53 protein-coding genes (1 of these 53 running past the window's edge) are annotated in these 57,010 nt (G+C 71.1%); 30 read left to right on the forward strand and 23 right to left on the reverse strand.

The annotated features are described in order from the left end of the window. The 5 genes from OG892_RS30575 to OG892_RS30595 form a co-directional block, all read left to right on the forward strand. A protein-coding gene (locus tag OG892_RS30575) for a GNAT family N-acetyltransferase (protein ID WP_371630764.1) crosses the window boundary here: on the forward strand, nt 1–1,177 show its final stretch. Its footprint begins 1,766 nt before the window's first position; the window shows 1,177 of its 2,943 coding nt (coding positions 1,767–2,943); its start codon lies beyond the left edge, outside the window; the stop codon is at nt 1,175–1,177. 91 nt (nt 1,178–1,268) lie between these two features. Further along, nucleotides 1,269–1,865 carry a DUF5998 family protein gene (locus OG892_RS30580; RefSeq protein ID WP_024490532.1) on the forward strand — a complete coding sequence of 199 codons (597 nt, stop codon included), beginning with the start codon at nt 1,269–1,271 and terminating at the stop codon, nt 1,863–1,865. Next, complete coding sequence (locus OG892_RS30585) at nt 1,865–3,052, forward strand: alkaline phosphatase family protein (RefSeq protein WP_073737686.1); 1,188 nt, start codon at nt 1,865–1,867, stop codon at nt 3,050–3,052. Before OG892_RS30580 ends, OG892_RS30585 begins: the two co-directional genes overlap by 1 nt. Before the next feature lie 50 nt (nt 3,053–3,102). Further along, nucleotides 3,103–3,753 carry a thymidine kinase gene (locus OG892_RS30590; RefSeq protein ID WP_328865192.1) on the forward strand — a complete coding sequence of 217 codons (651 nt, stop codon included), beginning with the start codon at nt 3,103–3,105 and terminating at the stop codon, nt 3,751–3,753. A gap of 261 nt (nt 3,754–4,014) precedes the next feature. Further along, entirely contained in the window at nt 4,015–5,454 is a 1,440-nt protein-coding gene (locus OG892_RS30595) for a LamG domain-containing protein (RefSeq protein ID WP_371630765.1), read from the forward strand. 49 nt (nt 5,455–5,503) lie between these two features. Here the strand turns inward: OG892_RS30595 and OG892_RS30600 are convergent, their stop codons facing one another. From OG892_RS30600 to OG892_RS30660, 13 genes are all read right to left on the reverse strand, one after another. Next, nucleotides 5,504–6,220: a DUF6390 family protein gene (locus OG892_RS30600; protein WP_328865190.1), complete on the reverse strand. Its 717-nt coding sequence runs from the start codon at nt 6,218–6,220 to the stop codon at nt 5,504–5,506. 62 nt (nt 6,221–6,282) lie between these two features. Beyond that, complete coding sequence (hypE, locus tag OG892_RS30605; protein ID WP_371631720.1) at nt 6,283–7,392, reverse strand: hydrogenase expression/formation protein HypE; 1,110 nt, start codon at nt 7,390–7,392, stop codon at nt 6,283–6,285. A gap of 8 nt (nt 7,393–7,400) precedes the next feature. Further along, nucleotides 7,401–8,504, reverse strand: coding sequence for a hydrogenase formation protein HypD (gene hypD, locus OG892_RS30610; RefSeq protein ID WP_371630766.1), 1,104 nt, complete (start codon nt 8,502–8,504; stop codon nt 7,401–7,403). Next, the gene (locus OG892_RS30615; RefSeq protein ID WP_327339380.1) at nt 8,501–8,797 is read right to left on the reverse strand and encodes a HypC/HybG/HupF family hydrogenase formation chaperone; all 297 of its coding nucleotides are present in this window, start codon (nt 8,795–8,797) and stop codon (nt 8,501–8,503) included. Before OG892_RS30615 ends, hypD begins: the two co-directional genes overlap by 4 nt. A gap of 48 nt (nt 8,798–8,845) precedes the next feature. Continuing rightward, nucleotides 8,846–11,395 (reverse strand): carbamoyltransferase HypF, encoded by a 2,550-nt coding sequence (gene hypF, locus OG892_RS30620; RefSeq protein ID WP_371630767.1) that lies wholly within the window; start codon nt 11,393–11,395, stop codon nt 8,846–8,848. 2 nt (nt 11,396–11,397) lie between these two features. Further along, on the reverse strand, nt 11,398–11,943 hold the full coding sequence (locus OG892_RS30625; RefSeq protein ID WP_073737679.1) for a hydrogenase maturation protease: 546 nt from the start codon (nt 11,941–11,943) through the stop codon (nt 11,398–11,400). A gap of 13 nt (nt 11,944–11,956) precedes the next feature. Beyond that, nucleotides 11,957–12,076, reverse strand: a complete 120-nt coding sequence (locus OG892_RS30630; RefSeq protein ID WP_371630768.1) for a hypothetical protein — start codon at nt 12,074–12,076, stop codon at nt 11,957–11,959. Then, nucleotides 12,073–13,530 carry a hypothetical protein gene (locus tag OG892_RS30635; protein WP_371630769.1) on the reverse strand — a complete coding sequence of 486 codons (1,458 nt, stop codon included), beginning with the start codon at nt 13,528–13,530 and terminating at the stop codon, nt 12,073–12,075. Before OG892_RS30635 ends, OG892_RS30630 begins: the two co-directional genes overlap by 4 nt. Then, nucleotides 13,527–14,210, reverse strand: a complete 684-nt coding sequence (locus tag OG892_RS30640; RefSeq protein WP_371630770.1) for a DUF6084 family protein — start codon at nt 14,208–14,210, stop codon at nt 13,527–13,529. The genes OG892_RS30635 and OG892_RS30640 overlap by 4 nt, the downstream gene beginning before the upstream one ends. Beyond that, nucleotides 14,207–14,860, reverse strand: coding sequence for a DUF5947 family protein (locus OG892_RS30645; RefSeq protein WP_199884488.1), 654 nt, complete (start codon nt 14,858–14,860; stop codon nt 14,207–14,209). Before OG892_RS30645 ends, OG892_RS30640 begins: the two co-directional genes overlap by 4 nt. Next, nucleotides 14,857–15,798, reverse strand: a complete 942-nt coding sequence (locus OG892_RS30650) for a NifU family protein (RefSeq protein WP_371630771.1) — start codon at nt 15,796–15,798, stop codon at nt 14,857–14,859. The genes OG892_RS30645 and OG892_RS30650 overlap by 4 nt, the downstream gene beginning before the upstream one ends. After that, on the reverse strand, nt 15,798–17,591 hold the full coding sequence (locus tag OG892_RS30655) for a nickel-dependent hydrogenase large subunit (protein WP_073737675.1): 1,794 nt from the start codon (nt 17,589–17,591) through the stop codon (nt 15,798–15,800). The genes OG892_RS30650 and OG892_RS30655 overlap by 1 nt, the downstream gene beginning before the upstream one ends. A 47-nt stretch (nt 17,592–17,638) precedes the next feature. Continuing rightward, nucleotides 17,639–18,694: a hydrogenase expression protein HypE gene (locus tag OG892_RS30660; protein WP_073737779.1), complete on the reverse strand. Its 1,056-nt coding sequence runs from the start codon at nt 18,692–18,694 to the stop codon at nt 17,639–17,641. A gap of 258 nt (nt 18,695–18,952) precedes the next feature. Here OG892_RS30660 and OG892_RS30665 point away from each other — a divergent pair, with 258 nt between their 5' ends. Together OG892_RS30665 and hypB are read left to right on the forward strand one after the other, a co-directional pair. After that, nucleotides 18,953–19,282 carry a hydrogenase maturation nickel metallochaperone HypA gene (locus tag OG892_RS30665; protein ID WP_327339388.1) on the forward strand — a complete coding sequence of 110 codons (330 nt, stop codon included), beginning with the start codon at nt 18,953–18,955 and terminating at the stop codon, nt 19,280–19,282. A gap of 3 nt (nt 19,283–19,285) precedes the next feature. Then, on the forward strand, nt 19,286–20,077 hold the full coding sequence (gene hypB / locus OG892_RS30670) for a hydrogenase nickel incorporation protein HypB (RefSeq protein ID WP_328865187.1): 792 nt from the start codon (nt 19,286–19,288) through the stop codon (nt 20,075–20,077). A gap of 58 nt (nt 20,078–20,135) precedes the next feature. On the opposite strand, the gene OG892_RS30675 is transcribed toward hypB, so the two are convergent. After that, nucleotides 20,136–20,912: a VOC family protein gene (locus tag OG892_RS30675; protein ID WP_371630772.1), complete on the reverse strand. Its 777-nt coding sequence runs from the start codon at nt 20,910–20,912 to the stop codon at nt 20,136–20,138. 233 nt (nt 20,913–21,145) lie between these two features. On the opposite strand from OG892_RS30675, the gene OG892_RS30680 reads away from it, so the two are divergent. Beyond that, nucleotides 21,146–21,976 carry a sulfurtransferase gene (locus tag OG892_RS30680; RefSeq protein WP_371630773.1) on the forward strand — a complete coding sequence of 277 codons (831 nt, stop codon included), beginning with the start codon at nt 21,146–21,148 and terminating at the stop codon, nt 21,974–21,976. 103 nt (nt 21,977–22,079) lie between these two features. Here the strand turns inward: OG892_RS30680 and sepH are convergent, their stop codons facing one another. After that, on the reverse strand, nt 22,080–23,138 hold the full coding sequence (sepH, locus tag OG892_RS30685; RefSeq protein WP_073737670.1) for a septation protein SepH: 1,059 nt from the start codon (nt 23,136–23,138) through the stop codon (nt 22,080–22,082). Nucleotides 23,139–23,634: 496 nt separating this feature from the next. Here sepH and OG892_RS30690 point away from each other — a divergent pair, with 496 nt between their 5' ends. Next, entirely contained in the window at nt 23,635–24,756 is a 1,122-nt protein-coding gene (locus OG892_RS30690) for a hypothetical protein (RefSeq protein ID WP_371630774.1), read from the forward strand. Between the two features lie 13 nt (nt 24,757–24,769). Here the strand turns inward: OG892_RS30690 and OG892_RS30695 are convergent, their stop codons facing one another. Both OG892_RS30695 and OG892_RS30700 read right to left on the reverse strand, forming a co-directional pair. Next, nucleotides 24,770–26,092, reverse strand: a complete 1,323-nt coding sequence (locus OG892_RS30695; protein WP_073737668.1) for a D-arabinono-1,4-lactone oxidase — start codon at nt 26,090–26,092, stop codon at nt 24,770–24,772. Then, on the reverse strand, nt 26,049–27,296 hold the full coding sequence (locus OG892_RS30700; protein WP_073737667.1) for an MFS transporter: 1,248 nt from the start codon (nt 27,294–27,296) through the stop codon (nt 26,049–26,051). Before OG892_RS30700 ends, OG892_RS30695 begins: the two co-directional genes overlap by 44 nt. A 265-nt stretch (nt 27,297–27,561) precedes the next feature. Between OG892_RS30700 and OG892_RS30705 the strand changes: the two genes are divergently transcribed. Together OG892_RS30705 and OG892_RS30710 are read left to right on the forward strand one after the other, a co-directional pair. Beyond that, on the forward strand, nt 27,562–28,689 hold the full coding sequence (locus OG892_RS30705) for a ferrochelatase (protein ID WP_328695392.1): 1,128 nt from the start codon (nt 27,562–27,564) through the stop codon (nt 28,687–28,689). 39 nt (nt 28,690–28,728) lie between these two features. Further along, complete coding sequence (locus tag OG892_RS30710; protein ID WP_371630775.1) at nt 28,729–29,547, forward strand: inositol monophosphatase family protein; 819 nt, start codon at nt 28,729–28,731, stop codon at nt 29,545–29,547. A gap of 114 nt (nt 29,548–29,661) precedes the next feature. On the opposite strand, the gene OG892_RS30715 is transcribed toward OG892_RS30710, so the two are convergent. After that, nucleotides 29,662–29,835: a hypothetical protein gene (locus OG892_RS30715; RefSeq protein WP_185092415.1), complete on the reverse strand. Its 174-nt coding sequence runs from the start codon at nt 29,833–29,835 to the stop codon at nt 29,662–29,664. 394 nt (nt 29,836–30,229) lie between these two features. Here OG892_RS30715 and OG892_RS30720 point away from each other — a divergent pair, with 394 nt between their 5' ends. From OG892_RS30720 to OG892_RS30735, 4 genes are all read left to right on the forward strand, one after another. Further along, nucleotides 30,230–30,883: a response regulator transcription factor gene (locus OG892_RS30720; RefSeq protein ID WP_018551468.1), complete on the forward strand. Its 654-nt coding sequence runs from the start codon at nt 30,230–30,232 to the stop codon at nt 30,881–30,883. 5 nt (nt 30,884–30,888) lie between these two features. Continuing rightward, complete coding sequence (locus tag OG892_RS30725) at nt 30,889–32,121, forward strand: cell wall metabolism sensor histidine kinase WalK (RefSeq protein ID WP_073737664.1); 1,233 nt, start codon at nt 30,889–30,891, stop codon at nt 32,119–32,121. 404 nt (nt 32,122–32,525) lie between these two features. Then, a complete protein-coding gene (locus OG892_RS30730; RefSeq protein ID WP_003965732.1) occupies nt 32,526–32,822 on the forward strand; it encodes a DUF4193 domain-containing protein in 297 nt (98 codons plus the stop codon). Between the two features lie 13 nt (nt 32,823–32,835). Next, nucleotides 32,836–33,813 (forward strand): hypothetical protein, encoded by a 978-nt coding sequence (locus tag OG892_RS30735; protein WP_371630776.1) that lies wholly within the window; start codon nt 32,836–32,838, stop codon nt 33,811–33,813. A 9-nt stretch (nt 33,814–33,822) separates the two neighbouring features. Here the strand turns inward: OG892_RS30735 and OG892_RS30740 are convergent, their stop codons facing one another. Further along, a complete protein-coding gene (locus tag OG892_RS30740; protein WP_328865181.1) occupies nt 33,823–34,281 on the reverse strand; it encodes a DUF3093 domain-containing protein in 459 nt (152 codons plus the stop codon). 58 nt (nt 34,282–34,339) lie between these two features. On the opposite strand from OG892_RS30740, the gene OG892_RS30745 reads away from it, so the two are divergent. From OG892_RS30745 to OG892_RS30800, 12 genes are all read left to right on the forward strand, one after another. Next, a complete protein-coding gene (locus OG892_RS30745; protein ID WP_327339400.1) occupies nt 34,340–34,924 on the forward strand; it encodes a PaaI family thioesterase in 585 nt (194 codons plus the stop codon). Next, the gene (gene dut / locus OG892_RS30750) at nt 34,924–35,457 is read left to right on the forward strand and encodes a dUTP diphosphatase (protein WP_073737660.1); all 534 of its coding nucleotides are present in this window, start codon (nt 34,924–34,926) and stop codon (nt 35,455–35,457) included. The genes OG892_RS30745 and dut overlap by 1 nt, the downstream gene beginning before the upstream one ends. Nucleotide 35,458: 1 nt before the next feature. Then, a complete protein-coding gene (locus OG892_RS30755; RefSeq protein ID WP_073737659.1) occupies nt 35,459–36,232 on the forward strand; it encodes a DUF3710 domain-containing protein in 774 nt (257 codons plus the stop codon). A gap of 329 nt (nt 36,233–36,561) precedes the next feature. Continuing rightward, entirely contained in the window at nt 36,562–36,651 is a 90-nt protein-coding gene (kdpF, locus tag OG892_RS30760) for a K(+)-transporting ATPase subunit F (protein WP_037777601.1), read from the forward strand. Between the two features lie 7 nt (nt 36,652–36,658). After that, nucleotides 36,659–38,323 carry a potassium-transporting ATPase subunit KdpA gene (gene kdpA, locus OG892_RS30765; RefSeq protein WP_073737657.1) on the forward strand — a complete coding sequence of 555 codons (1,665 nt, stop codon included), beginning with the start codon at nt 36,659–36,661 and terminating at the stop codon, nt 38,321–38,323. A 26-nt stretch (nt 38,324–38,349) separates the two neighbouring features. Next, nucleotides 38,350–40,431, forward strand: a complete 2,082-nt coding sequence (gene kdpB, locus OG892_RS30770) for a potassium-transporting ATPase subunit KdpB (RefSeq protein ID WP_371631721.1) — start codon at nt 38,350–38,352, stop codon at nt 40,429–40,431. Between the two features lie 6 nt (nt 40,432–40,437). Then, a complete protein-coding gene (locus OG892_RS30775) occupies nt 40,438–41,115 on the forward strand; it encodes a potassium-transporting ATPase subunit C (protein WP_073737656.1) in 678 nt (225 codons plus the stop codon). A gap of 111 nt (nt 41,116–41,226) precedes the next feature. Continuing rightward, the gene (locus OG892_RS30780) at nt 41,227–41,964 is read left to right on the forward strand and encodes an ABC transporter ATP-binding protein (RefSeq protein ID WP_073737655.1); all 738 of its coding nucleotides are present in this window, start codon (nt 41,227–41,229) and stop codon (nt 41,962–41,964) included. Between the two features lie 166 nt (nt 41,965–42,130). After that, nucleotides 42,131–44,674 (forward strand): ATP-binding protein, encoded by a 2,544-nt coding sequence (locus tag OG892_RS30785; protein WP_073737654.1) that lies wholly within the window; start codon nt 42,131–42,133, stop codon nt 44,672–44,674. A gap of 56 nt (nt 44,675–44,730) precedes the next feature. Continuing rightward, nucleotides 44,731–45,423 (forward strand): response regulator, encoded by a 693-nt coding sequence (locus OG892_RS30790; RefSeq protein WP_073737653.1) that lies wholly within the window; start codon nt 44,731–44,733, stop codon nt 45,421–45,423. A gap of 86 nt (nt 45,424–45,509) precedes the next feature. After that, on the forward strand, nt 45,510–45,926 hold the full coding sequence (locus OG892_RS30795; RefSeq protein WP_073737652.1) for an OB-fold nucleic acid binding domain-containing protein: 417 nt from the start codon (nt 45,510–45,512) through the stop codon (nt 45,924–45,926). 3 nt (nt 45,927–45,929) lie between these two features. Then, complete coding sequence (locus OG892_RS30800) at nt 45,930–46,709, forward strand: DUF3159 domain-containing protein (protein WP_073737651.1); 780 nt, start codon at nt 45,930–45,932, stop codon at nt 46,707–46,709. 84 nt (nt 46,710–46,793) lie between these two features. On the opposite strand, the gene OG892_RS30805 is transcribed toward OG892_RS30800, so the two are convergent. Both OG892_RS30805 and OG892_RS30810 read right to left on the reverse strand, forming a co-directional pair. Continuing rightward, entirely contained in the window at nt 46,794–47,471 is a 678-nt protein-coding gene (locus tag OG892_RS30805; RefSeq protein ID WP_073737650.1) for a TrkA family potassium uptake protein, read from the reverse strand. Next, entirely contained in the window at nt 47,471–48,139 is a 669-nt protein-coding gene (locus OG892_RS30810) for a TrkA family potassium uptake protein (protein ID WP_024490560.1), read from the reverse strand. The genes OG892_RS30805 and OG892_RS30810 overlap by 1 nt, the downstream gene beginning before the upstream one ends. A gap of 350 nt (nt 48,140–48,489) precedes the next feature. Here OG892_RS30810 and OG892_RS30815 point away from each other — a divergent pair, with 350 nt between their 5' ends. Further along, entirely contained in the window at nt 48,490–50,538 is a 2,049-nt protein-coding gene (locus OG892_RS30815; protein WP_073737649.1) for an APC family permease, read from the forward strand. 113 nt (nt 50,539–50,651) lie between these two features. Further along, the gene (locus OG892_RS30820; protein WP_073737648.1) at nt 50,652–52,010 is read left to right on the forward strand and encodes a class I SAM-dependent RNA methyltransferase; all 1,359 of its coding nucleotides are present in this window, start codon (nt 50,652–50,654) and stop codon (nt 52,008–52,010) included. 224 nt (nt 52,011–52,234) lie between these two features. Here OG892_RS30820 and OG892_RS30825 read toward each other — a convergent pair whose 3' ends face one another. Together OG892_RS30825 and OG892_RS30830 are read right to left on the reverse strand one after the other, a co-directional pair. After that, nucleotides 52,235–53,527 (reverse strand): glycoside hydrolase family 6 protein, encoded by a 1,293-nt coding sequence (locus tag OG892_RS30825; RefSeq protein WP_371630777.1) that lies wholly within the window; start codon nt 53,525–53,527, stop codon nt 52,235–52,237. 201 nt (nt 53,528–53,728) lie between these two features. After that, on the reverse strand, nt 53,729–54,697 hold the full coding sequence (locus OG892_RS30830; RefSeq protein WP_073737646.1) for a glycoside hydrolase family 6 protein: 969 nt from the start codon (nt 54,695–54,697) through the stop codon (nt 53,729–53,731). A gap of 770 nt (nt 54,698–55,467) precedes the next feature. Between OG892_RS30830 and OG892_RS30835 the strand changes: the two genes are divergently transcribed. Next, nucleotides 55,468–56,481, forward strand: a complete 1,014-nt coding sequence (locus OG892_RS30835; protein WP_371630778.1) for a LacI family DNA-binding transcriptional regulator — start codon at nt 55,468–55,470, stop codon at nt 56,479–56,481. Nucleotides 56,482–57,010 lie beyond the last annotated feature (529 nt).

The following is a 57,010-nucleotide window of genomic DNA, read 5'->3' on the forward strand; positions in this document are numbered from 1 at the left end:
CACCGCCCTGCACACGGCGGCCGCCGCGGGTCCGGCCAAGCCGGTGGCCGTCGTCCACGTGGAGATCGGCGGCCTCGCGGAGGCCCTGGCGGCGGCCACCAGCACGGTGGCCCAGCAGCGCCCGGCCCAGGCGCAGCCGTCCGGCCCGGCGCCGGGCCGCACCCCGGCCACGCCCGCCACAACGGCGCCTCCCGCCCCAACGACGCCTCCTGCCCCAACGACGCCTCCGGTGACGCCCGCGCCCCCCGGCGACACGGACGCCGCGCCCGAGGCGGCCGAATCCGGAGGGGCCCGCGCCGTCGGCCGGATCCCCGCCTACCCGGCCGCGGAGCGCGCCGTCCGGGCGCTCTCCGAAGCAGTGAAGTACGCCCAGTGGCGGCGCCAGGCGGCGGTTCCCGGCAAGGTGCCCGAGTTCCTCGACGACACCATCGACGAGCCGGGCGCGGCAGCCCGTATCGACGCGGCTCTCGGCAAGGACCCCGATCCGCGCGGCAGGCCCCTGTCGCCCGACGAGGCCCGCGAGCTGCTGGCCTGCTACGGCATCGCCGTCCGGCCGACGCTGCCGGCCCCCGACGCGGAGGCGGCCGTCGCCGCCGCCGGGCGGCTCGGCTACCCGGTCGCGCTGAAGACCACCGCACCCCATCTGCGCCACCGCGCCGACCTCGGCGGTGTCCGGCTGGACCTCGCCACCGAGTCCGCCGTGCGCCGTGCCTACGGCGAGCTGACAGAGCTGCTGGGCAAGCCCGCCGAGCTGAGGCCCGTGGTGCAGGCCATGGCGCCGCGCGGTGTCGACACCGTCGTACGGGCGACGATCGACCCGGCCGCGGGCGCCGTCCTCTCCTTCGGCCTGGCGGGCGCGCCGTCCGAGCTGCTCGGTGACACCGCCCACCGGCTGGTTCCGGCCACCGACCGGGACGCCGCCGAGCTGATCCGCTCGATCCGGGCCGCCCCGGTCCTCTTCGGCTGGCGCGGCTCGGCGCCCGTGGACACCGCGGCGCTGGAAGAACTCCTGCTCAGGGTCTCGCTGCTGGTCGACGACCACCCCGAGGTGGTCGCCGTGGCCCTGGAACCCGTGGTGGTCGCCACCCAGGGGCTGACGGTCCTCGGAGCGAGCGTCCGGCTGTCACCGCCCCCGGCCCGTACCGACCTCGGCCCCCGCCGGCTCTCCAACTACTGACCCGCGGGGCCCGCACCGCCCCCGGACTCCGTCCGGCACGGGGCGGGCAGGACGTCCCCGGCAGCCATCAGCCCCCCGTAGGATGGTCCGTATGGCTAAGACCGGTACGACGACCCAGGGGCTGCGCGCGGCGATCGAGCGCAGTGGCTACTACCCGGCCCTCGTGGCCGAGGCGGTGGAGGCCGCCGTGGGCGGTGAGCCGGTCGCTTCGTACCTGGTGCACCAGGAGACCACCTTCGACTCCAACGAGGTGCGCCGGCACGTCACCGTCCTGGTGCTGACGGATAACCGTTTCGTCGTCAGCCACACCGACGAGCAGAACGCCGACACCAGCTCCCCGACGCCCTACGCCACCACCTCCACCGAGTCGGTCAAGCTCGACCGGATCTCCTCCGTCGTGGTGAGCCGCGTGGTGGCCAACCCGGAGAAGTACGTGCCCGGCACGCTGCCCCGCGAGGTCGTCCTGACCATCGGCTGGGGCGCGGTCTCCCGGATCGACCTGGAGCCCGCCGCCTGCGGTGACCCCAACTGCGAGGCGGACCACGGCTACACCGGCAGCTCCACCGCCGACGACCTGAGCCTGCGGGTCAGCGAGGCCGGCGACGGCCCCGACACCGTGCGCCAGACCCTCGCCTTCGCCCAGGCGCTCTCCGAGGCCACGGCCGCGACCGCCGCGGCCGACCGCTGATGGCCCAGCCGGCCTGGCAGGACCCGGTACCACTGGGCATCGACACCGCCCCCGTGCCCGAGTACGGCAGCGGTTCGCTGGCCGATCTGCTGCCCACGCTCGTCGCGGGTCAGGGGGTGGCGGGTTTCACGCCCGCGATCGCGGAGCTCACGCCCGCCGACCGCAACTGCGTCTTCCTGATCGACGGACTCGGCTGGGAGCAGATCCGGTCCCATCCCGACGAGGCGCCCTTCCTGCACTCGCTGCTGCCCACCTCGCGCGGCGGCACGGGCCGCCCGATCACGGCCGGCTTCCCGGCGACCACCGCGACCTCGCTGGCCTCGGTCGGTACCGGCCTGCCCCCGGGCGAGCACGGCCTCACCGGGTACACCGTGCGCAATCCGGCGACCGGCGCGCTGATGAACCAACTGCGCTGGCGGCCCTGGTCGGAGCCGAAGGTCTGGCAGCCGCACCCCACCGTCTTCACCCTCGCCGACGCGGCCGGAGTGCGCACCGCCCAGGTCTCCGCGCCCGCCTTCGAACAGACCCCGCTCACCAAGGTCGCGCTCAGCGGCGGCTCGTTCCTCGGGCGGCTGACCGGCGAGGACCGGATGGACGTCGCGGCCGAGCGGCTGGCCGCCGGTGACCGTTCGCTCGTCTACACCTACTACAGCGAGGTCGACGGCATGGGGCACCGCTTCGGCGTCGACTCCGACGCCTGGCGCGGCCAGCTGATGCACGTCGACGGACTGGCCAGGCGGCTGGCGGAGCAGCTCCCGCCGCGCTCGGCGCTGTACATCACCGCCGACCACGGCATGATCGACATCCCGTTCGACGAGCAGTCCCGGATCGACTTCGACGAGGACTGGGAACTGCGCGCGGGCGTCGCGCTGCTCGGTGGCGAGGGCCGCGCCCGCCATGTGTACGCCGTCCCGGGCGCGGAGGCCGATGTGCTGGCCGTCTGGCGCGAGGTGCTCGGCGAGCAGTTCTGGGTGGCGAGCCGGGATGAGGCCATCGCGGCGGGCTGGTTCGGCCCCCGCGTCGACGAACGCGTCCTCGGCCGGATCGGTGACGTGGTCGCGGCGGCCCACGACGACGTGGTGATCACCGCCACCGACAACGAGCCCCACGAGTCCGCGATGGTGGGCATGCACGGCTCGATGACCCCCGTCGAGCAGCTCGTCCCGCTCCTCGAAGTACGCTCCTAGCCCAGGTCCCCGTACCCCTCCTGCCCGTCCCGAAAGGTGCTCGACCTCTCATGCCCGAGCTGGTTTTCTTCTCCGGAACCATGGACTGCGGGAAGAGCACACTCGCACTCCAGATCGGGCACAACCGTTCGGCGCGGGGCCTCCAGGGCGTGATCTTCACCCGGGACGACCGGGCGGGGGAGGGCAAACTCTCCTCCCGGCTGGGTCTGGTGACGGACGCGGTCGAGGCGGACGAGGGGATGGACCTGTACGCGTACGTGGTGGCCAGGCTCTCCAAGGGCGCCAGGGTCGACTACACGATCGTGGACGAGGCGCAGTTCCTGGCCCCGGACCAGATCGATCAGCTGGCCCGCGTCGTGGACGACCTGGAGATGGACGTCTTCGCCTTCGGGATCACCACGGACTTCCGTACGAAGCTGTTCCCCGGTTCGCAGCGGCTGATCGAGCTGGCTGACCGGGTCGAGCAGCTTCAGGTCGAGGCCCTGTGCTGGTGCGGGGCCCGTGCGACGCACAACGCCCGGACGATAGAGGGCGAGATGGTCGTCGAGGGTGCTCAGGTCGTGGTCGGTGATGTGAACCGCCAGGCGGGCGAGGTCGGTTACGAGGTCCTCTGCCGCCGCCACCACTCGCGCCGGGTGACCGCCGCGTCCGCTCGGGCGGGCGCGCTCTCGCCCGACGTCCTGCCGGTCTCGTCCGCCTGACACCGAGGGCGCCTTCCCGGGAGGCGATGGGCACTGATGGCCGAATTTCGGCCGGTTTCGCCGTGCTCGGCTACCGGGGTGATCCGGGGCGCAACGGTTCCGGAACTCGATGGCCGGAAACCGACTCTCCGCATCTCCCGTGGTGCCGAACTCCTGTTCTAGAGTCGCGGATTGTACGGGGGGGTGGCCGGGCCGGTGCCGGGGCGGCTGATGTGTGTCGGGGAGAGCTCTGCCCACCCTCATCACACACTGGGAGGGACCTTGCACGTCCGATTCGCGGTTCGCACCGCTCTGGCCGCCGCACTGCTGTCGGCAGCCGTCACCGCGACACCCTCGGCGTCGGCCGCCGACAACCACCTGGCGTCCCGGCAGCCGACCGGTGCTCCGGCCGCGGTCGCGGCCCAGACCCCGCCCGTGGCCGCCTGGCGGCTCGACGACCGCAACCGCTCCGAGCGGGCCGCCGCCTGGGCGGGGTCGTATGCGGGCCTGCCCGGCCCCGGCGTCCGGTTCGGGGACCAGGGGCCGGACGGCAACATGCCGGGCGCCGCGTACTTCGACGGGGGCGATTTCAGTTACGTGAACACGCAAGGCGCGGCCGTGGACACCACCCACGCCTTCACCGCCGGAGTATGGGTGCTCCCCGAGGAGACGGGCCGGGACATGATCGCCATCACCCAGTCCGGCATCACGAGCACCTCCAACTTCTCCCTCGGCACGACCACCGACGCAGCCGGGAATCCCGTCTGGAGCTTCACGCTGCCCTCGGCCGACGGCGAGAGCCGGGTCACCGGCGGCACCCCGCAGGCGGGCGAGTGGGCCTACCTCGCCGGGGCCTACGACCCCGCCACCGGCAAAGCGCGGCTCTACGTGGACGGCGCCCAAGTGGCCACGGCGGACGCGGCCGTGCCCGAGGACACCATCCTCTGGAACTTCGTGATGGGGCGGGACGGAGACGACCGGTCGAAGAGGTGGCAGGGCAGCCTCGCGGACGTCAGGCTGTGGGACTCCGTCGTCGCTCCGGCCGAACTCGCCGAGCTCGGCCGCCGCAAGCCGTGGCTCAGGGCCTACTGGCCGATGGAGAGCGCCGAGACCTGCTGCGACGGGCTGACGATCATTCCCGAAGTGGACCACCGTGCGGACTTCCTGCTCGGCGGCGACGCCCACATCACCACCGATGACGCGCTGGCCGGGACCGGCAGCGTCTCGCTGGACGGCGACGGCGACTATCTCGAAAGCAACATCCCGCCGCTCAACACGTCCAGGAGCTGGGCCGTCTCCGCGAAGGTCCGGCTGCACGGAACTCCCGACCGCGACATGGCCGTGCTCTCGCAGCTCGGCCGGCAGGCGGACGCCTTCACCCTCCGGTACCGCTCGGCCGACCGGACCTGGCAGGCCCTCCTCGCCCACGCCGACGAGCCGGACGCCACCACGACTCAGATCGGCGGCCCCGCGCCGGGCGGCACCCAGACCCTGCTGCTGCAGTACGACGCGAAGGCCGGCGACGTCCAGCTCTGGATCGACGGCACCCTCGCCGACAGCGCGCCGTACGCGGCGGCCGATGCCTGGGAGGCCGTGCAGTTCCTCCAGGCCGGCCGGGACTCGGCCGCCGACGGGGTCGGGGCCCACTACCTCGACGGTGACATCGACGAGGTGCGCACCTGGGCCGGGGCGCTGTCCGGCGAGGAGATCAACTCGCTCTGAGCCGGAGCCGGAGCCGGGGCCGCCGCCTCCGGAACGTGCAGGGCTGGGCCTACGGAACGAGCAGGCCCAGCCCGCCACACGTGCGCGCCTCGAAGGACTCGATGCGCAGGGCCTGTTCATCGGTGAGCACGTCGCACACCCAGTCCCAGTGCAGCGCCACCCGGTCACCGGGGCGGACGCCGTCGATCAGCGTCCGCCCGCCGGCCGCGAGGCGCACCGTCTCCTCCTGCCAGTCGCCGGCAGCCGTTCCGGTTCCGTCCCAGACCAGCGGACGGGACCGGACGGTCGCCACCTCGCTGCCGCCCGTGAGCACCACGCCCGTCCGGATGCGGCACCGGTCCAGGACGGACAACGCGGTCGGATTCCCGTCCGGCCGCAGCATCCGCGCCCACGGATACACCTCGAACACCTGAAAGCTGTGGTGGGCCAGGGCCCGCCCCGCCGCCTCCCGCCAGGTGCCGCCCAGCTGGCCGCGGAAACGGTCGGTCAGCCGCTCGACCAGGGCGGCCGGATCGGCCAGCTCCAGCAGCTCGTTGCCGATCCAGTAGGCCTCGACCACCCGCACATCGAGCGGGTCGGGGAGCCCGGCCGTCTCCGCGAGGAACTGCAGATAGCACCAGGCCCCCTCGAACTGCCGGGCCCGCCGCTCGATGCCGGCGGTCTCCTCCCGGCGCAGCAGCGCCGCCGCGTCGGCGGGGCCGCAGTAGCCGAGCTCGTTGGGCGGATAGGCGTATCGCGCGAACAACAGCGCGCCCTCAGCACTCACTCAGCAGATCCTCGCCCGTCGCTACGCACCCGGCCGGTCCCCGGCAGTCGTTCGCCGCGCACTCAGCAGATCCTCGGCAGCTGTTCACCGATCGGCAGCCCGATCACCCGGCTCCCGCCCAGGCCCGTCCGCGCGACCACCATCCCCGCGTGATCCGGTACGCAGCTGCCGATCGCACAAGCGGACCGGCCCAACGGGTGGGCCCGCATCGCGGCCAGCACCCGGTCCGCGTCCGCGGCCGGGACGATGGCGATCAGCTTGCCCTCGTTGGCCACCTGGAGCGGGTCGAGCCCGAGCAGACTGCACGCGTCCCGCACAGTGGGCGGCACCGGCAGCAGCCGCTCGACCAGCTCGATGCCCACCTCGGAGGCGCGGGCGATCTCGTTCAGCGAAGCGGAGACACCCCCGCGCGTCGGGTCCCGGAGCACATGGACGTCGCTGCCGGTGGCGAGCATCGCGGCGACCAGTCCGTGCAGCGCCGCGGTGTCGCTCTCGACGGTCGTACCGAACTCCAGGCCCTCGCGGCAGCTCATCACCGCCACCCCGTGCACCCCGATGTCGCCGCTGACGAGCACGGCGTCGCCGGGGCGGGCCCGGCGCGGGTTGATGTCGACACCGGCCGGCACCACACCGATCCCCGAGGTGTTGAGGTAGACGCCGTCACCGCTGGCGCGCTCCACGACCTTGGTGTCGCCGGTGACCAGGCGTACGCCGGCGTCCTGTGCCGCCCGGCCCACGGCCTGCGCGATCCGGCCGAGGACGCTCAGCTCCGTGCCCTCCGCGAGGATGAAGGCGGTCGACAGGAACAGCGGCGTCGCACCCGACATCGCCAGGTCGTTCACCGTCCCGTTCACCGCCAGGTCACCGATGGACCCGCCGGGGAAGAACATCGGCTTCACCACGAACGAGTCCGTCGAGAAGGCGAGCCGGGTGTCTCCGCCGACCGTCAGGACGGCCGAGTCACCGAGATCGGCGGCCGCCGCCGCCCCGTACGCGGGCAGGAACAGATGCTCGATCAGCTCGCCGGACATCGCGCCGCCGCCACCGTGGCCCATCACGACGTTCGGAACGTCCCGCAGCGGTACGGGGCAGGACCACCCCTCGAAGTCCAGCCCGGTCCGGACCGGCAGCGCGCCGGGTACACCGCTCACCATCGCGGTCAGGTCCTGCATCGCGTCAGTCACTTCGCATCGACCAGTTCCAGGCGGCGGTGGGTGTAGTACGCGGCGCAGGCGCCCTCGGAGGACACCATGGTCGCGCCGAGCGGGTTGCGCGGCGTGCACTCCTTGCCGAACGCCTCGCACAGGTGCGGCTTGATCAGGCCCTGGAGGACCTCGCCCGAGCGGCAGAGCGACGACTCGGCGGTCCGGATGCCCGTCACGTCGAACCGCTGCTCCGCGTCGAACTCGCGGTACTTCTCGGAGAGCCGCCAGCCGCTGCGGGGGATCGCCCCGATGCCGCGCCAGGTCCGGTCCGTCACCTCGAAGACGTCCGCGAGCATCTTCATGGCGGGCGCGTTGCCCTCGTCGCGCACGGCTCTGGGGTAGGCGTTCTCCACCTCGTGGCGGCCCGATTCGAGCTGCAGGACGGTCCGGCGGATGCCTTCGAGGATGTCCAGGGGCTCGAAGCCGGTGACCACGATCGGCACCTTGTACTTCTCTGCCAGCGGCGGGTATTCGGCCGTCCCCATCACACTGCACACATGACCGGCGGCCAGGAACGCCTGCACCCGGCAGCTCGGGGACTCCATGATCGCGGCCATCGCGGGCGGCACCAGGACGTGGGACACCAGCAACGAGAAGTTCCGCACCCCGAGCTGCTTGGCCTGGTACACCGTCATGGCGTTGGCGGGGGCGGTGGTCTCGAACCCGATCCCGAAGAAGACCACCTCACGGTCCGGGTTCTCGCGGGCCAGCTTCAGCGCGTCGAGGGGGGAGTACACCACCCGTACGTCACCGCCGGCGCTCTTGACGGAGAACAGGTCCTGGCTGCTGCCGGGCACCCGCAGCATGTCGCCGAACGAGCAGAAGATGACGCCGGGGCGGGCGGCGATCGACAGCGCCCGGTCGATGGTCTCCAGCGGGGTGACGCAGACGGGGCACCCCGGGCCGTGGATCATCTCCACCCCCTCGGGCAGGAGCTGGTCGATCCCGTGCCGGATGATCGAGTGGGTCTGGCCGCCGCAGACCTCCATCATCGCCCATTCGCGGGTGGTCGCCGCGTGGATCTCGTCGACCAGCTTCTTCGCGAGATCGGGGTCGCTGAACTCTTCGAGGTACTTCACCGGCCGGCTCCTTCGGGTGATGTGCGCTGCTGCGCCGCGAGTTCGAAGCCGTCCCCGAACTCCTCGGCGAGGATGCCCAGGCGTTCGAAGTTGGCCAGGGTGTCCTGGGCGGAGGCCTCGTCGAGGCGCTGAATGGCGAATCCGACGTGCACGATGACGTATTCACCGACGGTCACATCGGGGATGTACTGGAGGCACACCTCCTTGCGGACCCCGCCGAAGTCGACCTCCGCCATCACGGTGCCGTCGACTTCCGCGGTACTGAGGACACGCCCCGGAACAGCCAGACACATGGTTCCTCTTCTCTGTGGATCCCTCGGGGTACGGGAGGTGCGAGGCGGTCAGCCCGCCGCGGCGATCATGAGCTGGCCCAGTGCGATCCCGCCGTCGTTCGGGGGCAGCAGCCTCGGCCGCAGTACGGTGAATCCCCGCTCCGCCAGGCCCTGTTGCGCCGCTTCGAGCAGTACGGCGTTCTGGAAGACCCCGCCGCCCAGGGCCACGGTGCCCAGACCGGTGCGCGTACGGCAGAGGTCCGCGAGCTCGGTGATCAGCGCGGCGACGGACGCGTGGAAGCGCGCGGCGATCAGCCCGGTGGGGACGCCCGCCCGTACGTCGGACACCACGGCCCGCACGACCGGGCCCGGATCCGCGATCGCGGGCTCCTCGCCCGCCCCGGGCCGGATCGCGAAGCGGTAGCCGCCCTCGGGAGCCGCGGGGAGTCCGTGTGCGCCGCGCGCCGCCCCCTCCAGCTCCATGGCGGCCTGCGCCTCGTACGCCACCTCGTGCCGGAGGCCGGCCAGCGACGCGACGGCGTCGAAGAGCCGGCCCATGCCCGACGTGGGCACGCAGCCGAACCCGGTGGCGAACTGATGCGCCAGTACCTCGCGTTCGGCGGCCGGGCACGCCGCGACCGGGGGCAGGTCCGCGTCCCAGGGGACACCGGCCGCGTGCAGGTGGGCGAGAGCCATCCGGTACGGGCGCAGCACACTCGCGTCGCCCCCGGCCAGCGGTACGTAAGCCAGGTGGGCGGCCCTGCGGAAGGACGCGTAGTCCGCCACCAGGACCTCGCCGCCCCAGGCCGCCCCGTCGTCGCCGTGGCCGGTGCCGTCGAAGGCGATGCCGATCACGCGCTCGCCCGCGCCCAGACCGTGCTCGGCCATCACGGAGGCGATGTGCGCGTGGTGGTGCTGGACCGTGCGCACCGGCCGCCCGGCCGCGTGCGCACGGGCCCACCCGGCGGAGTGGTAACCGGGGTGACGGTCGGCCACCAGCCGGACGGGCGCCACCCCGGTGAGGTCCTCCAGGTGCTTCTCCGTCCTGGTCAGCGCCTCCACCGTGGACAGGTCGTCCATGTCACCGATGTGCTGGCTCAGCCAGGCGTAACGGCCCTCGCCCAGCGCGCAGGTGTTCTTGAGATCGGCGCCCACGGCGAGCGTCGGCTCCACGTCGAAGGGCAGCGCGATGGGCAGCGGGGCGTATCCGCGCGACCGGCGGACCGGCAGCTCGGCACCGGCCACCCAGCGGCTGACCGAGTCGTCGCACGGCACCTGGATGCGCCGGTCGTGCCGCAGCCAGCCGTCGACCAGCGGCGCCAGCGTGGTCAGCGCGTCCGCGTCGTCGGTGACGATCGGCTCGCCCGACAGGTTGGCCGACGTCATCACCAGCGCGTCCGGGCCGGGCCGGTCGTCACCGATGCCGAGGAGCAGCACGTGCAGGGGCGTGTACGGAAGCAGCAGCCCGAGGTCGGGGCTCCCGGGCGCCACCGCGGGGGACACACCGGGCCTGCCCGCATCCAGTTGGGGGAGCAGGACGACGGGCCGGCGGCCACCGGTCAGGAGCTCCTCGTCCCCGGCCGTCACGGTCACCAGCTCCCGGGCCACGTCGAGCCCGGCCACCATGACGGCGAACGGCTTGCCGCCGCGCCGCTTGCGCCGGCGCAGCTCGGCCACGGCCGCGTCGTCGCGCGCGTCGCACACCAGGTGGTAGCCGCCGAGCCCCTTGACCGCGATGATCCCGCCGTCGGCGAGCAGCTCCCGGGCGGCCCGCAGCGCGTCCTCGTCGCGGCAGCGGGACACCCCGTCGCCGCCGACCAGTTCGAGCCGGGGCCCGCAGTCGGGGCACGCGATCGGCTGGGCGTGGAAGCGCCGGTCACCCGGGTCCTCGTACTCCGCCCGGCAGGCCCCGCACATCTCGAAGTCCGCCATCGTGGTGGCGGCCCGGTCGTACGGGAGGCCGGTGACGATGGTGAACCGGGGGCCGCAGTGCGTACAGGTGATGAAGGGGTGGCGGTAGCGCCTGTTCGCCGGGTCGGCCAGCTCGTCGAGGCAGTCCCGGCAGGTCGCGGTGTCCGGTGAGACGAGCGTCCTGGAGCGGCCGCCCCCGCCGGACTCCACGATGGTGAAGCCCGTACCGCCGCGGACCGGCTGTTCGCTGGTGCGCACGTCCACGACGACCGCGAGCGGCGGGGCGTCGCTACGGAGCCGGCGGCCGAACTCCTCCACCGCGTCCGCGTCGCCCTCGACCTCGGCGAGCACCCCGTCGCCGGTGTTCGTCACCGTGCCCGTGAGCATCAGCTCGGACGCGGTGACGTAGACGAACGGCCGGAAGCCGACCCCCTGCACGACCCCGCACACCTCGAACCTGCGCCGGATCCGCTCCGCCCGGCCCCGGCCCATCATCTCCAGACCCGACAGTGCCTCGCGGGCCTTCGCCCGGTCGATCAGCTCGACGGCGAAGCCCATGTGGAGAAGCACCCAGTCGTCGCAACCGGGTGCCTCGTCCAGCATGCCGATGTTGACGCGGCGCCTGGCGCCCTCGACATCGACCAGAGCCAGTTGGCCCGCATACCCGTCGACGATCTCCACGACGCGACCAGGAATGCCCAGGCACATGATCAGGATCTCCGGGGTTCGGCGCCTTTCACGGACGCGGTCGGTACGGGTGGCCGGTCCGGCACGAGCTGCCGGACCAGGGTGTGCACGGTCTGGACGGCCTCGGGCAGCGCGTTCTCGACGGCCTTACTGAGCCCGATGCCCTCCTCGACTCCGGCGGGTGTGCAGCCGACGAGGTAAGTGAGCGGAAGAGTACCGCCCAATTGATCCAGGTTTGCGAGGACAGCGACCGGATTCATCCCATGGGCGTCGAATTCACCCGTACCGAGGTCCTCCGCGCCGATACGCAGCACGGTCAGCTCCCCGGGCGCGCCGCCACCCGGGTACGCGTCGACCAGCACCAGCGCGTCGTACCCGTCCAGCAGGTCGTACGCGAGGTGCATGCCCCGGATGCCGTAGTCCACCACCCGTACCTCCGGCGGCAGTCCGCCGTCGGAGGCCAGCCGGCGGACCGCCTCGGGGCCGAAGCCGTCGTCACCGAGGAACAGATTGCCGATGCCGGCCACCAGTACCCGCGTGGCCGTGCCCGGTTCGCTCGTCGTCGTCATCGGCGCCGGCGACTCACATCGACCGGATGCGCAGATAGCGGCGGACGTCGGGGATCGACTTGATGCCGACGCCCACGGCGACCAGTGCCACGGCCGCCGCCAGGCCGGCGGTGATGATGCCCAGGGTCTTCATGATCGGTTCTCCTCTCGGTGCCGCGCCGTCTCCTCGACGGTCAGCGGTGTGAGCTCGTCGGGTGCGAAGTAGAAGTAGCGGCCGTACCAGTCGTGCAGGTCGGAGGCCGGGTCGTCGAGGAGGACCAGGGCGACGTGCGTACCGCCGTCCACGTCCGAGAGCACCGCGGTCACCCGGGCCACCTGGCCGGCGAAGAACAGGTCCTGCGCGTCGGCCCGCCGGGACGGATGGACGCGGACCAGGCTGCCCTTGGCCACCCGGACCCCGTCGATCACCACCGCGTCGCTCCCCGGCCGTACCGAGGCATCGGCCGCCGGGTCCCACCACGGGGCGCCGGAGGTGTCGAAGGCGGAAGGCTCCACCTCCCGCCCGCCGACCGAGGGCCCCACGTCGGCCACCGGCCCCGCACCGGCCACGAACCCCACGTCCCCCGCGGGCTCCGCGAGAGCGGCGGGCTGCGGAAGGTGCGGGTCGCGCAGCAGCCCGTGCAGCTCCTGGAGCCCGGCGGGCGACATGGAGTCGCACCGGTCGATGATCTCCCGGGCCCGCGGGTCGGTGGCCCGCGCCTCCGCCTTCTCCGCCTCCGTCATGGTCATCACCCGGAGGGTCAGAATCTCGTCGATCTCGGTCGAGTCGAACAGGGCGCCGGGACTCTGCTCGGCGACCTCCGGGTAGTCGTACAGGATGATCGGCGCACCGAGCAGGACGTCCGTCGTCCCCTTCGGACCGGCGAGCACCGGCCAGCATCTGTTCTGCCGGCAGCGCCCCGCCGCGGCCGCCGCCCCGGCGGGCGGTTCGAGCAGCGAGACGAACTCCGCGTCGTGCGCCCGCAGCAGCAGATGCGCGCCGATCAGCGAGGCCCGGATCGCGGCGTCCTTGGTGGCCGCCGGCTCCGGGTGCTCGTTGCGCACCGCCACCGAGAGGCGGGTGTACCCGTCGTCCACGACGCTGTCCGTGCGGATACCCACCGTCAGCGGCAGCCGCCGCCGCACGATCCGGCCCACCACGGCGCCCCGCGCGTCGGTGAGCGGCTCGCTGTGCTCACCGCCGGGGACCGCGTGGACGGTGTCCACCGCCTCGCCCAGCGGCAGCGCGGCCAGCACGACCTCCCGCTCGACCGCCTCGTCCCAGGACAGCACCTCGGCCCCGTCGACGGTCAGCCGGTCGACCGGTTGCTCCGCCCCGTCCGCGTCCGGCGCCCACACCTCGCGGACCTGGAGCTGGAGGAAGCGCAGGTGCACGGTGACCGCGGCCGGCCCGTCGTGCGGTGCCAGCAGGACCTGCGTCGCCATCCCCGGCTGCTCACCGAAGCTCGCCGCCTCCGCGTTCGGCGGGCCGAGGACCCCGAACTGCCAGCGCGAGCGGTTCTTGTTCGAGCTCGCCCGGTACGGGTAGAGCAGATATCCCTCGTACAGGACGGCGTCCGCGATCGAACGCACCTGGTCGAGACTCATCGCGGGACCACCTCGTCGTGACGTGCCGGTTCAACGCCCACAGGGCCCACCTCGTCGTGCCCGGCCAGGAGGGCCTGGACCGTCTCGTCCCAGCTGATCAGCCCGCGCCGGGCCCGGAAGTCCGCGAAGCGCGCCAGCACCTCGTGGTCCAGCCTGATCCACCCGGTGTTCGGGAAGTGCGCCGCCACCATGCGCCGCCACACCTCGACCGGCATGGCGTACCGGGCCTCGCAGTCCCACGGCACCTGCTCGACCCCGAAGCCCTTGCTGCCCCGGGTGAAGACCGTGCCGGAGAACATCAGGGCGAGCGGGACCGAACCCTCACCGAGGGCGTGCAGATAGCGGGAGCCGATCACGTCGAAGTCGTAGGTGCAGGGCAGCGCGAGATCGACCTCCGTCGCCCCGCTGAACCCCTGCACCGTGGTGTCGCAGCTCATCCACTGGAACGGCTTCAGGGTGTCCGTCCAGCGCTCCCGGCCACCGAACAGGGCGTGCAGACCGCTCTGTTCGGCATCGTCGTAGTGGCGCCGTTGCGGCTCGATCCGGACCTGGCAGTGCAGCGCGACGGCGTGGATGCGCCGGCCCGTCCGCTCCTCGATCCGCAGCCTCGCCGTCAGCTGCGGCGAGGCCGCGTACGGCTCGGCGAAGATGTCGAGTACGGAGAACGCGAAGTCGTTCACGGCGCCCCGACCCCCTCGGCGGGACGGCTGCGGTCCGCCACCCGGGCGAAGAAGGCGTCCATCGCGGTGCGCGCCTCCGAGCCGCCGTCGAAGCCGCGCCACAGCGTGCGCAACTGCCCCACCAGCTCGTAGCAGGCGTCGATCGGCACCAGATGGCACGATCCGCCGCTGTCCGCCGTACGCCTGATCAGCAGCGCCTCGACATCGGGACGCAGACCGGCCAGCACCGGGCTCGCCTCGACCACCGCCTCCCAGGCGTCCAGCGGCAGTTCCGACTCGGTGGCCCCGGCCGGGCCCGGATAGAACGCGACCATCCGGTCCTGCACGGAGTTGCGGAACAGGAAGGCGAGCCCGACCGGGATCTGCAGCTCGTCCCAGGCCCGCCCGTCCACGGTCAGCCCGGCGAAGTGCAGATAGCGCTCGGGCACCGCCCGGTAGCGCAACCGCGCCCCCTCGTCGGTGAACAACAGGTAGCAGGCCCGGCAGCCGCACATCAGAGCGCGGCTGTCGAGGTTCACCACATGGGGATGCTCTTCCCCGATCGGCTCCGCGCACATCTCGCAGCGCTCCCCGGCGGCCGGCGGCGGCCGGTCCCGGCTCAGGCGCAGCAGCGTGGACGCCGGGGAGGCGGAACGGCCGGCCGCGATCACGGCGCCACCGTCACGGGCACCGAGACGGAGACCTCGCCGCCCTCCGCGAGCAGCGGCAACGGGGCCAGATGGACACCGTCCTCGTCGAGGCAGACACCCGCCCGCCGCACGTCGTAGTGCGCCCGGCAGCCGCCGCAGCGCAGGATCGCGTCCCCCGAGCCACCACCCAGCCGCCGCGCCAGCGCCGCACCCTCGAACGGCCGCTCGCAACGCGCGCACCGGTCCTCGAAGGCGAAGAGGTCCGTACCCACCCGGCAGGCCACCACCGGCATCCGGCCGACCTCGACCCGGGCCACCGCGCCGGACTCCAGCGCGGACAGCTCCGGGACGACCTCCCAGGACGCGCCGTCCCCGGCGACCGCCCCGGCGTCCGTGTGCAGCCTGGCGAACAGCGAGTCCACCGGCACCAGCGGCCCCGCCGCCCCGGACTCCTCCGCCGCCGTCTCGACCTCGATCGAGGTGATCTCCGGAGCCGCCGCCTCCACCGCGCCCTGCACGGCCAGCTTGAGCGTGACGGAGGACGACGGGCAGCCGTCGCAACTGCCCAGCAGCCGGAGCCGGACGGTGCCCTCCTCGGTGACGGCGAGCAGTTCGACATCGCCGCCGTGCGACCCGAGATACGGCCGCACACTCTCCAGCGCCTGCTCGACCCGGGTCTCCACGCCGTACGGGTGCAGCCCGTGCACCAGCAGGACACTGGCCACCAGATCGTCACCGGCCAGCGCGGCCAGCACGTCGTCGTCCAGCCGCCCCTGCTCGTGCACGAGGTCGAGCAGCCGCTCAAGACCCGCGCCGTAGAAGTCGACGACCAGCCGGACCAGTTCCTCGCTGCGCTCGCGGGCGATCGCGCCGCCCGAGCCGCTGGCGGCGATCAGGGTGTCGATGCGGTCACCGGTGGCCCGCCAGTCGGGCTCCGGCGGGAGGTCCTCCCGCGCCATCACTCGCTGCCCGCGGACTGGGTGGGGGAGTGCAGGAGTTCCAGCTTCTTGCCCTCGCCGAGATACATGTGCACGCCGCACGGCAGACAGGGGTCGAAACTGCGCACCGTGCGCATGATGTCGATGCCCTTGAAGTTCTCCCGGTCGTTCTCCTCGAAGATCGGCTGCCCCTGCACGGCGTCCTCGTACGGGCCCGGCGTGCCGTAAGTGTCGCGAGGGCTCGCGTTCCACGGGGTCGGCGGGTACGGGTGGTAGTTGGCGATCTTGCCGTCCCGGATCACCATGTGGTGCGAGAGCACTCCGCGCACCGCCTCGGTGAACCCGCAGCCCACACCCTCCTCCGGGACTTCGAACTTCTCCCAGGTCTTGGTGTTCCCGGACCTGATCTCCGCGAGCGCCTTCTCCGCGAAGTGCAGCGCGCAGGCGGCGGCGTACGCCTGGAAGTAGCTGCGCGCCCGGTTGCGCTCGATGGTGTTGCTCCACTTCGGGACGTGCCACTCCAGCTCCACCGGGCCCTTGAGCGCGGTCTTGGGGAGGTTGATCTTGACGCTGTGACCGGTGGCCTGGATGTAGCCGATGTCGACCAGTCCGGCCAGCGCGGTCGTCCAGAGCCGCGCGAGCGGCCCGCCGCCCGTGTCGAGCGCCAGGTAGTCCTTGCCGTCGAACCACCGGGGCGACATGACCCAGCTGTACTTGTCGTCCAGGTCCCGCTTCTGGGGCTGCGGGTTGGTGTGCTGGTTCCACGGGTGGCGCCGGTCGACCGGATTGCCGAGCGGGTCGTGGGACACGAACGTCTCCTGCTCGTCCCAGTCGTTGTAGTACGAGGAGCCGAGCAGGATCCGGATGCCGAGGTTGATCTTCACCAGGTCGGTGGTGACCAGCTTGCCGTCCACGACGATGCCGGGGGTGACGTACATCTTCCGGCCCCAGTCGGTCATGTCCTTGTACTCGAAGTTGCAGTGCTCCGGGTCCTGGAACGAGCCCCAGCAGCCCAGCAGGATGCGCCGGTTGCCGACCTGCTCGTACCCCGGCAGCGCCTCGTAGAAGAAGTCGAAGAGGTCGTCGTGCATCGGCACGACCTTCTTCATGAACTCGACGTAGCGCTGGAGCCGGGTGATGTAGTCCGTCATCAGCTGGATGGTCGCCACGGTGCCGACGCCGCCCGGATACAGGGTGGAGGGGTGGACGTGCCGCCCCTCCATCAGGCAGAACATCTCCCGGGTCATCCGGCTGACCTGGAGCGCCTCGCGGTAGAACTCGCCGGTGAACGGGTTGAGCGACCGCATGATGTCGCCGATGGTCTTGTACCCGTGGGCCTCGGCGTGCGGGGACTCGGTGCGGTTGGCCTGCTCCAGCACCCCGGGGTTGGTCTCCGCGACCATCTTCTCGCAGTAGTCGACCCCGACCAGGTTCTCCTGGAAGATGTTGTGGTCGAACATGTACTCCGCGGCCTCGCCGAGATTCACGATCCATTCACCGAGGTGCGGCGGCTTCACCCCGTACGCCATGTTCTGCGCGTAACAGGAACACGTGGCGTGGTTGTCACCGCAGATTCCGCAGATGCGGCTCGTGATGAAGTGCGCGTCCCTCGGGTCCTTTCCCTTCATGAAGACCGAATAGCCGCGGAAGATGGAGCTGGTGCTGTGGCACTCGGCCACCACCTTCTGCTTGAAGTCGATCTTCGTGTAGATGCCCAGGCTGCCGACGATCCGGGTGATGGGGTCCCACGCCATTTCGACCAGGTCGTTCTTTCCCTGGCCTCCCCGGGCACCCTTGGCTTGCGTCGCGGTCATGTGCGCCGCCTCATCTTTCTTTTTGTTGCGGTGATTTACGCGGTCACTTACCAGGTGCGTGTGGCGCCGGTCGTGAGTTCCCTGCCGGGCTTACGCCATTTCGGTTCGCGGTCCAGGGTGTGGGTGGTGATGTGGCGCAGCCGCCGCATCGTCGACCCGTACGGCCCGACCGCGTTGGTCGAGAGCTTTCCGCCCGGGGGCTCGTCCATGAACGGCATGAACTTGTCCGGGAACCCCGGCATGGTGCAGCCGATGCAGATGCCTCCGACGTTGGGGCAGCCGCCGATGCCGTTCATCCAGCCGCGCTTGGGCACGTTGCACTTGACCGTGGGGCCCCAGCAGCCCAGCTTGACGATGCACTTGGGCGAGCCGTACTCCGTCGCGAAGTCGGCCTGCTCGTAGTACCCGGCCCGGTCACAGCCCTCGTGCACCGTCGAACCGAACAGCCACGTCGGCCGCAGCGCGTCGTCCAGCGGGATCATCGGCGCCTGCTCCGTCGCCATGTAGAGCAAGTAGGTGAGCGTCTCCGACAGGTTGTCCGGCTGGATCGGGCACCCGGGGACGCACACGATCGGGATGCCGGCCTTGGACTTCCAGTCCCAGCCCAGGTAGTCGGGCACGCCCATCGCACCGGTCGGGTTGCCCGCCATGGCGTGGATGCCGCCGTACGTCGCACAGGTGCCGACCGCGACGACCGCGGTGGCCTTCGGGGTCAGCCGGTCGAGCCACTCGCTGGTGGTCATCGGCTGACCGGTGGCGGGGTCGTTGCCGAATCCGCACCAGTACCCCTCGTCGTGCAACTGCTCGTTCGGAATGGATCCCTCGACGACCAGGACGAACGGTTCGAGTTCCCCCCGGTCGGCCTTGAAGAACCATTCGAGGAAGTCATCGGCACCGCCGTTGGGACCGCACTCGAAATCGATGAGCGGCCAGTGGACGGCGATCTTCGGAAGTCCGGGCAGGGCGCCGAGCGCGATCTCCTCGATGCTCGGCTGAGTGGCCGCTGTCAGCGAAACGGAATCGCCGTCACAGCTCAGTCCCGCGTTGATCCACAGAACGTGGATCAGGGTGTCCTCCGCTTTTACCGCTTCCTCTGTCGGCATGGAAGTGCCGCCTTTCAGGATGATGGCCCACCGGGCCATCGGCCCCCACGGATGGGTACGCGCACATTGCTACCATCACGCCCCGATTCGGGTGGACCGGCAACACGGGGAATTCGCGGGCCGCCCATTCCCGGGGGCCGAATGACCGCAGGGTGGTGGACCGGTCGGGTGATCCGGCCGGGCACCGGTCCGGTCGGGCACGGACGGGGCCCGCCGCCGCCCTACGGTCGGAGCCACCCCAGGAAGGACGAGGCACCGGTGCACGAGCTGGCCATCACGCAGAGCGTCGTCGACTCGGTGTGCGAGCGCGCCGAGGGGCGCCCGGTCCGCACGGTCCGGGTCCGCGTCGGCGTCCTCACCGCCGTGGTGCCGGACTCGATGCGCTTCTGCTTCGGCCTGGTCACCGAGGGAACGGCCGCGGAGGGCGCCGAGCTGGAGATCGAGCAGCCGCCCGGAGCCGGCCGCTGCCGTACCTGCGCTGTCGAATTCACCCTGACCGACCTGATTCTGCTGTGTCCCTGCGGCAGCGCGGATGTGGAGATCACATCGGGACAGGAACTGCAGATCGTCTCCATGAGAGTGGGCTGAACCATGTGTGGCACCTGCGGTTGTTCCGAGGAGTCCGGCGGGACCCGGATCACGATGCTGCGCGAGGACGACGGAGCGGATCACGGCCATCCGCACCCGCACCCGCACGGACATCCGCACCCGCACGCTGGCCTTCGGCCGGACGGCGCCGTCGAGACCGTCACCATCGAGCAGCGGGTGCTCGCCAAGAACGACCTCCTCGCGGAGCGCAACCGGACGTGGATGACGGAGCGCGGCGTCGTGGCCGTGAACATGATGAGCTCACCCGGTGCCGGCAAGACCACCCTGCTCGAACGCACCATCACCGATCTCGCCGGCCGCCGCCCGGTGGCCGTCATCGAGGGCGATCAGGAGACCCGGCTCGACGCCGACCGGATCGGCCGCACCGGCTGCGCCGTGGTGCAGGTGAACACCGGGGCCGGCTGCCACCTGGACGCGGAGATGATGTGGGACGCGCTGACCGCGCTGTCCCCGGCCGAGGGCTCACTGCTCATGGTGGAGAACGTCGGGAACCTCGTCTGTCCCGCCCTGTTCGACCTGGGCGAGCGCGCCAAGGCCGTGATCATCTCGGTCACCGAGGGCACGGACAAGCCGCTGAAGTACCCGTACATGTTCGCCGCCGCCGACCTGATCCTGATCAACAAGGCCGATCTGCTGCCCTACGTCGACTTCGACGTCGAGCAGTGCACGCGGCACGCGCGCTCGGTCAACCCGGACGTGCGCGTGCTGACGGTCTCCGCGACCACCGGCGAGGGCCTGAGCCACTGGTACGACTGGCTCGCGGCGCAGCGGTAGCGCCTGCTGTCCGGGAACGCGGGGGGCCGGCGCGGCCGCCGGCCTCTCCGCCTCCGCCTCAGCGCTTCGCGGACCGCACGATCGTGAACGCCGCACCCTCGGGATCGGCGACCGTCGCGACCCTGCCGGAGGCGCCCTCCCTGGGTGCCTGGAGGATGTGCCCGCCGAGCTCCACCACCTGCTGCGCGGCCTCGTCCGTGTCGGCGACCTCGAAGTACGTCATCCAGTGCGGGCCGCGGTCCCTCGGCAGGCCGTGGCCGACCCCGTGCAGCGACGCCACCGGGCGGCCGTTCAGGTGCAGGGTCTGGTAGTCGAAGTCGGCCGAGACCACGGCCTCCGTCTCGTAGCCGAAGACCGCCTGGTAGAACTTGGCGACCGTCGCCGTCTCCCGGGTCACCAGCTCGTTCCAGACCGGCATTCCGGGTGCTCCGGCCGGCGAGGTGCCGATGTGCCGGGCGGCCTGCCAGATCCCGAAGACGGCTCCTCCCGGGTCGGAGGCGATGGCCATCCGGCCCGCCTCGCCCGCGTCCAGCGGCCCGACACCCACCGTGCCGCCGCAGGCACGGATCGCCTCCGCCGTGAGATCGGCGTCGTCGGTGGCCAGGTAGGTCGTCCACGCGATCGGCAGGTGCCGGTCGGGAGAGAGCTGCCCGATGCCGGCCACCTCCTCGCCGTCGATCAGCGCCCGGACGTACGGGCCCAGCTGCTCCGGGCCCGGTCCGAACTCCCAGCCGAACAGTTCGGCGTAGAAGTTCTGGGTCGTGTCCAGGCCGTGCACGATCAGGCTCACCCAGCAAGGTGTTCCGGGTGTACGCCGCGCGGCAGCCTCGGTCATCGTCACTATCTCCTCGGACCATCGTGGTGGCCGTACGGGGGAACGGGGCCTGCGCGCCGTCGTGCGGTACGGGATGTGTACGCCCCGTGCAGATGCTTGCACCACCCGGCGCTCGATGCGCCCCGGCCGCGCCGCACTTTCCGTGATCTCGACGGACGAGGTTCCGCTTTGTGCCGGTACGACCATTTCGTCTTTGTTACGGGCTGGCAGGCCACTGCGCGAGGATGGCTCCCATGAAGCCCATCATCTCTGCATCCGAATGTGTGAGCGAGTCGGCGGGGCCTCGGCCGCCGGTGCTCCTGGACGTACGTTGGCAACTGGGCGGTCCGCCCGGCCGGCCCGACTACGAGGCCGGGCACATCCCCGGGGCGGTCTACGTCGATCTGGACAGCGAACTCGCCGGCCCGGCGGGCAGCGGGGGCCGCCACCCGCTTCCGGAGCCGGCGCAATTCGGCGCCGTGATGCGCCGCGCCGGGGTCGGCCGGGACAGTTCGGTGATCGTGTACGACGGCGGCCAGGGCTGGGCGGCGGCCCGCGCCTGGTGGCTGCTGCGCTGGACGGGGCACCGGGACGTCCGGGTGCTGGACGGCGGTCTCGCAGCCTGGACCGGCGAGCTGTCCAAGGAGACCCCGGCCCCAGCCGAGGGCGATTTCGTGCCGGAGCCGGGGGCGCTGCCGCTGCTGGACGCGGACGGCGCGGCGGCCCTGGCGAGCTCCGGCCTGCTGCTCGACGCGCGGGCCGCCGAGCGCTACCGGGGCGATGTGGAGCCGATCGACCGGGTGGGCGGGCACATCCCCGGCGCGGTCTCGGCCCCCACGGTGGAGAACGTCGGGGCGGACGGGCGCTTCCTGTCCGCGCAGACGCTGGCCGCACGCTTCACCGGGCTCGGTGCCGACGGGGACGCCGTGGACGTCGGTGTCTACTGCGGCTCGGGCGTCTCGGGCGCGCACGAGGTGCTGGCCCTGGAGGTCGCCGGGTTCACCGCTGCTCTCTACGCGGGCTCCTGGTCGCAGTGGTCGGCCGACGAGATCCGGCCGGTCGCCACGGGCCCCGAGCCCCGGTAACGGGACGGCGGGCCGTAACCGGGAGGCGGGGTTCCGCCCACGCAGCGTGAAGGGGCCCGTACGCAAGCGCGTACGGGCCCCCGTCATGCGGCGGTCACCCCGGTCAGTCCTGCTTCTTGCGGCGCGTGCCGAAGACGATCTCGTCCCAGCTCGGCACCGCGGCCCGGCGGCCCGGCCGGACGCCGTCCGCCTCGGCCTGCCGGTCGGTCGTGCCGGTCAGCCGGTCGCGGTGACCGGCCACCGCGCGGGGCATCAGCACATCCGCGTAGGCGGAACCGGCGCCCGCGGAGGCGGCCGGCGGCTCCTCGGCCTCCGGCTCCTGTGCGGCCGGCTCGATCGCCGGCGGCTCGGGCGGTGCGGGGCGCTCCGGTACGACCATGTCGCCCCGGAAGCTGGGCACGGCCTCCAGGAGGCTCGTGAGCGAATCGCGTTCGCTCGCGGTGACCCCGCCGATGCGCTCCTCCGGCTCGGGCGGCGGAGGCGGCGCGGGGCGCTCGATCTGGCGGTCCAGGGCGCGGTCCAGCGGCCGGTCGCGCGGCAGCCGGGCGATCCGCGGGACGAACGGGAAACTCGGTTCGGGCGCGGCGACGTCGTCGGTCTCGCCGATCAGCGAGCGCGCCTCGTCGTCCACCGCCTGAACGAGCCGGCGCGGGGCGTCGTACGTCCAGCTCGCGGAGTGCGGCTCACCGGCGACCCGGTACACCAGGAGGACCTCCCAGGTGCCGTCGTCGCGGCGCCAGGAGTCCCACTGCACGGTCTCCTTGTCGGCGCCGCGCAGCAGGAGGCGCTCCTGCACCGCCTCGCCGAGCTGGGGTCCGGTGTTCTCGCCGGGGCGGCGCACCGGCGTCTTCCGGGCGCGCTCGGCCATGAAGGCGCGCTCCGCGAGTACGGGGCCCTCGAAGCGGCGGACGCGGTCGACCGGGATCCCGGCGAACTGGGCGACTTCCTCCGCCGACGCGCCGGCCCTTATCCGGGCCTGGATGTCGCGGGGACGGAGGTGGCTCTCCACCTCGATCTCGATCTGGCCGAGCCGTGCGCGGTCGTTGCGCACGGCGGCTCGCAGCCGCTCGTCGATCGGGAGGGTGTACTCCGTGCTGTCTGCAGCCTTGAGCACCAGTCGTGTGCCGTCGTTGGAGACGGCCACGACACGCAGTTCGGGCATGGGGACCTCCCGGGTGGTGCCTGCCGACGTCACGTGCGTCGCTGCTTCCGCTAGTCGAGTGTGACCTGCCCGGGTGCAGCCTGCCACAACATTGCCGTGTTGCCCGGCGTGTCGGGCGTGAGCCCTTGATCGCCGGTATGGCACGGTGACCTCTTGCACAACACAAAGTATCAGTTGGTCACTCTGTGCAGCCGGCCCCCGTGCGATGCCGCGGCGCCGCCGGATCGAGTGCCTCCTTCGGCCCCCTCCCGAAGGTTCCGGACTTCCACGCGGGAGTCCGGCCCCAGGGCTCGCCACAGTACTCCATTCGGGCCATGTGGGTGGACCGCCGCGCCGCTGAAGTTCTCGCGAGGTACGGGAGTTGAGCCGCCCCGTTGGAGGCGGGATGTCCCTCTCGCGTGTCCTGCTTCACAGAATCACCGTAAACGGAACTATCGGCTTCGCTCAAATGTCCCTTCTGTTGCATGGTGGGAGCGATGTCAATCAAGGGCTGGAAATGGTGCAGAAGCCGGAAAGTGACATAGAACCCAGAGAAAGGCGGATCGATCTCAGCCTGCCCCAGGTCGCGGGCAGTGCCGTCGCGGCGGTCGCGGCGGCGGTGGCGGCCTCACAACTGGGCGTGTACGGAACGATTCTCGGCGCCGGAGTGATGAGCATCGTGGCCACCTGCGGGGGCTCGGTCTTCCAGCACTTCTTCCGTCGTACGGGTGAGCAGATCCGCGAGGTCACGGTCCAGGTGAAGCACCCGGACCGTGAGGTGACCGTGTATGCGCGCCAGACGCGTGACGCCGGTGACCCGGACGGGACGTGGGGGACCCCCGAGACGCAAGTCGCCCTGCGTGAGGCGGCCGGATCCGCCGATGCCGCCGCGGTACCGCCCGCGATGGACGCCACGACGCTCCTGCGCCGGCCGGACGCGGCGACCGACGCGCCCCAGGAGGCGGACGCGACCACCGTTTTGCGCGCCGTGGACGCCACCACCGTCCTGCGTGCCGCGGACGCGACCACCGTCCTGCGCAAGGTGTCGCAGGACCCCGGGCGCACCCAGCTGATCAGAGCGGTCGACGGAACCCGGCCGCTCGCGACGGCTCCCGGGGCCGGGGACGAGGAGTTCACGCAGGCCACCACGCACGGCACCCGGATCCGCGGCTGGAAGCGCTCGGCGCTCGGGGCCGCCGTGGTGTTCGCCGTCTCGATGGCCGGGATCACCACGTTCGAGCTGGTCTCGGGCAACGACCTGAGCGGCGGTCAGGGAACCACCGTGGGCTCCGTCGTACGCGGCGAGCGCGGATCGGCGCCCGCAGACCCGGCGCCGTCGCACAGCACGGACCCCGGCCAGGACGACCGGCCCACCCCGGACCGGAGCGGCAGCTCCACCCCAGGCACCGGCCAGGAGCCGGGCGGACAGAGCCGGAGCCCGGAGACGGACCGGGGCGAGAGCCCGGCGACGGACCCGGCACCCACGCCCACCCCGTCGGACTCCGCGGCCGACCCGGCGCCGCCCACCCCCACCCCGTCGGAGACCGGCGACGGCGGCAGCACCGCCCCCGACCCGGCGGGCACGGGCAGCGCCCCGGCGCAGCAGGACCCGCCGGCCGGCACGGACACCGGGGAGTGAGCGGGCGCGGCGGTCAGTCGCCCAGGACCCGGCGCAGGTAGTCGTTGGCGAACAGGCGGTCCGGGTCCAGCCGGTCCCGGACCGCGGTGAACTCTCCGAAGCGCGGGTACACCCCTGCGAGGTAACCGGCGTCACGGGTGTTGACCTTGCCCCAGTGCGGGCGGCCCTCATGGGCGGTCATGATCCGCTCCACCGCCGTGAAGTACGCCTGGTAGGGCGTGCCCCGATAGAGGTGGACGGCGATGTACGCGCTCTCCCGGCCCGAGGCCGTGGAGAGCGCTATGTCGTCGGCGGGGGCGGTACGCACCTCCACCGGGAAGCTGACCCGCAGCGGTGAACGCTCCACCATCGCCTTGACCTCGCGCAGCGCCTCCACGGCCGCCTCGCGCGGCAGGGCGTACTCCATCTCCACGAACCGCACCCGGCGCGGGCTGGTGAAGACCTTGTACGGGATGTCGGTGTAGGTGCGGGCCGACAGGGCGCGGCTGGAGAGCTTGGCGATCGAGGGGATCGTGGCGGGTACCGCCCGGCCGAGGGCGCAGGCCGCCTGGAAGATCCCGTTGGAGAGGAGCTCGTCCTCGATCCAGCCGCTGACCTTTCCGGGCGGGGCCGCGGGGCCCGCGCTGCGGTTGTTGCGCTTGGTGTTGCAGTTGCCGGTGTGCGGGAACCAGTAGAACTCGAAGTGCTCGTTCTCGGTCACCAGCTGATCGAAGTCGGCCGTGACCCGGTCGAAGGCCATCGGCTCCTCGCGGGCGGCCAGCAGGAAGACCGGCTCCACGGCGAAGGTGATCGCCGTGATGACGCCGAGGGCGCCGAGCCCGATCCGCGCCACGGCGAAGATGTCAGGGTTCTCGGTCGCCGAACAGGTCAGCACCGTGCCGTCCGCCGTGACCAGCTCCAGGGCGCGGATCTGCGCGGATATCGACGCCGATTCACGGCCGGTGCCGTGGGTGCCGGTGGAGGTGGCCCCGGCGACCGTCTGGTCCATGATGTCGCCCATGTTGGTGAGCGAGAGGCCCTCGCGGGCCAGCGCGGTGTTCAGGCGCTTCAGCGGGGTGCCGGCCTCGACGGTCACCGTCATCGCCGCACGGTCGATCTCCCGGATGCCGGTGAGCAGCTCTGGGCGTATCAGCAGCCCGTCGGTGGCCGCGGTCGCGGTGAAGGAGTGGCCGGTGCCCACCGGCTTCACCTTGATGCCGTCCTCAGAGGCCCGGCGCAGCTCCTCGGCCAGCTCCTCCACGGAGGCGGGTGACACGGTCCGTACCGGACGGGCGGTGACGTTCCCCGCCCAGTTACGCCAAGCGCTCGTCGCCGTCCGTGCGTAGGTGTCGGTCATCTTCCCCGCGCCCTTCCGTAGGAACCGGCCCACTGAGCCGGCGGTACCCCAGGAACGCCACCGCGGCCGCGATCGCCCCCGCCACCGCGGGCACCGCGTACCCCGCCTTGGCCCCGGACGCGTCGACCACCCAGCCGGCGGCCGAGGAGCCGAGCGCCACACCTACGGCGAGCCCGGTGCTGGTCCAGGTCATGCCCTCGGTCAGTCTCGTGCGCGGTACGTGCTGTTCGACGAGGGCCATGGTGGTGACCATCGTCGGTGCGATGGCGAGGCCCGCGACAAAGAGCGCCACGGCCAGGAACGGCAGGTTCCCGGCCAGTTGGAGGGGGATCATACTCACGGCCATCGCACACACTCCCACCAGCCACCGGCCGGACGGCCTGCCCTTCAGGTGCAGCAGGCCGAACACCGCCCCGGCGAGGCAGGAACCCAGCGCGTACACGGCCAGTACGAGGCTCGCCGCGGCCTTGTGGCCGCGCTCCTCCGCGAAGGCCACCGTCACCACGTCGATCGCCCCGAAGATCGCCCCGGTCGCCACGAAGGTGACCACGAGGACCTGGAGGCCGCGGGAGCTCATCGCGGAACCCCTGGTGTGCCGCGCGTGTGGATGCGGCACCGGCTCCGTGGCCCGCTGCGCGGTCAGCCAGAAGACGCCGACCAGCAGGAATCCGGCGGCCAGCAGCGGACCCGCCTCGGGGAACCAGGCGGTGGACAGACCGATCGAGATGATCGGGCCGAAGATGAAGCACACCTCGTCGACGATCGACTCCCACGCGTACGCGGTGTGCAGCTGCCGCGCCGAGCCCCGGTAGATCTCCGCCCAGCGGGCCCGGACCATCGAGCCGACGCTGGGGACGCATCCGGCACCGGCCGCGAACACGAACAGGGTCCAGTCCGCCAGCCCCTGCTGCGCACAGACCAGCAGACCGGTCACCGACGCCAGCGCGACCAGCGTCACCGGGCGCAGTACCCGGCGCTGCCCGTACCGGTCGACCAGCCTGGATATCTGCGGTCCCACCACGGCGGCGGCCATCGCCAGAGTCGCGGAGAGCGCGCCCGCCAGCCCGTAACGGCCGGTCAGCTGGGAGACCATGGTCACCACGCCGATGCCCATCATGGACAACGGCATCCGGCCGAGGAAGCCGGCCGAGGAGAACCCCTTGGAGCCGGGGGCGGCGAAGATCGCGCGGTAGGGACTGGGCACGGGGTACTCCGGTACGCGTGGTGCGGTCACACGCGGTGTCAGGGGTGAATAAGGCCTGCACAGCTTACGGCCTCACTGTGACCGCCGACGGGGCCGTGCGGGGCGCGACGCCGACCCGGCCGCGGGAGGCCGGAGGAGGCGCGGGCGGATGTCGGTGGGAGCGGTCGGGGGAGGTGCGGGGCGGATGTCGGTGGGAGCGGCCGGGGGAGGTGCGGGGCGGATGTCGGTGGGAGCGGCGCGGGGGGCGGGTGGCAGGATCGATGCCATGTCCGATCTGCGTGAGCCCGCTCCCTACGACGCCCTGCTGCTGCTCTCCTTCGGGGGTCCCGAAGGCCCGGACGACGTGGTTCCGTTCCTGGCGAACGTGACCCGCGGCCGGGGTATCCCCGAGGAGCGGCTGAAGGAGGTCGGCAAGCACTACTTCCTGTTCGGCGGGGTCAGCCCGATCAACGGCCAGAACAGGGCGCTGCTCGACGCCCTGCGCAAGGACTTCGCGGATCACGGACTCGACCTGCCGGTCTACTGGGGCAACCGCAACTGGGCGCCCTACCTGACCGACACCCTGCGCGAGATGGTCCGGGACGGACGCCGTCGCATCGCCGTCCTGGCGACCAGCGCCTACGCCTCCTACTCCGGCTGCCGGCAGTACCGCGAGAACCTCGCCGAGTCGCTGGCCGCCCTGGAGGCCGAGGGGCTGCCGGTGCCGCGCGTCGACAAGCTGCGGCACTACTTCAACCACCCCGGCTTCGTCGAGCCGATGGTGGACGGCGTGATCGCCTCCCTGGCCGACCTGCCCGAGGACGTACGGGCCGGGGCGCACCTCGCCTTCACCACACACTCGATCCCCACCTCCGCCGCCGATTCCTCCGGACCGCGGGAGACGCACGGCGACGGCGGCGCGTACGTCGCGGAGCACCTCGACGTGGCCCGGGTGATCGTCGGGGCCGTCCGCGAGCGGACCGGCGTCGAGTACCCCTGGCAGCTCGTCTACCAGTCGCGCAGCGGCGCCCCGCACATCCCGTGGCTCGAACCCGACATCTGCGATCACCTGGAGCTGCTGCACAGCGACGGCGTTCCCGCCGTCGTGATGGCGCCCATCGGCTTCGTCTCGGACCACATGGAGGTCCTGTACGACCTCGACACCGAGGCCACCGCGAAGGCCGCAGAGCTCCGTCTGCCGGTCCGCAGGTCCGCGACCGTCGGCGCCGACCCCCGCTTCGCGGCGGCGGTGCGCGAACTCGTGCTGGAGCGCGCCGCCACCGAACAGGGCCGGGACCCGCAGCGGTGTGCGCTCGGGGCGCTCGGGCCGAGCCACGACCTGTGCCCCGTCGGCTGCTGCCCGGCCCGTGCCCTCAAACCGGCCGCCGCGGGCGCCGACAGCCCCTACGCGTAGAGCGATTCGATCCGTACCCCTCACACCTCCGGGAGCGCCGTGACCGACCCCCTGCTGTCCGAACTGCTCGACCTCGCCCTGGACGCCGCCCACCGGGCCGGCGCGCTGCTGCGCGACGGACGCCCCGCCGATCTGGGGGTGGCCGCGACCAAGTCCAGCCCGGTGGACGTCGTCACCGAGATGGACATCGCGGCCGAGAAGCTGATCACCGGCTTCCTGTCGGAGCGCCGCCCCCAGGACGGCTTCCTCGGTGAGGAGGGCGCCAGCTCCGAGGGCACCAGCGGCGTCCGCTGGGTGATCGACCCGCTCGACGGCACCGTGAACTACCTGTACGGGCTGCCCACCTGGGCCGTGTCCATCGCCGCCGAACGCGACGGCGAGCGGGTCGTGGGCGTGGTGGAGGCCCCGATGCGCCGGGAGACCTACCACGCGGTCCTCGGCGGCGGCGCGTACGCGAAGGGCGGTGCCTACGGGGACGGTGCCGCCCTGCGCTGCCGGCCCGCCCCGCCGCTCGACCAGGCACTCGTCTCGACCGGCTTCAACTACGTCGCCGACGTCCGCGCGCACCAGGCCGACGTGGTCCGGGTGCTGATCCCGCGCCTTCGGGACATCCGGCGTGGCGGTTCCGCCGCGATCGACCTCTGCGACGTCGCCGCGGGCCGCCTCGACGGCTACTACGAGCGCGGCCTCCACCCGTGGGACCTGGCGGCCGGTGACCTCATCGCCAGGGAGGCCGGTGCGCTGACCGGCGGGCGGCCGGGGACGCCCGCCGACGGCGGTCTGACGGTGGCCGGGTCACCGGGCGTCTTCGAACCGCTGCAGTCCCTGCTGGAGGAGCTCGGCGCCTGGCACGACTGACCCGCCCGACCCGCCCGACCCGCCCGGAAGCCGCTGTGCGGCCCGTGGGCGGCATCGGAACGAAGAAGGCCCCGCTGATGCCGGTACGGCACCGCGGGGCCTTCTCGTAACGGCTCAGACGCTTGTGGCGCCGATGTGGACTCCGTGCTCCGCGGCGAGGCGGTGCAGGTCCTCCAGCTCGCTCTGCTCGACGTCCGCGAGGAAGTCGTCGCCCGTCTCGCGGGCTTTCGTGAGGTCGGACTCGGTGGTCTGGATGCGTTGCAGCAGACCTGCGGTGAAAGCGTCCATGAGGCGCCCCCTCATCGTGGGTCGGTGGCACGGGGGTGTGCCCGGGTTTCCCTCCGCCGAAGCGGTAGGGCGGGTGATCACGCAGCCTCCGGAGGAACGGAGGGGCCAGTGGTACGCCAGATACGAGACGTGATCGCGGGTGTGGAATCGTCCTCCCCAGCCTCACCCTCAGAGAAACCTCAACTGGCCCGGAAAACCACCGCCTTCCGGGAAGCCGCAGGTGGGACCGCGCCGTCTTACCGCCGGTTTATACGCGTTACGGGCAGGATGGAGGCGCACAGACCGGGCCCGGTCGCGGCCCGGATCACCGTCCGACGGTCCGATTCGAACGTTCCGCCGGTCGCTTTCGGACACTGTGCGGCTCTGTTGTGGAAGTTCTAAGGAAGGAAGCGCCGTGCGCGTACTCGTCGTGGAGGACGAGCAGCTGCTCGCCGATGCGGTGGCCACCGGATTGCGCCGGGAGGCCATGGCCGTCGATGTCGTGTACGACGGTGCGGCGGCACTGGAACGCATCGAGGTCAACGACTACGACGTCGTGGTGCTGGACCGCGACCTCCCCCTGGTGCACGGCGACGACGTGTGCCGCCGGATCGTCGAGCTGGGCATGCCGACCCGGGTGCTCATGCTCACCGCCTCCGGAGACGTCAGTGACCGGGTGGAGGGCCTGGAGCTCGGCGCCGACGACTACCTGCCCAAACCCTTCGCCTTCAGCGAGCTGACCGCACGGGTACGCGCCCTCGGGCGCCGCACGACGGTCGCCCTGCCGCCCGTCCTGGAGCGTGCCGGGATCAAGCTCGACCCGAACCGCCGGGAGGTCTTCCGGGGCGATCAGGAGGTCCAGCTCGCGCCCAAGGAGTTCGCGGTGCTGGAGGTCCTGATGCGCAGCGAGGGCGCCGTGGTCTCGGCCGAGCAGCTCCTGGAGAAGGCCTGGGACGAGAACACCGACCCCTTCACCAACGTCGTCCGGGTGACCGTCATGACCCTGCGGCGCAAACTCGGTGAGCCGCCCGTGATCGTCACCGTGCCCGGCTCCGGCTACCGGATCTGACGCCGGTGCCCACAGTCCAGCCGCCACCGACGGCGCCCCCCAAGCCCACCTGGGAGCCCAAGCAGCAGGAGCCGCCGTACCCCTGGCTGCGCCCGACGATCCGGATACGCCTCACCCTGCTGTACGGCGGCATGTTCCTGATCGCCGGCATCCTGCTGCTGTCGATCATCTACATGCTGGCCGCGCAGGCCCTGCACGTGGGCAGCGAGCTGCCGTTCAAGATCGCCAACGGTTCGGTGACCAGCGACATCTGCAACCTGCCGGCGAAGGCGTCGGTCGAGACCTTCAACGCCGCCATGAACGCCTGCGTCAACCACCAGCGTCAGCAGGCGCTCGACACGCTGCTCAACCGGTCGCTGCTGGCCCTCGTCGGGCTGAGCATCATCGCCTTCGCCTTCGGGTACGGGATGGCCGGACGGGTGCTCTCGCCGCTGGGCCGGATCACCCGTATCGCCCGCCGGGTGGCCGGCACGGATCTGTCCAGGCGCATCGAGCTGGACGGCCCGGACGACGAGCTGAAGGAGCTGGCCGACACCTTCGACGACATGCTGGACCGGCTGGAGCGGGCCTTCACCGCGCAGCAGCGGTTCGTCGGGAACGCGTCGCACGAGCTGCGCACGCCCCTGGCGATCAACCGCACGCTGCTGGAGGTCCACCTCTCCGATCCGCAGGCACCCCCGGAGCTCAAGCAGCTCGGCAAGACCCTGCTGGCCACCAACGAGCGCAGTGAGCAGCTGGTCGAGGGCCTGCTGCTGCTCGCCCGCAGCGACAACCAGATCGTCGAGCGCAAACCCGTCGACCTCGCGGAGGTCGCCTCGCGCGCCCTCGACCAGACCCGGGCGGAGGCCGAGGCCAAGGGCGTGGAGATGCGCGGTGGGCTGGCCCCCGCCGTGGTCCAGGGCAACGGCGTCCTGTTGGAGCGGATCGCGCTGAACCTCGTACAGAACGCGGTGCGCTACAACGTCCCCGACAGCGGCTGGGTCGAGGTCACCACCGAGCTTCTGCCTGGCCAGGCCCTGCTCGTCGTCTCGAACACGGGACCCGTGGTGCCCGCGTACGAGATCGACAACCTCTTCGAGCCCTTCAGGCGGCTGCGTACCGAGCGGACGGGCAGCGACAAGGGGGTGGGGCTCGGCCTGTCGATCGCGCGGTCCGTCGCGCGCGCTCACGGAGGCCGTATCATCGCGGAGCCCCGCGAGGGTGGTGGTCTTGTGATGCGCGTCTCACTGCCTGTCTGACAGGCCGGACGGAGCGATTCGCACCCGGATTATTTTGTTCGCTTTGAGCGGAATTTTCGGGACCCGATCCCGGACGGCCCGTGTGTGATCGATCACAAGAGCGAATTTACGGCCGTCCACGCTCCGTGATCAGGGCCCCCACCGGAAATCCGGCAAAAGTCGGGGTTTTCGGGGGTCATTATCACGGGAAGTACACGGGGTGGCGCCGGTCAACGGCGCCGCCGGGACCGTGTACGGTCCCCATCGCCACCCAAGCCGATCGCTATCGAGCGGTCCTTTTGGGTGTCGATTGAGTAACAGACCTTGATGTGAGGCAAAATCTCCGCCTCGGGTCGGGCACAAGTCCGGCCTCTCACGCGTTACGTGCGCTGAGACACCGCAGACACCCAGAGGGGGAGAGCGACATGGCAACGGATTACGACACCCCACGAAAGACCGACGACGACGTCGATCAGGACAGCCTTGAAGAGCTCAAGGCTCGTCGGAGCGACAAGACGGCCTCGGCCGTCGATGTCGACGAGTTCGACGCGGCCGAAGGACTGGAGCTGCCCGGCGCAGACCTGTCCAACGAAGAGCTGGCCGTAAGGGTCCTGCCCAAGCAGGCCGACGAATTCACGTGCATGAGCTGTTTCCTCGTGCACCACCGCAGTCAGCTGGCCCGTGAGAAGAACGGCCAGCCGATCTGCCGCGACTGCGACTGAGGTCCGGTCGGCCGTGGCAGGGGACACACCGTTCCGGAAGCGGCGTCACCGGCGCAGTAAAGAGCCGGAGGCGCATGAGGGCGGTACCGGCCCGGCAGAAGGCCTAGCAGCGCCTGCCGAGCCGTCCGCCCTGCCACCCTCGCCGGGCGGACAGGAAGAGGAGCGGGGCCTGCCGGCCTCGCTCGAAGCAGCCGGCACAGCCGAAGCGGCTGCGGAAGTCGACACGGCCGACAGGGCCGAACAGGTCGACAGGACGGAGCCCGTGACCGGGGCAGGCCGTCTGAATTCAGTGAAACGGGGCGTACGCAAGGGCGGGGAGAGCGCCAGGGCAGCGATCGGTCATATCGCGGACCTGATCATCGATATCGCTCCCCGCGTCCCTGTGCGCGATCTCGCCACCCTGCGCAAGCAGTTTCCCGACCTCGGGCCCGAGGAGCTGGCCGACCGGCTCATCGCGGGCGCGGGCAAGGCCACCGCCACCGTCGGCGCCGGAATCGGCGCGGCGGCCATGATGCCCGTGCCGCCCGCCATGCTCGCCGAGCTGGCCACGGAGATCACCGGTGTGGCCGCGATCGAGATGAAGCTCGTCGCCGAGCTCCACGAGGTGTACGGACTCCGCCCGCCGGGCAGCCTCGCCCAGCGCTCCACCGCCTACCTGACCTCCTGGACCGAGGAACGCGGTATCGACGTCACCCGTCCGGTGACCGTCAACGCGGCACTCGGTGGCCAGATGAAGCGCGAGCTGCGCCAGCAGATCATGAAGCGCACCGTGCGCGATCTGCCGAACCTGATCCCGTTCATGATCGGCGCCACGGTCGGCGCGATGATGAACCGCCGCGAGACCAGAAGACTCGCCGAACGGGTCAGGAAGGATCTGCGCAAGCGCCAGGTCCCCTGGGACCGGCTCCCCGAGCTGCCGCCGCTGGAACGGCCCGCGCTCCCGTACGAACCCCTTCCCGGCGATCCGGCGGACCGGCCCCCCAACGACTGACCGCGGGCCTCAGGCCCGTACCGCCGCCTTCAGTGCCGCCACCAGTGCCTTCGGCTCGCGCGTCGACAGATAGACGTACGGGGTCGGGTCCTGCGGATCGGTGACCTTCACCCGCACCGCCGTCGGGATGTAGCTGCGCAGCAGCATGAAGGCCCGGGTGTCCGCCTTGTACGAGCGCCAGGCGCGCGCCTCCTCGGCGTCCAGCACCTCGGCCTCACCGAGCGCCGAGACCGGGATCCGCGCGTCCCCCGCCACCAGGGCGTCACCCACCACCCGGATCCGGACGGAGCCGTACGAGCTGACGACCACCGCCGAGGCGACCGTGCCGCCCACCAGTCCGGCGAGCAGCGGCAGGGTGCCCAGGGGCAGCAGCATCAGCGCACACGCGATGCCGAACAGGAAGCAGATCACCCACCAGGAACGGGGTGCGGTGAGGCGTTCGTCGAAGGGCGGGGCGGAAGGCTGCATGAGCCCAAGCTTGGCACGGCGCGACCTGCGGGTAGCCGCGCGGGTAAGGTCTGCGGCTGTGAGTGGAACATCTGCGGCTCTGAAGCCCCCGGCCGACGCGGTGAAACCGGTCCGGCATCCCGACGCGCCGGCCCCCGGTGAGCTCCTCGGCGCGCACTACGAACACTGTTTCGGCTGCGGTGGGGGACAGCCGCACGGGCTGCACCTCCAGGCGAGGGCCGGCGAGGGCGTCGGGGTCACCGCCGAATTCACCGTGCAGGCGGCCCACCAGGGCGCCCCCGGCCTGGCGCACGGCGGGGTACTGGCCACCGCGCTCGACGAGACGCTCGGCTCGCTGAACTGGCTGCTGCGGGTGATCGCGGTGACCGGACGGCTGGAGACCGACTTCGTCCGCCCCGTCCCCGTCGACACCGTGCTGTTCCTCGACGCCGAGATCACCGCCGTGCACGGCCGCAAGATCTACTCCCGGGCCACCGGCCGGATCGGCGGCCCGGACGGGCCCGTGGCGGTCCGCGCAGAGGCCCTCTTCATCGAGGTCAAGGTCGACCACTTCATCGACAACGGCCGCCCGGCCGAGATCCAGGCTGCGATGGCCGACCCGGACCAGGTCAAGCGCGCCCGCGCCTTCGAGGTGAACCCCTGATGCGCCACCCCGTGGACGTGCTGATCCGCCGGACGGAGCCGGACGTGCCGATTCCGTCCTACGGCCACCCCGGCGACGCCGGAGCCGATCTGGTGACCACGGAGGCCGCCGAGCTGGCACCGGGCGAGCGGGCCGTGCTGCCCACCGGGGTTTCGATCGCACTGCCCGACGGGTACGCCGCGTTCGTGCACCCCCGGTCCGGTATCGCCGCGCGCTGTGGAGTCGCACTGGTGAATGCCCCGGGGACGGTTGATGCCGGGTACCGTGGAGAGATCAAGGTGATCGTCATCAATCTCGACCCGCGCGAGTCCGTGCGGTTCGAGCGGTTCGACCGGATTGCCCAACTGGTCGTGCAGCAGGTCGAGAAGGTGCGCTTCCACGAGGTGTCGGAGCTTCCCGGTTCGGCGCGGGCCGAAGGGGGCTTCGGGTCCACCGGCGGTCATGCCGCCGTTGATGTTGATGGCGTCCGGGGCGAGCTTCCCCAGGACGGGAACAGCTACGCTTCGGTCGATTCCGACCGGGAAGGACAGTGACGTGTTCGGACGTCGCAAGGACAGTGGTTCCGCCGAGGACAAGGCGGACGAAGCGCGCGAGGCCGAGCAGGTCGTCGACGGGCTCGATGACGCCGATGCCGCCGAGGGCGGGTCGCGCCGGATGAACCTTCCGCCGGCGCCGCGGCCGGACGGGCCGTGGGACATCGAAGAGGTCTCCCAGCCCGGCGAGGGCCGGGTGGACCTGGGCGGCATCTTCGTGCCCGGCGTCGAGGGCATGGAGCTGCGCGTGGAGGTGGCCGGCGACGCGATCGTCGCCGCCACCGTGGTGCTGCGCGACAGCGCGATCCAGCTGCAGGCCTTCGCCGCCCCCAAGAAGGAGGGCATCTGGGGCGAGGTCCGCGACGAGATCGCCTCCGGCATCACCCAGCAGGGCGGGATCATCGACGAGGTCGAGGGCCCGCTGGGCTGGGAGCTGCGCGCGCAGGTTCCCGTACAGCTTCCCGACGGGGCGAACGGCGTGCAGCTGGTCCGCTTCGTCGGCATCGACGGCCCGCGCTGGTTCCTGCGCGGGGTGATCTCCGGCCAGGGTGCCGTGCAGCCGGAGGCGGCCGGTCTGCTGGAGACGGTCTTCCGGGACACCGTGGTGGTCCGCGGCGACGGCCCGATGGCCCCGCGCGACCCGATCGTCCTGAAGCTTCCCAACGACGCCCAGATGGTGCCCGAGGGCGTCCAGCAGGAGGAGCAGGAGAACTCGAAGTTCTCCGGCGGCATGGCGGGCCTGCAGCGCGGCCCCGAGATCACCGAGGTGCGCTGACCCCGCACCCGTAAGCACCGGCCGGTGGGCCGTATCCCCGTACAGGGATACGGCCCACCGGCTTTTGCGTGCCCGGCTGCCGCCGGGGCCGGGCGGCAGGCGTCGTATGGGGCGCGTATCGGGCACGTACAGGCGCCGTCAAGGACCGGCCCGTTTCCGTATGGAAGGCATCAACGCAGGTCAAAGCGGTGTCTGCGGCGGGTTTGCTCATGGGGTCCGAGAAATCCGCACCTCATCCAGGAGCACCCGATGGCCGATCTGGCCTTCGTCGTCACCACGATCGCGGTCTTCGCGCTGGTGGCACTCATCGCCAAGGGGGTGACGAAGCTGTGACCGCGGAAAACGTGGTGGGCCTCGTCGTGGCCGTCGCCCTGCTGGGCTATCTCGTCCTCGCCCTCCTGTACCCGGAGAGGTTCTGAGCCCGTTATGAGCCCCGTCCTCGCAGGTGTGCTCCAGCTGCTCGCGCTCGTCGTGGCGCTGGGTCTGGCGTACCGCCCGCTCGGTGACCACATGGCCCGCGTCTACACCTCGCCCCGGCATCTGCGGGCCGAGAAGTGGATATACCGGGCCATCGGCGCCGACCCGAACACGCAGATGCGCTGGCCCGCCTATCTCCGCGGTGTCCTGGCCTTCTCCGTCGTGAGCGTTCTCTTCCTGTACCTGCTGCAGCGGCTCCAGGGCTCGCTGCCCGGCTCGCTCGGCTTCGTCTCGATCGACCCCGACCAGGCGTTCAACACGGCGGCGTCCTTCGTCGCCAACACCAACTGGCAGTCCTACTCCGGCGAACAGGCCATGGGCCACGTCGTGCAGACCGGCGGCCTCGCGGTGCAGAACTTCGTCTCCGCCGCCGTCGGCATCGCCGTCGCGGTGGCACTCGTAAGGGGCCTCGCCGCCACCCGAACCGGTGAACTCGGCAACTTCTGGTCCGACCTGGTGCGCGGCACCGTACGGATCCTGCTGCCGGTCTCGGTGATCGGCGCGCTCGTGCTGGTCGCCTGCGGGGCGATCCAGAACTTCTCCGGCATCCATGAGGTCGGGCAGTTCATGGGCGGATCGCAGCAGTGGAACGGCGGCGCGGTCGCCTCCCAGGAGGTCATCAAGGAGCTGGGCACCAATGGCGGCGGCTACTTCAACGCCAACTCGGCCCACCCCTTCGAGAATCCGAACGGGCTCTCCAACCTCTTCGAGATCTTCCTGATCCTCCTCATCCCGTTCGCGCTGACCCGCACGTTCGGCCGGATGACCGGCTCGCTCAAGCAGGGCTACGCGATCCTCGCCACCATGGGCGTCATCTGGCTCGGCTTCACCGCGCTGATGATGTGGACCGAATTCGCCCACCACGGGCCCGCGTTCGAGATCGCGGGCGGCGCCATGGAAGGCAAGGAGAACCGTTTCGGCGTCGGCGGCTCGTCCCTCTTCGCGGTGGCCACCACCCTCACCTCGACCGGCGCGGTGAACTCCTTCCACTCCTCGTTCACCGGCTTCGGCGGCGGCATCACGATGCTCGGCATGCAGCTCGGCGAGATCGCCCCCGGAGGTACCGGGTCCGGCCTCTACGGAATGCTGATCATGGCGGTCATCGCGGTGTTCATCGCTGGCCTGATGGTCGGCCGCACACCCGAGTACCTCGGCAAGAAGATCGGCACCCGCGAGATCAAGCTCGCGGCCTGCTACATCCTCGTCACCCCGGCCCTGGTGCTCGGCTTCACCGCCGTCGCGATGGCCCTGCCCACCCCGGGCGACTCGATGACCAACACGGGCGCGCACGGCTTCTCCGAGATCCTGTACGCCTACACCTCCGGCGCCAACAACAACGGTTCGGCGTTCGCCGGACTGGCCGCGGACACCCCGTGGTTCAACACCACGATCGGGCTGGCGATGCTGCTGGGCCGGTTCCTGCCCATGGTGTTCGTCCTCGCGCTCGCGGGCTCGTTCGCCGAGCAGCGGCCCGTACCGGCGACCGCCGGCACCCTCGGCACGCACCGGCCGCTCTTCAGCGGACTGCTGGCCGCCACCGTCATGATCGTCGCCGGTCTGACCTACTTCCCGGCCCTGGCTCTGGGCCCACTGGCCGAGGGGCTGGCGTCATGACCCTCCGTACGAAGCAGAAGGACACGATGTCCACCGTCACACCGGTCCGCGCACCGCACCGGGACACCCCGTCGGAGCGCGTCGCCGCCGGTCTGTTCGACCCCGGCATGCTGCTCGCCGCGTTCCCCGACGCGGTACGCAAACTCGACCCCCGGGTGATGATCAAGTCGCCGGTGATGTTCGTGGTGCTGACCGGCTCGGTGCTCACCACCGTCATGGCGGCCCTGGACCCGACCGACTGGTTCGGCTGGGCGATCACCGTCTGGCTCTGGCTGACCACGGTCTTCGCCAACCTGGCGGAGGCGGTCGCGGAGGGCCGGGGCAAGGCCCAGGCCGACACTCTGCGCCGGGCCAGGACGGGCACCGTCGCCCGCCGCCTGACGGGTGGTGTCGAGGAGCGGACGGCGGGCACCGAACTGCGCGTCGGTGACCTGGTGGTCTGCGAGGCCGGCGACATCGTCCCGGGCGACGGGGACGTCGTCGAGGGCGTCGCCAGCGTCGACGAATCCGCGATCACCGGCGAATCGGCCCCGGTCATCCGGGAGTCCGGCGGCGACCGCAGCGCCGTGACCGGCGGTACGAAGGTGCTCTCCGACCGCGTCGTCATCAAGATCACCACCAGACCGGGTGAGACCTTCATCGACCGGATGATCGCCCTCGTCGAGGGCGCCGCCCGGCAGAAGACGCCCAACGAGATCGCGCTGAACATCCTGCTCGCCTCGCTGACCATCGTGTTCCTGCTGGCCGTGGTCACCCTCCAGCCGTTCGCCGGCTACGCGGGCAGCGAGCAGTCCATGACCGTGCTGGCCGCACTGCTGGTCTGCCTGATCCCGACCACCATCGGCGCGCTGCTCTCCGCGATCGGCATCGCGGGCATGGACCGGCTGGTGCAGCGCAACGTGCTCGCCATGTCGGGCCGCGCCGTCGAGGCGGCGGGCGACGTGTCGACCCTGCTGCTCGACAAGACCGGCACCATCACCCTCGGCAACCGGCAGGCCGCCGCGCTCCTCCCGGTCGGGGGCGTGACGGAGGCCGAGCTGGCGGACGCCGCCCAGCTCTCCTCGCTGGCCGACGAGACGCCCGAGGGCCGCTCCGTCGTCGTCCTGGCGAAGGAGGCGTACGGGCTCCGGGAGCGGCATCAGGGGCAGCTGTCCCGCGCGGAGTGGGTGGGCTTCACCGCCCGGACCCGGATGTCCGGGGTGGACCTCGACGGACGCCGGATCCGCAAGGGCGCCACCGGCTCGGTCACCGCGTGGGTCCGGGAACGGGGCGGCACGGTCCACCCCGACGTCGCCGCGCTCACAGAGCGGATCTCCCGCGAGGGCGGCACGCCTTTGCCGGTCGCGGTCGACGACGGGGAGGGCGCCCGGGTCCTGGGCGTCATCCACCTCAAGGACGTCGTCAAGGAGGGCATGCGCGAGCGGTTCGGCGAACTGCGCCGGATGGGCATCCGCACGGTCATGATCACCGGCGACAACCCGCTGACCGCGAAGGCGATCGCCGAGGAGGCGGGCGTCGACGACTTCCTCGCCGAGGCCACCCCCGAGGACAAGATGGCCCTCATCAAGCGGGAACAGGCCGGCGGCAGGCTCGTCGCGATGACCGGTGACGGGACGAACGACGCCCCGGCGCTCGCCCAGGCCGATGTCGGCGTCGCCATGAACACCGGGACCTCGGCCGCCAAGGAGGCCGGGAACATGGTGGACCTGGACTCCGACCCGACCAAACTGATCGAGATCGTAGAGATCGGCAAACAGCTGCTGATCACCCGTGGCGCACTGACGACGTTCTCCATCGCCAACGACGTCGCGAAGTACTTCGCGATCATCCCCGCGATGTTCGCCGCGGTGTATCCGGGCCTGGACCGGCTCAACATCATGGATCTGTCCTCGCCCCGGTCCGCGATCCTGTCCGCCGTGATCTTCAACGCGCTGATCATCGTCGCGCTGGTGCCGCTCGCGCTGAAGGGCGTGCGCTACCGGCCGGCCGGCGCCGACTCGATGCTCCGGCGCAACCTCGGGATCTACGGACTCGGCGGACTGGTCGCCCCGTTCATCGGCATCAAGATCATCGACCTGATCATCTCCCTCATCCCCGGAATCGGCTGAACTGCCATGAACAACTCACTCGCGAACTCCGTCCGGCCGCTCTGGGCCGGGCTGCGCGCCCTGCTCGTACTCACCCTGGTCTGCGGCGTCCTCTATCCGCTCGCCGTCACCGGGGCCGCCCAGGGCCTCATGCCGGGCCGGGCCAACGGCTCCGAGATCACCGCGAACGGCGAGGTCGTCGGCTCCGAACTCATCGGGCAGCGCTACGAGCTGCCGCTCAAGAAGGGCCAGGAGGCCCCGGCCCCGGATCTCAGGTGGTTCCAGCCGCGCCCCTCCAACGGTCTCGGCACCAACAGCGTCAACACGCGGTACTCGCTGCTGGTCTCCGGCGCGACCAACCGCTCCGGCGACAACAAGGAGCTGATCGACTGGGTCACCGCCGCCAAGGCCGCGGCCGTGAAGGACAACTCCGTCCCCGGCCACCCCGTCAGCCCCGCGCAGGTGCCGGCCGACGCCGTCACCTCCTCCGGCTCGGGTCTCGACCCGGACATCTCCCCGGCGTACGCCCGGCTCCAGGTCCGCCGGGTCGCCGAGCGCAACCACCTGGACACGGCGCGGGTGGCGGAGCTGGTGGAGCGGCACACCGACGGCCGGATCCTGGGCTTCGCGGGTGAACCGCGGGTCAACGTGCTCCGGCTGAACATCGCCCTGAAGCAGCTCGTGAACGCCGCGGCCGGGCGTTGACCGGCCACGATGCCCGGGTCCGGCCGCCGCGGCCGGACCCGGGCATTGCCCGTCGCCGGGCCTCCCGCACATACTGGCGGCCGACAGGACCGAGTACGTACGGGGAGCGACATGACCGAGAGCATCGACGCGGCGGGCACCGGCGGGAAGAGCGGCACGGCCGTCACGGAGCGGCCCATGGTCCGGGTCGAGGACCTGCACCGCTCGTACGGCTCCGGCGCCGCCGCCACGCACGCGCTGCGCGGGGTGTCCTTCGAGGTGCCGCGCGGTGAGCTCGTCGCGCTCAAGGGGCGCTCCGGCTCCGGCAAGACCACCCTGCTGAACCTCGTCGGCGGACTCGACAGCCCCGACAGCGGCCGGATCACCGTGGACGGCACCGACCTCTCCGCGCTCGGCGAGAACGGGCTGCTGGAACTGCGCCGCGACCGGATCGGGTTCATCTTCCAGTCGTTCGGCCTGATCCCCATCCTGACGGCGGCGGAGAACGTCGGCGTGCCCATGCGGCTGCGCAAGGCCGATCCGCGCGAGCGCGAGGAGCGGGTGTCGCTGCTGCTCTCCCTGGTCGGCCTCGCGGACCACGCCGCCCAGCGCCCCGGCGAGCTCTCCGGCGGCCAGCAGCAGCGGGTGGCGATCGCCAGAGCGCTCGCCAACCGGCCCGCGCTGCTGATCGCGGACGAGCCCACCGGACAGCTCGACGCGGAGACCGGCCTCGCGGTGATGGAGCTGCTGCGCGCGGTCGTGCACAGCGAGGGCGTCACCGCGCTCGTCGCCACCCACGACGCCCAGCTGCTCGGCCTCGCGGACCGGGTCCTGGAACTCAGCGACGGGCACATCGTCGAACACGCGTAGGCCGCCGGCGGGCCGCAGGCCGTGAGACACAGCCCGGCCGGGCATCAGAATTACGTCAATACGGTCAGCTCCAGCACCCCCCGCCCGATATGCCGGAAATTCACGAGGTAGCTTCGACAGTGGCTGCCGCATCGGCCGCAGCCGGTTTCGGGAAGACGATGGGGCCATGGCGCGCGGCAAACTTCGGATCTACCTCGGTGCGGCACCGGGCGTCGGCAAGACGTACGCCATGCTCTCCGAGGCACACCGCCGGGTGGAGCGGGGCACGGACTGCGTCGTCGGCTTCGTCGAGCACCACGACCGCCCGCGCACCGAGGTCATGCTGCACGGCCTCGAACAGACCGGGCGCCGCGAGATCGAGCACCGCACCGCGGTCTTCACCGAGATGGACGTCGACGCGGTCCTGGAGCGCGCACCCGCCGTCGCCCTGGTGGACGAACTCGCGCACACCAACGTGCCCGGCTCCCGCAACGCCAAGCGCTGGCAGGACGTCGAGGAACTCCTCCAGGCCGGCATCGACGTGGTCTCCACCGTCAACATCCAGCACCTGGAGTCCCTCGGCGACGTCGTCGAGTCGATAACCGGCGTACGCCAGCGCGAGACCGTGCCCGACGAGGTGGTCCGCCGCGCCGACCAGCTCGAACTCGTCGACATGTCGCCCCAGGCGCTGCGCAGGCGGATGGCCCACGGCAACATCTACAAGCCGGACCGCATCGACGCCTCGCTCTCCAACTACTTCCGCCCCGGCAACCTCACCGCCCTGCGCGAGCTGGCCCTCCTCTGGGTGGCCGACCGGGTCGACGAATACCTCCAGCAGTACCGCGGCGAGCACAACATCCGCACCACCTGGCAGGCCCGCGAACGCATAGTCGTCGGGCTCACCGGAGGCCCCGAGGGCCGCACCCTCATCCGCCGCGCCTCCCGGATGGCGGCCAAGGGCTCCGGCAGCGAGATCCTCGCCGTCTACATCGCCCGCAGCGACGGCCTGACCTCGGCCTCGCCCAAGGAGCTCACCGTCCAGCGCACGCTCGTCGAGGACCTCGGCGGCACCTTCCACCACGTCATCGGCGACGACATACCCTCGGCCCTTCTCGAATTCGCCCGGGGCGTCAACGCCACCCAGATCGTCCTCGGCTCCAGCCGCCGCAAGGCCTGGCAGTACATCTACGGCCCCGGCGTCGGCGCCACCGTCGCCCGCGAGTCCGGCACCGACCTCGACGTCCACATCGTCACCCACGACGAGGTCGCCAAGGGCAGGGGCCTGCCCATCGCCAGGGGCGCCCGGCTCGGCAGGGCCCGGATCATCTGGGGCTGGATCGTCGGCGTGGGCGGCCCGGTCCTCCTCGCGCTGCTCCTCAAGGGCCTGGAGAACGGTCCCGGGCTCGCCAACGACGTCCTGCTCTTCCTCTTCATGACCGTCGCCGCCGCCCTGCTCGGCGGGCTGCTGCCCGCCCTCGCCTCGGCCGCGGCGGGCTCGCTGCTGCTGAACTACTGGTTCACCCCGCCCACCCACACCCTGACCGTCCAGGACCCCGAGAACTTCGTCGCCATCGTGATCTTCTTCGCGGTGGCCGTCGCGGTGGCCTCCGTCGTCGATCTGGCGGCCCGCCGCACCCACCAGGCCGCCCGACTGCGCGCCGAGTCCGAGATCCTGTCCTTCCTGGCCGGCAGCGTGCTGCGCGGCGAGACGACCCTGGCCGCGCTGCTCGACCGGGTCCGCGAGACCTTCGGCATGGAGTCCGTCGCCCTGCTGGAGCGGCAGAGCGACGTCGACCCCTGGACGTGCGCCGGGAGCGTCGGGCCGGGGCCGGTCGCCCGGCCGGAGGAGGCCGATGTGGACATGCCCGTCGGTGACCACATGGCCCTCGCGCTCTCCGGCCGGGTGCTGCCCGCGGAGGACCGCCGGGTGCTCGGCGCCTTCGCCGCCCAGGCCGCCGTCGTCCTGGACCGCCAGCGCCTCGTCGGCGAGGCGGAGGAGGCCCGCAGGCTCGCGGAGGGCAACCGGATCAGGACCGCGCTGCTGGCCGCCGTCAGCCACGACCTGCGCACCCCGCTCGCCGCCATCAAGGCCGCGGTCAGCTCCCTGCGCTCCGACGACGTCGCCTGGTCCGAGGACGACGAGGCCGAGCTCCTGGAAGCCATCGAGGACGGCGCCGACCGCCTCGACCACCTGGTGGGCAACCTCCTCGACATGTCCCGGCTGCAGACCGGCACCGTCACCCCGCTGATCCGCGAGATCGACCTCGACGAGGTCGTGCCGATGGCCCTGGGCGGCGTGCCGGAGGACAGCGTCGAGCTGGACATCCCCGAGACGCTGCCGATGGTCGCCGTCGACCCCGGGCTGCTGGAGCGGGCCGTCGCCAACATCGTCGAGAACGCCGTCAAGTACAGCCCGGACGGCGACCGCGTCACGGTGGCCGCCAGCGCGCTCGGCGCCCGCGTCGAGCTCCGGGTCGCCGACCGCGGCCGCGGCGTCCCCGACGACGGCAAGGAACGCATCTTCGAGCCCTTCCAGCGCTACGGCGACGCCCCGCGCGGCGCCGGCGTCGGCCTGGGCCTCGCCGTGGCCCGCGGCTTCGTGGAGTCCATGGGGGGCACGCTGGACGCGGAGGACACCCCCGGCGGCGGCCTCACCATGGTGCTGACCCTCAGCGCGGCCCCGGGACACGTCCCGGTCGCCCCCGACCTGCCCGCGCGGGTCACCTCATGACCCACCTACCGCAGACCGCCGCACAACCCCCCGTACAGCAGAGAGGCAGGACCGAGATGACCCGGGTGCTTGTGGTCGACGACGAGCCGCAGATCGTACGCGCCCTCGTGATCAACCTGAAGGCGCGCAAGTACGAGGTGGACGCCGCGCCCGACGGCGCGACCGCCCTCCAGCTCGCCGCCGCCCGCCACCCCGACGTCGTCGTGCTGGACCTCGGGCTGCCCGACATGGACGGAGTCGAGGTGATCAGGGGGCTGCGCGGCTGGACCCGGGTGCCGATCCTGGTGCTCTCGGCCCGCCACACCTCCGACGAGAAGGTCGAGGCGCTGGACGCGGGGGCCGACGACTACGTCACCAAGCCGTTCGGCATGGACGAGCTGCTGGCCCGGCTGCGCGCCTCCGTGCGCCGCGCCGAGCCCGTCGGACAGGACGGCGGCGACCAGGCCGTGATCGTCGAGACCACGGGCTTCACCGTCGACCTGGCCGCCAAGAAGGTGCAGCGCGAGGGCCGGGACGTACGGCTCACCCCCACCGAGTGGCACCTGCTGGAGGTACTCGTCCGCAACAGCGGCCGGCTGGTCAGCCAGAAGCAGCTGCTCCAGGAGGTCTGGGGACCGTCCTACGGCACCGAGACCAACTACCTGCGGGTCTACATGGCGCAGCTGCGGCGCAAGCTGGAGGCCGATCCCGCGCATCCCCGGCACTTCGTCACAGAGCCGGGGATGGGCTACCGCTTCGAGCGGGCCTGACGTCAGCCGCCCGGCTCTCCCCGTAACCCGTTCGAGTGAGACGGTGGCCACCCGCCACGACCTCCGGAGACCGGTACGCTTCGGTTATGAGTGCTGTCCCTCGATTCGAGAAGGCCGGGAAGGCCGAGCGGCCGTCCGGGCGCTTCCGCCGGATGCTCGACCGGCTCTCCAGCTCCCAGGAGGACCTGGAGTGCGAGGAGCTGGCGGAGGACTCGCACGCCTCGGGATGCACCCGGATCTCCGAGTGCAGTGACCGACAGATCGTGAAGGTCACTGGTACCTTGCGGACGGTCACCCTGCGACCGCGCGCCGGAGTGCCCGCCCTGGAGGCGGAGCTCTTCGACGGCACCGCTCCGCTGGACGTGGTCTGGCTCGGCCGCCGCTCCATCGTGGGCATCGAGCCGGGCCGCAAGCTCATCGCCTCGGGCCGGATCTCCATGAGCCACGGGCGCCGGGTGCTGTTCAACCCCAAATACGAACTCCGACCGCTCGGCAAGGAGTAGCCGGTGACGTCTCTTGACAAGCCGACGTCCGAAACGGACCCCACCACCCGCACCGACCAGCAGGAGGCTGACGCGAAGGCGGTCACGGAGGCCGCGCTCTTCGAGGCCTTCGGCGGCATCCGGGGCATGGTGGAGACAGTCCTGCCGGGACTGCTCTTCGTCACGATCTTCACCATCGACAAGAACCTCACGTACTCGGCCATCGCGGCCCTGGCGGTGTCGCTGGTGCTCGTGGCCGTCCGGCTCATCCGCAGGGACACCGTCAAGCACGCCTTCAGCGGCGTCTTCGGTGTGGCCTTCGGTGTCGTCTTCGCGAAGATGACCGGCAACGCCAAGGACTTCTATCTCCCGGGCATGATCTACACGCTCGGACTGGCCCTCGCCTACCTGGTCACCACGGTGGCGGGAATGCCGCTGATCGGCCTGATCCTCGGCCCGGTCTTCAAGGAGAACCTCTCCTGGCGCACCAGGAACCCCGGCCGCAAGAAGGCCTACGCCAAGGCCAGCTACGCCTGGGGACTGATCCTGCTCGCCAAGTGCGCGATCCTCTTCCCGCTGTACTGGTGGGGCGACACCACCCAGTTCGGCTGGGTCCTGGTGGCACTGAAGATCCCGCCGTTCCTGCTCGCCGTCTACCTCACCTGGGTCTTCCTGGCCAAGGCGCCGCCGCCCATCGACGTCTTCGCCGAGATGGAGGCCGAGGAGCAGGCCGAGAAGGACCGCAAGGCCGAGCAGACCCGCGCGGCGGCCGCCGCCGAAGCGGCCCGCGGTCAGGAGTTCTGAACGGGACGGCCCGGACACGAGCCGGACGTGTGGAGGGGCCCGGTAGCGCCACTGGCGTTACCGGGCCCCTCCACACGTCCCCGCTCAGCTCTCCGAGTCCCCCTGGCGCACCGAGAGCAGGTCCTCCAGCTGCTCCTCACGCGCCTGGGCCGCGACGAACAGCAGCTCGTCACCGGCCTCCAGGGTCTCCTCCGTGCTCGGCGTCAGGACCCGCTGGCCGCGGATGATCGTGACCAGCGAGGTGTCCTCGGGCCACGCCACATCCCCGACCTGGGTACCGGCCAGCGCCGACTCCGGGGGCAGCGTCAGCTCGACCAGGTTGGCGTCGCCGTGGCTGAAGCGCAGCAGCCGGACCAGATCACCGACGCTCACCGCCTCCTCGACCAGGGCCGACATCAGCCTCGGGGTGGAGACCGCCACATCGACGCCCCAGGACTCGTTGAACAGCCACTCGTTCTTCGGGTTGTTCACCCGGGCGACCACCCTCGGCACGCCGTACTCCGTCTTGGCGAGCAGCGAGACGACCAGGTTCACCTTGTCGTCGCCGGTCGCGGCGATCACGACGTTGCAGCGCTGCAACGCCGCCTCGTCCAGCGAGGTGATCTCGCAGGCGTCCGCCAGCAGCCACTCGGCCATCGGCACCCGCTCCACCGAGATGGCGGTCGGCGCCTTGTCGACGAGCAGCACCTCGTGGCCGTTCTCCAGCAGCTCGGCCGCGATGGAACGGCCCACCGCACCGGCCCCGGCAATCGCGACACGCATCAGTGACCGCCCTCCTCAGGGCCCTCGGCGAAGGCCGCCTCGACCTTCGCGATCTCGTCCGTACGCATCATCACGTGGACCAGATCGCCCTCCTGCAGCACCGTCTGCGACGACGGCAGTATGGCTTCGCCCAGTCGGGTGAGGAACGCCACGCGGACGCCCGTCTCCTCCTGCAGCGTGCTGATCTTGTGGCCGATCCAGGACGGTGTGGTGTGCACCTCCGCGAGCTGCACACCGCCGCTCGGATCCCGCCACAGCGGCTCGGCGCCCGAGGGCAGCAGCCGGCGCAGCATCTGGTCCGCCGTCCAGCGCACCGTGGCGACCGTGGGGATGCCGAGCCGCTGGTAGACCTCGGCGCGCCGGGGGTCGTAGATCCTGGCCGCGACGTTCTCGATGCCGAACATCTCGCGCGCCACCCGGGCCGCGATGATGTTGGAGTTGTCGCCGCTGCTGACCGCCGCGAACGCGCCGGCCTCTTCGATCCCCGCCTCTCGGAGGGTGTCCTGGTCGAAACCGACGCCACTGACACGTCGGCCGCCGAATCCGGAGCCGAGGCGCCGGAACGCGGTGGGGTCCTGGTCGATGACGGCGACCGTGTGCCCCTGCTGCTCCAGGGTCTGCGCGAGAGCGGCTCCTACTCGCCCGCAGCCCATGATGACGATGTGCACCTTGCGCCTACCTCGCAGTCCTGATCGTCCGGCTGACCTGCGAAAACACCCTGCTCACACTCATTCCTCGGCTGGCCGGGCAAACAATGGGGCAACGGTTCGTCCCGTTGCCCAGGATGAGCTTATGCGGCGCCGGGTGCGTTGCCTCATTCGAGTGTCCTTTCCCCGGGGCCACGATGGCAAAGGGACGGGGCCCGAACTGTTCCGGCACGTTTTCGAGCTTCCCGGAGCGCCTCGGCGCAAGGATTGCGTTAAGGATTTCGTGGCTTTTCCGTCCGAGTGCAGGAGATTCAAGTGATACGGGGGTGGTGCGTGGGCGGGCCCCATACGGAACCCTTACGATCCACAGCGTGTCCAAACTGACCGACGTGCCCAAACGGATCCTGATCGGACGGGCCCTGCGCAGCGACAAGCTGGGGGAGACACTCCTCCCCAAACGCATCGCCCTGCCCGTCTTCGCATCCGATCCGCTGTCCTCGGTGGCGTACGCACCCGGAGAAGTCCTCCTGGTGCTGTCCATCGCAGGCGTGTCGGCGTACCACTTCAGCCCGTGGATCGCGGTCGCCGTCGTGGTCCTGATGTTCACCGTCGTCGCCTCGTACCGGCAGAACGTGCACGCGTACCCGAGCGGGGGCGGCGACTACGAGGTCGCGACCACCAACCTCGGCCCGAAGGCCGGGCTGACCGTGGCCAGCGCCCTCCTGGTCGACTACGTCCTCACCGTCGCCGTGTCGATCGCCTCCGGGGTGGAGAACCTCGGCTCCGCGATCCCGTTCGTCGTCGAGCACAAGACGGCCTGTGCCGTCGCGGCCATCGTGCTGCTCACGGTGATGAACCTGCGCGGCGTGAAGGAGTCCGGGAAGCTCTTCGCCATCCCCACGTACCTCTTCGTGGCCGGCGTCTTCATCATGATCGTGTGGGGTGCCTTCCGCGGACTGGTGCTGGGCGACACCATGCACGCCCCGACCTCCGGCTACACGATCAGGGCCGAACACCAGGGACTGGCGGGCTTCGCCCTCGTCTTCCTCCTGCTGCGGGCGTTCTCCTCCGGCTGCGCCGCCCTCACCGGCGTCGAGGCGATCAGCAACGGCGTCCCCGCGTTCCGCAAGCCCAAGAGCAAGAACGCCGCCACCACCCTCGCGGCGATGGGCCTGCTGGCCGTCACCATGTTCTGCGGCATCATCGGGCTGGCCATGGCCACCGACGTGAAGATGGCGGAGAACCCGGCGAAGGACCTGATCAGCAACGGCTCCCCGGTCGGATCCGGCTTCGTCCAGGACCCGGTGATCTCCCAGGTCGCGGCCGCCGTGTTCGGTGACGGGACGTTCTTCTTCGTCATCCTCGCCGCGGCCACCGCGCTCGTGCTCTTCCTGGCCGCGAACACCGCGTACAACGGCTTCCCGCTGCTCGGCTCGATCCTGGCCCAGGACAGCTACCTGCCCCGTCAGCTGCACACCCGCGGTGACCGGCTCGCCTTCTCCAACGGCATCGTGCTGCTGGCCGGCGCCGCGATCCTGCTGGTCGTGATCTACGGGGCGGACTCGACCCGGCTGATCCAGCTCTACATCGTCGGCGTGTTCGTCTCCTTCACCCTGAGCCAGACCGGCATGGTGCGGCACTGGAACCGCCACCTGCGCGCCGAGAAGGACCCGCTCAAGCGCCGCCACATGATCCGCTCCCGCGCGATCAACACCTTCGGCGCCTTCTTCACCGGCCTGGTGCTCGTCGTCGTCCTCGCCACCAAGTTCACCCACGGCGCCTGGGTCGCGCTGCTCGGCATGGTGATCTTCTACGGCACGATGACCGCGATCCGTAAGCACTACGACCGGGTCGCCGCGGAGATCGCCGCCGACGAGGGGCCGTCCGACGAGAGCATCAGGCCCTCCCGGGTCCACTCGATCGTCCTGGTCTCCAAGCTCCACCGCCCCACCCTGCGCGCGCTCGCCTACGCGAAGCTGATTCGCACGGACCATCTGGAGGCGCTCTCCATCAGCGTCGACCCGGCCGAGACGAAGGCGCTCAGGGAGGACTGGGAGCGGCGCGGCATCAACGTACCGCTGAAGATCCTCGACTCCCCGTACCGCGAGGTGACCCGCCCGGTCATCGAGTACGTCAAGGGCCTGCGCCGGGAGAGCCCGCGCGACGTCGTGAGCGTCTACATCCCCGAGTACGTCGTCGGCCATTGGTACGAGCACCTGCTGCACAACCAGAGCGCCCTGCGGCTCAAGGGCCGGCTGCTCTTCACCCCGGGGGTGATGGTCACCTCGGTCCCGTACCAGCTGGAATCCTCGGAGGCGGCCAAGAAGCGCGCCCGCAGGCGCGCGGACTGGACCGCACCGGGCTCGGTGCGCCGGGGACCGGTGGAGCGCAGGTCCAAGGAGCACACGCACAAGAGCTGACACCGCCCCCTCATCGGTGGTAAGCGGCCGGACGGCACCCACGTAGACTCGTAGGTTGTTGTCCGGCCGCTTGCCGTTCGCCTTTACCCCTTGATCTCTGGAGCCTCCCCCTCATGCAGAACGAATCCACTTCGCCGCAGACGGGCGAAGCCCAGACCGTGGAATCGCTCGTGGGGCGGGAGTACGAGGTCGAGGTCGGCCCGGTCGCCCACGGCGGCCACTGCATCGCCCGGACCGCCGAGGGCCAGGTCCTGTTCGTACGCCACACGCTCCCCGGCGAGAAGGTCATCGCCAAGGTGACCGACGGGACGGCCGAATCCCGCTTCCTGCGCGCCGACGCGGTACAGATCATCGAGGAGTCCAAGGACCGGGTGAAGGCCCCCTGCCCGTTCGCGGGCCCCGGCAAGTGCGGCGGCTGCGACTGGCAGCACGCCAAGCCCGGCGCCCAGCGACGGCTCAAGGGCGAAGTGATCGCCGAACAGCTCCAGCACCTCGCGGGCCTCACCCCGGAGGAGGCCGGCTGGGACGGCACCGTCATGCCGGCCGAGGGCGACAAGCTCCCGCCGGGCGAGGTCCCGGCCTGGCGCACCCGGGTCCAGTACGCCATCGACGAGGACGGCCGGGTCGGCCTGCGCAAGCACCGCTCGCACGACATCGAGATCATCGACCAGTGCCTGATCGCCGCCCCCGGCGTCTCCGAGCTCGGCATCGAGAAGCAGGACTGGCCCCAGATGGCCACGGTGGAGGCCATCGCCGCCACCGGCTCCAACGACCGCCAGGTCATCCTGACCCCCCGCACCGGCGGCCGCCTCCCGCTGGTCGAGCTCGACAAGCCCGTCTCGGTCCTGCGCGTCGACGAGCACGACGGCGGCGTCCACCGCGTCCACGGCCGGGGCTTCGTCCGCGAACGCGCCGACGACCGCACCTACCGCGTGGGCTCCGGCGGCTTCTGGCAGGTCCACCCGCAGGCCGCGTACACCCTGGTGAAGGCCGTCATGCAGGGCCTCATGCCGCGCAAGGGCGAGATGGCCCTCGACCTGTACTGCGGCGTCGGCCTCTTCGCCGGCTCCCTCGCGGAACGCCTCGGCGACAAGGGCGCGGTCCTCGGCATCGAGTCCGGCAAGCGCGCGGTGGAGGATGCCCGCCACAACCTCAAGGACCTGGAGCGGGTCCGCATCGAGCACGGCAAGGTCGACCAGATCCTGCCCCGCACCGGCATCACAGAGGCCGACCTCATCGTCCTCGACCCGCCCCGCGCGGGGGCCGGCAAGCAGACGGTGAAGCGCCTCGCCGCCCTCGGCGCCCGCCGCATCGCGTACGTCGCGTGCGACCCGGCGGCCCTGGCGCGGGACCTGGCGTACTTCGCGGAGGGCGGCTACAAGGTACGGACGCTGCGGGCGTTCGACCTGTTCCCGATGACGCATCACGTGGAGTGTGTGGCGATTCTGGAGCCGGTGAAGAAGGACGACTGACCTGCGGGTTCGGGTGGTGCGCGTAATGTGCGGGTGCGGGCACTACAGGCCATATCGCGCTCCATGATGCCCGGGAACCGGCTCACGGAACGTCTGCCGTGGGCAGCCGAGCACCGTTGTACAGTCCATCGGTCGGGCTTCGGCCGCCTTGATGGTTTCGGCCTCCTTCCTTCACGCTCGCCTCTACCTCTGTGCACTGTCCCTGATCGAGGCACCGAGCGTCTTCAGAGTCCGGACCAGTGGTTGAGCGTCAAGCGGGGTTCCGCGTTGCGGGCGAGTTCGTGCGCTTGTGCGGGCCACCAAGCTCCGGCAGCCGGGTCGACGATGCCGTACTCGGGGTCGATCGTGCTGCCGGTGTTGCGGGTGCAGCTGCCGTCGGACTCGCCGATGGTCTTCACGTACAAGTACGCGTCGACGAGCGGGACGCCGGTGTCGGAGGTCGGGCGAGGGCCCATGCCCCGCCCGGGCGGGTTGCACCAGGTCTCCGGGTCGCCGCTGTACTTACCCGGAGGCGGGGTCCATACGCCCTTGCCGTTGCGGCTGGTGTCGATCACGAAGTGGGCCAGGTCCTTGCTGGACGGGCTGCCCACGTTCTGGTCGAACCAGCTGTCGGTCCAGTGCCAGGTGGTGGGGTCGGTGGAGGAGACGGCGTTGCCCGGGGTTCCGTCGTTGGGGGCGTCCGGGGAGTAGAACTGACTGGCGCACCGGTCTGCGTGGCCGCGGGACGACTCGGGGCCCTTGGTGGCGAACCACATGCACTTGGACACCCAGGTCCCGTACTGGGAGGTCTCGTCGGTGGGCTGGTAGTTGGATATGTTCAGGACGAAGCCGTCGCTCTGCTGGACGCCGGCGTCCAGGAGTCGCTGCGTGATGTCCCCGACGGACCGCCACTGGCTGTTGCCCGCGTCCAGGTAGACCGTGGCGTTCGTTCCGTTCTTCAAAGTGCGTACCGCGTAGTCGAGGTCGGCCATCCGGTGGGCGGTGAGTTCTCCGGTCGGGTCGACGTCGCCGGCGCAGTCCTCTGGGAGGGAGGCCAGGCCGTCGGGTTCCAGGATGACCACGGCCTTGTCGTTGCCGATGCCCTGGGCGAAGGCGTCGAGCCACTGACGGTAGGCGGCCGACGAGGCGGCTCCGCCGCTGGAGTAGAGGCTGCAGTCCCGGCCGGGGATGTTGTATGCCACCAGGGCCGGGACACGGTGGGCGAGCTTGGCGGCACGGACGAGCTTGCGCACCTTCGTGTCGGCTTCGGCCGGTGTGCCCCCCGTGAACCACGCTGCCTGCGGGTAGCCGGCCAGTTTGGCCATGTTCAGGCCGTCCTGGACTCTTCCGGCCCTGAGGTCGTCGATCGCCTGCCGGGCCGCCTTGCTGTTCGGGTCGACGTAGAACTTCGTGGCTGGGGTGACATGGCCCCGGTCAGGGGCGGGTACGGCCTGTGCCTGCGTGGCGGCGAGTGCGGCGCAGGCGGTGAGCGCCGCGGTGACGATGGCTGTACGGCGCCGGAGGGTGCGGGGTTTCATCGGAACTCCTGGTCGTGAATCGGAAGGGGCGGAAGTCCGCCGCCGGCCGGGATCCGTGGTGTGCCTTACGGCCAACGGGCCCCGGCCGGTGGGTGTGGCCGTCAGGGGTCAGGGAGGACCTGCATGGCCACTGGCCGGTGCGGCGAGAGTGCGTGCATGGCGTCGCGCGGCAGACGGCAGTTTGACGACAGGCCCTAGAGGTCAGTAGCCGTAGATCATCTTGTAGGTGACCTCGGGGAGGAACTGGCCTGCCGCAGAGCCCGCTCCGACGCCGCAGTTGCCGTCGGACTCGCCGGGCGTCTTGATCCAGAGGAGCATCTCGGCGCCACCGCCCTTCTGGGAGGGGGTGCCGATCTTGCGGCCGGCGGAGTTGCACCACTCACCGTTGTTGGAGCCGTTGCCATTGCGGCTGGTGTCCACGACGAACGGCTTGGTGTATCCGCTGGACGACTTCAGCGCGGCATTGATCGAGTTGGCGTAGGTGATGTTCTGCGCAGTGCCGTAGTAGTTGGAGACGTTCAGCGAGAAGCCGTGGGCACGGCTGAGACCGGCGGCGTTCAGGTTCGCGGCCATCTTGGAGGCGCTTTGCCAGCCCGGGTTGCCCGCGTCGAGGTACACCCAGGTGTTGGGGGCCTTCTGGTTGAACTGGGTGATCGCGTTGTTGAGCAGGGAGTTGCGCTCGGCGATCTGGGCGGCATTCATACAGCTGGTGTCCCCGAGCGAGTCCGGCTCGAGGATGACGACGGCGGGCCTGGTGCCGATGCCGCCGGCAAACGCGGCGATCCACTCGTTGTAGGCGGCGGTGGACCCTGCCCCGCCGCCGGACTGCCCGCCGCAGATGTCGCGGTTGGGGATGTTGTAGGCCACGAGGATGGGCAACTTGTCCTTGACGTCGGCCGCTCCGACGTACGCCCCCGTCGCGGTTCCGATGGTGCCGCTCCAGTTGCCGAACCAGCGGGCCATGGGCTTGGTGGCGACGTTGTCACGGATAGCGGGCGCCCGTCCGTCGCCGGGGGTGGCGGCGGCCCAGAGGGCCGGGCTGGAGCTGGGGTCGACGTAGAAGCCGCTGGTCAGCGTGGTCGGGTCGGCGGCCTGGGCGGACGGAGAGGCGGCGAGGGCCAACGGCAGGGCAAGCAGCGCTGCCGTTATCACGCGGGAGAGGTGACGCATGGGAGTACCTCAGTTCCTGACGGGGATACGCCGCGCAACTGTCGTCGTGAGCGTGCGGCGCGGAGGGGGCGGCGGTGGTAGTACGACGTCCCGGGCAACCCACGGCTCGGGCAGGGACGCACACACCACAGACTGTGAGGTAATGGGAGCGCTCCCACTGGAAGCGCTCCCACCATGAGTCCCGGAGGTCTATGGGGTATGACCGGTATCGTGTGGGCCGCAATTCCGCCTGTCAAGGGACCTCGCACAACTTCCTCTTCACGTGGAGGTAACCCGGGCGAAGCGAGAAACTGGAAGCGCTACCAATTCGGTCCGCGTCAAGGACGCCCTGGGGAGCCCTCAAGCCGGCCGTGAGGGAAAGTCTTCGGCGCAGGTCAGAGGGTTGCGCTCTGTCAGTAGTCGGCACTGGGTGACACTGCCGAACCGGGCGGTGCCTCCCGACCGCGAATCCGATCGTCGACGACCGGGGGTTCGAAGGAGGAGGGGGCGACTGGGCCGCGGCTCGCAGTCGACCGGGCGCGGGGCATGCGGCGCGACCAAGGTGGGCCGTCGCGAGACCTGGGACAGGGTCACCGTGCCGCGGCGGGACGTTCACGGCCCAGCGATCAGGGGCGCCACCCGAATACGGTCTTCGAGCGGCAGGCAACTCGTCCGCCTTTCCCCGGGGCCCACAGCTCGGCCTTTCCCAGGGGCCACAGCTCGGTCCGCCGGGCCCGTGGGATCATCGCCAGGTCCACCGCCGCGGTGAAGCCCGAGGAGTAAGTGTTCCGATGCAGCCGACGCCCAGGCGCATGCCGACCCTCGATGAGGTGGCCGCACGAGCCGGCGTGTCGCGCGCAGTGGCTTCCCGGGCGATCAACAACGTCCCGCATGTGAGCCGGGCCAAGCGGGAGGCCGTCGAACGGGCCGTCCGCGAGCTGGGGTACGTGCCGAACTCGACCGCGCGGGCGCTGGCCGGCAGCAAGTTCGGCGCCGTGGTGCTGGCCGCTTCCAGTGACGAGACCGGCCTGTTCGCGGATCCGTTCTTCGCCGAGATCATCGTCGGGGTGAGCACGGCTCTGGAGGAGACCGACCTGCAACTGATCCTGGTGCTCGCCAATACGCCGCGCGGCCGCGGCCGCCTGCAGCAGATGGTCCGCTCAGGCCGTGCCGACGGCATCATGCTGATGGCGCTGCGTGGCGACGACCCGCTGGGACGGCTGGCCGAGGATGCCGGGATGCCGGTTGTCTTCGGCGGCCTGCCCCTGGCCGGGGAGCCCCGCTGGTACGTGGATGCCGACAACAGGGGCGGGGCCAGGCTGGCCGCCGATCACTTCGTGCGCGCGGGGCGGACCCGACCCGTCATGATCACAGGTCAGGTGGACAGCCGGGTTTCGGTGGCCCGCGAGCAGGGCTTCGCCGAAGGACTGGCGCTGGCCGGCGTCCCGCTGCTGGGGGTTTCCTCCGGTGCGTTCCAGGTGGAGGGCGGCGCAGCTGCGATGGAGCAATTGCTTGACGCCAACCCGCAGTTGGACGCGGTTTTCGCGGCATCGGACGGGATGGCGATCGGCGCGCTCCAGGTGCTCCGTCGCCGGGGGCGGCGGGTTCCCGAGGACGTCTCGGTGATCGGCTACGACGACCTGGCCGGGGCTCGGCACGCCAACCCGCCGCTGACCACCGTGCGTCAGCCGGTCAGGGCGCTGGGGCACGAGATGGCGCGGATGCTGGTCAGCGCGATCAACGGGCAGGACCCGAGCCCGCTGATCCTGCCGACCCGGCTGACCGTACGGGAGTCCGCGCCGTAGCCGGCTGCGCCGCGCTGCGTACGGCCCGCCGGGCCCCGGCGGGGATGTCGGCCGAACCGCTGCACCGAGCTTGACGTGCGAAAACTGGTAGCGATCACGTGGAGTGCGTGGCGATTCTGGCGCCGGTGAAGAAGGGCGACTGAGCTGCTGTTCTGTGGGTTCCGGTGGATTATTCGTCCCGTTCCTGCCGGGTGACTGGTCGGCCGGGGGGTCGGCCCCGCAAGCCTTCTGGTCTGCGCATTCATCAGGGGAGACGCTTGCGTCGGCGATGTCCTCAGGGTGTCGTTCGAAGATGGCTTGACGCTCGGATGACCCTCGAACCGGAAGTCCCAACCTCTCGCCCACATTCGGCTACTGCCGCATGGGCAGCACTATCGGCACAAGGGAAGGACTTCCGGTACGGGCTTCCGCTGCGCCTTTCCGGCGGCGTCGACGGTGCCCGGCACGCTCTGCAGGGCCGCGCGGCCGGAGGTTCGGTTCGTGCCGCCCCCTGTCCCTGCCCCTCCGCCGCCGCGGATCCTCACCGAGG

The organism is Streptomyces sp. NBC_00341 (assembly GCF_041435055.1).
In the GTDB taxonomy this organism is placed as follows: Bacteria; Actinomycetota; Actinomycetes; order Streptomycetales; family Streptomycetaceae; genus Streptomyces.

Excerpts from the sequence above, each read along its gene's own strand:
- OG892_RS30715 (WP_185092415.1), bottom strand. The coding sequence starts at position 29,835 with ATGGACGCTTTCACCGCAGGTCTGCTGCAACGCATCCAGACCACCGAG.
- OG892_RS30730 (WP_003965732.1), top strand. The coding sequence starts at position 32,526 with ATGGCAACGGATTACGACACCCCACGAAAGACCGACGACGACGTCGAT.
- kdpA (WP_073737657.1), top strand. The coding sequence starts at position 36,659 with ATGAGCCCCGTCCTCGCAGGTGTGCTCCAGCTGCTCGCGCTCGTCGTG.
- OG892_RS30740 (WP_328865181.1), bottom strand. The coding sequence starts at position 34,281 with ATGCAGCCTTCCGCCCCGCCCTTCGACGAACGCCTCACCGCACCCCGT.
- OG892_RS30805 (WP_073737650.1), bottom strand. The coding sequence starts at position 47,471 with ATGCGTGTCGCGATTGCCGGGGCCGGTGCGGTGGGCCGTTCCATCGCG.
- OG892_RS30630 (WP_371630768.1), bottom strand. The coding sequence starts at position 12,076 with ATGAAGACCCTGGGCATCATCACCGCCGGCCTGGCGGCGGCCGTGGCA.
- sepH (WP_073737670.1), bottom strand. The coding sequence starts at position 23,138 with ATGCCCGAACTGCGTGTCGTGGCCGTCTCCAACGACGGCACACGACTG.
- OG892_RS30590 (WP_328865192.1), top strand. The coding sequence starts at position 3,103 with ATGCCCGAGCTGGTTTTCTTCTCCGGAACCATGGACTGCGGGAAGAGC.
- OG892_RS30655 (WP_073737675.1), bottom strand. The coding sequence starts at position 17,591 with ATGACCGCGACGCAAGCCAAGGGTGCCCGGGGAGGCCAGGGAAAGAAC.
- OG892_RS30580 (WP_024490532.1), top strand. The coding sequence starts at position 1,269 with ATGGCTAAGACCGGTACGACGACCCAGGGGCTGCGCGCGGCGATCGAG.
- OG892_RS30625 (WP_073737679.1), bottom strand. The coding sequence starts at position 11,943 with ATGACGACGACGAGCGAACCGGGCACGGCCACGCGGGTACTGGTGGCC.
- OG892_RS30795 (WP_073737652.1), top strand. The coding sequence starts at position 45,510 with ATGAGTGCTGTCCCTCGATTCGAGAAGGCCGGGAAGGCCGAGCGGCCG.
- OG892_RS30825 (WP_371630777.1), bottom strand. The coding sequence starts at position 53,527 with ATGAAACCCCGCACCCTCCGGCGCCGTACAGCCATCGTCACCGCGGCG.
- OG892_RS30690 (WP_371630774.1), top strand. The coding sequence starts at position 23,635 with ATGGTGCAGAAGCCGGAAAGTGACATAGAACCCAGAGAAAGGCGGATC.
- OG892_RS30790 (WP_073737653.1), top strand. The coding sequence starts at position 44,731 with ATGACCCGGGTGCTTGTGGTCGACGACGAGCCGCAGATCGTACGCGCC.
- hypE (WP_371631720.1), bottom strand. The coding sequence starts at position 7,392 with ATGCAGGACCTGACCGCGATGGTGAGCGGTGTACCCGGCGCGCTGCCG.
- OG892_RS30820 (WP_073737648.1), top strand. The coding sequence starts at position 50,652 with ATGCAGAACGAATCCACTTCGCCGCAGACGGGCGAAGCCCAGACCGTG.
- hypB (WP_328865187.1), top strand. The coding sequence starts at position 19,286 with ATGTGTGGCACCTGCGGTTGTTCCGAGGAGTCCGGCGGGACCCGGATC.
- OG892_RS30675 (WP_371630772.1), bottom strand. The coding sequence starts at position 20,912 with ATGACCGAGGCTGCCGCGCGGCGTACACCCGGAACACCTTGCTGGGTG.
- kdpB (WP_371631721.1), top strand. The coding sequence starts at position 38,350 with ATGTCCACCGTCACACCGGTCCGCGCACCGCACCGGGACACCCCGTCG.
- OG892_RS30585 (WP_073737686.1), top strand. The coding sequence starts at position 1,865 with ATGGCCCAGCCGGCCTGGCAGGACCCGGTACCACTGGGCATCGACACC.
- OG892_RS30780 (WP_073737655.1), top strand. The coding sequence starts at position 41,227 with ATGACCGAGAGCATCGACGCGGCGGGCACCGGCGGGAAGAGCGGCACG.
- OG892_RS30775 (WP_073737656.1), top strand. The coding sequence starts at position 40,438 with ATGAACAACTCACTCGCGAACTCCGTCCGGCCGCTCTGGGCCGGGCTG.
- hypF (WP_371630767.1), bottom strand. The coding sequence starts at position 11,395 with ATGTGCCTGGGCATTCCTGGTCGCGTCGTGGAGATCGTCGACGGGTAT.
- OG892_RS30635 (WP_371630769.1), bottom strand. The coding sequence starts at position 13,530 with ATGAGTCTCGACCAGGTGCGTTCGATCGCGGACGCCGTCCTGTACGAG.
- OG892_RS30615 (WP_327339380.1), bottom strand. The coding sequence starts at position 8,797 with ATGTGTCTGGCTGTTCCGGGGCGTGTCCTCAGTACCGCGGAAGTCGAC.
- OG892_RS30835 (WP_371630778.1), top strand. The coding sequence starts at position 55,468 with ATGCAGCCGACGCCCAGGCGCATGCCGACCCTCGATGAGGTGGCCGCA.
- OG892_RS30695 (WP_073737668.1), bottom strand. The coding sequence starts at position 26,092 with ATGACCGACACCTACGCACGGACGGCGACGAGCGCTTGGCGTAACTGG.
- OG892_RS30650 (WP_371630771.1), bottom strand. The coding sequence starts at position 15,798 with ATGGCGCGGGAGGACCTCCCGCCGGAGCCCGACTGGCGGGCCACCGGT.
- dut (WP_073737660.1), top strand. The coding sequence starts at position 34,924 with ATGCGCCACCCCGTGGACGTGCTGATCCGCCGGACGGAGCCGGACGTG.
- OG892_RS30705 (WP_328695392.1), top strand. The coding sequence starts at position 27,562 with ATGTCCGATCTGCGTGAGCCCGCTCCCTACGACGCCCTGCTGCTGCTC.
- OG892_RS30830 (WP_073737646.1), bottom strand. The coding sequence starts at position 54,697 with ATGCGTCACCTCTCCCGCGTGATAACGGCAGCGCTGCTTGCCCTGCCG.
- OG892_RS30660 (WP_073737779.1), bottom strand. The coding sequence starts at position 18,694 with ATGCCGACAGAGGAAGCGGTAAAAGCGGAGGACACCCTGATCCACGTT.
- OG892_RS30680 (WP_371630773.1), top strand. The coding sequence starts at position 21,146 with ATGAAGCCCATCATCTCTGCATCCGAATGTGTGAGCGAGTCGGCGGGG.
- OG892_RS30785 (WP_073737654.1), top strand. The coding sequence starts at position 42,131 with ATGGCGCGCGGCAAACTTCGGATCTACCTCGGTGCGGCACCGGGCGTC.